The following is a 57,671-nucleotide window of genomic DNA, read 5'->3' as shown; positions in this document are numbered from 1 at the left end:
ACTTGAATGATCATGCCCATCAATGGGTTGTCTAGGTAATGAGTCTCACTACTACGCATACGGCGTTTTTGATCCATTCGATAGCTCTTGAGGAACTTTTCTTCTGTTATTGTAGGGGAGATTTCCGCCAAGTTACCCACTTGAACATTACCATCGACCTCACCTAAATCATCCGCCAATTGCTCGGTTGAAGTTGGTTCAAAACGCACTTCTCTAACACTTGGCTCGCGCAGGTCTAGTGTCGTTTCAGCGAATAGATAATGCTGCACGTAAATTTGGAATCGACCGTCTAGTTCATACAAAGGACCGTTGACTGTTTCTTCACTGTAACCGTCAGTGGAAAATGTCTGAGTACTGCCATTGATTGGACTACCATCTGCGTGATAAGAATCAGAGAAATCTCGTCCACCAACAATACGGAAAATTGGGGCGCTAGATTTGCCTCGGTCACCTTGACGCCATGCTACGTGTTTAAGCACTTTAAACCCAGCGTGGTTGTTTAATGCTGCTTCTTGCGCATTCAGGCGGAAAGATGAGCGTGGCAGTAGTGTTACGCCTTTAGAGCGACGGTATGATTCACTCTCTAAGCTGCCGACATTTTCCATATCGATTTTTGGCAGTTGATTCGGCCAAGATTCAGTGGTGCTTTCAGCGTCGACTGCTCGCTTGAAAATGATCACTTCAATATCAAATTGACGCTGTGCCCAAGAAGGCATTGAGACACATAGAAGCAATAACGGGATCAGTATTCTCATTCGACTATTAGCTCGTTGGTAATAAATTCTGTTTAAAATCATTCAGTAAGTCTTGAACAAACTGAATGCGTTTACGTCGGTCCGCCAATGGTACGCTAAACTTGAACTTAGTTGGACCTTCCATTGCAAATTTTTGCGGCTGTGATTGCAGCAGTTTAACCAAATACGCTGGATTTATGTCAGCATCAGGGTAAAACTCGATAAATCCACCTTTATCATGGGCTTCTATCTTTTTCGCTTTTAGGCTACCAGCCGAAATTTTCAATTCTGAGACAGCAAGTAAGTTCTTCGTCGCGTCTGGAAGCAGTCCAAATCGATCGATAAGTTCCACTTTGAGCTCTGAGAGTTCTTCACCACTCGTAACGCTCGCAATACGTTTGTACATCGACAGTCGTGTATTCACATCCGGGATGTAATCGTCTGGCAAGAGCGCTGGGATTCGCATTTCAACTTCAGTTTGTTCACGAAGCAGCTCGTCCAAAGAAGGTTCTTTACCTTCTTTCAATGCTTGGACTGCTTGTTCCAGCATTTCCATGTACAGTGTAAAACCAACCGATTGAATTTGCCCACTTTGCTCGTCACCAAGCAGTTCACCAGCCCCACGGATTTCCAAGTCGTGAGTTGCTAGAGTAAAGCCTGCGCCTAAGTCTTCCAGTGAAGCAATCGCATCAAGACGCTTGATAGCATCTTTGGTCATGGCTTTTGGATGTGGCGTTAATAAGTAAGCATAGGCTTGATGATGAGAGCGTCCAACACGGCCACGCAATTGGTGCAGTTGCGCTAAACCAAGGTTGTCTGCACGATCCATAATAATGGTATTCGCCGTTGGTACGTCGATACCGGTCTCGATGATCGTTGTACACACCAACACATTAAAGCGCTGGTGGTAGAAATCATTCATGATGCGCTCCAGTTCGCGCTCACGCATTTGACCATGTGCCACGGTAATTCGTGCTTCAGGAATAAGCTTTTGCAAGTCTTCCGCGGTTTTCTCGATAGTCTCTACCTGATTGTGCAGGAAGTAAACCTGACCACCACGCATGATTTCACGCAGTACCGCCTCACGGACCACAGATTCTTCTCTTTGACGAACAAAGGTTTTGATGGCTAAACGACGCGCTGGAGGTGTCGCGATGATCGACAGATCGCGCATGCCACTCATGGCCATATTCAGGGTACGTGGAATTGGTGTTGCGGTGAGGGTAAGAATATCCACATCCGCACGCATTGCTTTGACTTTTTCTTTTTGACGAACCCCGAAGCGGTGTTCCTCGTCAACGATCAACAAACCTAAATCTTTGAATTTAATGTCGCTTGAAAGCAGCTTATGCGTACCGACGACAATATCGACTTTACCATCTGCAACGTCTTGCAAAATGACTTTTTGTTCTTTGGCAGACTTAAAGCGAGACAGTACTTCAACTCGGATTGGTAAGTTGGCAAAACGGTCACGGAAGTTTTCGAAATGCTGCTGAGCAAGCAGGGTTGTCGGTACGAGTACGGCGACCTGTTTACTGTTATCCGTTGCGACAAATGCTGCGCGCATAGCGACTTCCGTTTTACCAAAGCCCACGTCACCACACACTAGGCGATCCATCGCTTTTGCTTGGCACATGTCAGACAAGACGGCATTGATGGCCATCGCTTGGTCATCCGTTTCTTCAAATGGGAACGTTGCTTTAAACGTTGCGTATTGCCCACGATCTAGCTCAAATTTGAAGCCCGGTTTTAATTCTCTCTTAGCGTAAACATCTAGCAACTCGGCCGCGACATCACGCACTTTTTCTGCCGCTTTACGACGTGCTTTTGCCCAAGCCTCGCCACCCAATTTATGCAGTGGGGCACTTTCTTCAGCACCGCCTGAATAACGGCTAATAAGGTTTAGTGATGAAACTGGTACGTAGAGCTTGGCATCGTTTTGATACTCAAGGGTGACGTATTCCGTTTTCATGCCACCAGCTTCAAGTGTTTGCAAACCGATGTAGCGGCCAATGCCGTGATCAATATGAACCACGGGTTGACCGGGTTTCAATTCCGCAAGGTGGCGAATAACGGTGTCACTGTTGACTGCTTTTTTATCTTTGCGGCGTCGCTGGATAACGCGGTCACCAAGTAGATCACTTTCACAGATCAGAGCGAAGTTCAGCTCTTCGTGAATGAAACCATGCTCTGCAGCGCCTAAGATCAAACTGAAGCGATCACCCGAATCTAGAGCTTGGTAAAGTGAGCCATGTACGACTGGGCGAACTTTGATGCCTTGCAACAGTTCCGTTAGTGCTTCGCGACGACCTTCTGACTCTACCGAGAAAACAATTTTGCCGCTGAATTGCTCACTGAATTGACGAAGACGCGAAAGCGGTTCTTTATTTTGTTGCTGAACGCCAAGCTCGGCTAATGATTGTACTGGTAGGTTTTGACGACCAGCACGCTTAACCACTTTCTCTAGGCTCAATTGAGCCATAGGGAGCTGTTTTAGTTGGCTGAAGAGTTCGTCTTTTTTCAGCCAAAGTTGTTCAGGAGTCAAAAGAGGACGTAGTGGATCAACTTTTTTCTGGTCGTACCGATATTCGACATCGGTTAAGAAAGTATCGACCGCAGATTCAATATCACCATATGTGATGACTTGAGAGTCTTCTGGCAAATATTCAAATAAAGTCTCGGTATGGTCAAAAAACAGCGGTTGCCAATACTCAATACCAGCGGGCCAAGTGCCTTTGGTCACTTGCATGTAGATCGATTCTGGCTCTCGGCGTGCTTCAAATTGGGTGCGCCAACGTGTACGGAAATCCTCAATCGCTTCTTTAGTGGTTGGGAATTCATGTGCAGGCAGCAATTGGATTTGCTGAATATCGTCGATAGAGCGTTGGTTCTCTGGATCAAACGTGCGAATGGTATCTATCTCATCATCAAAGAAGTCGATGCGATACGGGTCATCGCTGCCCATAGGAAAGAGATCCAGAATCGACCCACGGCTCGCGTATTCACCTGGCCCAAATACTTGGTCTACGTGGCGGTAGCCCGAATTTTCAAGTTGTACACGTAGTTTCTCAAGCGAGAGTTGATCGCCGGTTTTCACCATTAAAGTGTGTTGCAACAGAAAATCACGTGGCGATTGGCGTTGCAATACTGTACTGACCGGCACGATGGTAATACCATTGCGTTGGCTTGGCAGTTGGTATAGGCGCGCGATACGTTCAGAGATGATTTCTTGATGCGGAGAAAAGTTATCGTAAGGCAGCGTTTCCCAATCAGGGAACAGGCTTACTGTTTGGTCGGTGAATTGTTCAATCTCCGCTTGAAGCTTTAAAGCGATTTGCGGGTCAGGCACGACGAGTAGCGAGTGACTCGAATGCTGCTTGGCTAGCTCAGCAATAGCTAGAGGTAGAGCCGCGCCCGGTAAATTACCTAGCTGTTTTTTGTCGCCACGCTCAGAAGGATTGGTGACGGAAAGAATCGTTGCTTTTGTCATAGGAGTTATTTTTTATCTCGCTCCATCGAGCGCTGACGTAAAAGTTTTTGTTGTTGATATAGTGCCGCCTTTATCAGCAAATCTTGGTCAGATTCACGTAGCATCTTATATCTAAGAGTGATAATGAAATCTTGCTCTGAAGCATCACATTCTTCTACTTGAGCGTAACCGTAAATCGCTGCAGCAGGATGATCGAGAAACAGTTTAACACGAACGAGTTGTTGGGCAGATAGCGCTGTATCTGAACGGTAACTGAGTTGGCTGGCGCCAAACTTCGTGGTTTGGTATCGAATGGAGGCATCATCTTGTTGTGAAAGCATAAAGCTCAACAAGAGGTTAAGTTTCGCGTTTTGCGTATCAAGCAAGTTAATCACATGCTTTAAATCTTTGTTTTTTAGCTCTAGACGTGCATTGTCTGCCAACATATCTAGATGGCTAAATTCGCTGGCAACAATAAACGGTGCTGGAATTTCGGAGACAAAGGTTTCTTCATCTGGCAAAGCAAAATCCGCACTCAACGTTTCGACGTTGATAGTGAGATTATGATGGACGGTAAAGTATTCTTGCTCTGTCATATAGTCGGTCCTTTTGCCAGCGAGCGCTCCCTGTTCACTCAACAAACAAAGAGAAGTAGGGCACTGATTATCGCTAACTGAATGAAGTTATCAAGTTTACCTGATTTGTCCTTGAACTTTTTGCCCTAAATACAGACTTATTGCATGTCGTTGACAAATTTAGCGATTCTCTTGTCTTCTTAATGAGAAGAGTAAGGTAAGATAATCTGCTAAAGCTTTATATCAAAACAACCAGTTGGTTTGTCTTATATGTATCATCCTATCTCATTATTTATTGGTTTGAGATATCTTCGGGGACGCTCTGGAGATAGGTTCAGCCGATTTGTTTCTTATATGTCGACGGCGGGTATTACGATCGGTGTAATGGCGTTGGTGACGGTTCTTTCTGTGATGAATGGGTTCGAATCGCAGTTAAAAGAGCGCATTTTAGGTGTGCTGCCTCACGCTGTTGTTTCACAACACGATGGAAAAACGCCGTTGACCGAGTCTGCCCCTTCATTTGTTCAAGCGATGTCGAGTGAATCTGAACCGGAGCCTATCGTGCGTGGAGAGGCTGTAATTCAGAGTTCTGCGCAACTGACGGCAGGTTACCTCATTGGCATTGAACCAAAGAAAGGCGACCCGATTAGCAACCATTTGATTGCTGGGCGATTATCGTCACTTCAAGCGGGCGATTACAATGTCTTTTTAGGTCATAGTTTGGCGCGCTCTCTAAAGGTATCAATGGGGGATAAAGTGCGCTTAATGGTGACCAACGCGACGCAGTTTACCCCACTTGGCCGTATTCCTAGCCAGCGCAATTTTACTGTCGCTGGTATTTTCAATACGGGATCGGACGTTGATGGTCAATTAATGATTGTTAACATGACGGATGCATCTAAGCTGATGCGTTTTCCGAAAGACACGGTTTCTGGTTGGCGTGTCTTTTTCTCTGATCCATTTATGGTGACGGATTTTGCTGATCAACCCATGCCTGACGGGTGGCAATGGAGTGATTGGCGCGAACAGCGTGGTGAGCTTTTCCAAGCGGTGAAAATGGAAAAGAACATGATGGGACTCATGCTAGGTCTGATAGTGGGCGTTGCTGCATTCAATATTATCTCCGCCTTAATCATGGTGGTGATGGAGAAGCAATCAGAAGTCGCAATATTGAAAACTCAAGGCATGACTCAATCTCAAGTGATGACCATTTTCATGGTGCAAGGTGCAAGCAGTGGTGTAATTGGCGCGATTGTTGGTGGTGCTGCGGGCGTGATCTTGTCACTTAACCTGAACGCTATTCTTGAATCTGCCGGTGTGGCGCTATTCAGTTTCGGTGGTCATCTACCTATTTTGATTGATTCACTGCAAATTCTTTTAGTGGTGGTGTTGGCGATTGCTCTTAGCCTCGCTGCTACTCTTTATCCTTCTTATCGAGCATCTTCTGTTAAACCTGCTGAGGCACTTCGCTATGAATAAGCTATTAGAATGTCGTGATATTCGTAAAGTCTACCGAGAGGGTTCATTAGATACGGAAGTGTTGAAAGGCGTAAGTTTCGATATCGATAAAGGGGAGCTGGTTTCTATTGTTGGCTCTTCTGGTTCTGGGAAAAGTACCTTATTGCATATTTTAGGGGCGTTAGATGACGCAACTCATGGTGAAGTTGATTTTCTAGGGCAAAACCTATCAGCTTTAAGTTCGAATAAACAGGCGGCTTTACGCAACAAGCACCTTGGTTTTGTATACCAGTTTCATCACTTGTTAGCTGATTTTACTGCGCTTGAAAACGTGGCGATGCCACTGATGATTGGCGGTGCTAAAGTAGCGGATGCAAAACAGGCGGCTAAAGCGCTGTTAGATAAAGTTGGTTTGAGTCATCGGATGCAACATAGACCCTCCGAGTTATCGGGCGGTGAGCGTCAGCGTGTTGCGATTGCGCGTGCATTGGTGAATAAACCTGATCTGGTCTTGGCCGATGAACCAACGGGGAACTTAGATCACAATACGGCACTGTCTATCTATGATTTGATGCGCGAGCTCAATAAAGAGTCAAACATTGCATTTTTGGTTGTCACGCATGACAAAGAGCTGGCGGCGAAAATGGATCGTCAAATGCACATGCAAGATGGTTTGCTCGTGGATCGTTTTGTGACTGATACTGCGTTTGCGGAGGGCTAATTTTGTTTACCTCTTTAGCATTGATGATTGGTGGTCGCTTCAGTCGAGCGAAAAAGCGCAACAAGATGGTGTCTTTCATTTCGCTTTCTTCAACGATTGGCATTGCGGTTGGTGTAGCCGTGATCATTATCGGTCTTTCTGCAATGAATGGCTTTGAGCGCGAGCTGCAATCGCGTGTGTTGTCAGTTATTCCACACGGTGAGTTGGAAGGCGTTAATGGTCCGCTTCATAACTACACCAAAACGATGAATCAAGCCCTAAACCATGAAGATGTTGTTGCGGCAGCGCCGTACGTTCGTTTTACGGGGTTAGCAGAAAAAGGCAGTAAGCTAAAAGCGATAGAAGTTCGTGGCGTAGAGCCTACTTTCGAGCAAGCGGTGTCGAGCTTATCGAATTTTATTGACCAAGAAGCTTGGCAAAACTTTTATGCCGGTCAGAAGCAAGTGATCTTAGGCCGAGGTGTTGCAAACGAGCTAAATGTCGCCGTGGGGGATTACATTACGTTGATGATTCCGCAAACTGGCGGCGCAAACAAAGTGCAGGCTCCCAAGCGTGTGCGCGTGAAGGTGTCTGGGTTCTTAACGTTGAATGGCCAAATAGACCATTCTTTAGCGTTAGTGCCATTAGCGGATGCTCAGCAATACGCGAGGTTAGGGGAAGGGGTCACTGGCATTTCACTAAAAACGGATGATGTTCTCAATGCGCCTTCTATTGTTCGTGAGGTAGGTAGCATGGTGGATGTTTACGTGTATTTGAAAAGCTGGCAGCAAAAGTTTGGTTTTTTGTATCGCGATATTCAGCTCGTACGCACCATTATGTACTTGGTGATGGTACTCGTGATTGGTGTGGCATGTTTTAACATTGTGTCTACGCTGATGATGGCAGTGAAAGATCGAGCCGCAGAAATTGCAATTTTGCGAACAATGGGAGCAAAAGATAGCCTAATCAAACGTATCTTTGTTTGGCAAGGCGTGTTCTCTGGTGTATTTGGCAGTCTCATCGGCAGTGTTATTGGTGTCTTAGTGGCGTTAAACCTGACTCCGTTAATTAAAGGGTTAGAGAGCTTAATCGGTCATCAGTTTTTATCGGGTGATATTTACTTCGTCGACTTCTTACCATCACAGTTACACTGGCCAGACGTAGCATTGGTGTCGGTGACGGCGATCGTTTTGAGTTTGCTTGCAACGTGGTATCCCGCTTCTCGCGCCGCGAAGTTAAATCCGGCAGCGGTGCTGAGTTCTAAATAACCAACCGTTTTACAATACGAGAAAAGCGAAAAGGACCGAATTCGGTCCTTTTTTGTATTTATCCAACTTGAGCGACATCGTGTTTCATTCTAACTGTTAGGTGCCCCTCAACTGATAGCGCAAATGCTGATTTTTATGCAGTAACGTCTTATCTTATTTTGCGTTTTTGCCAGCTCCGAACCACTGAGTAGCGCCAAAGTCCTCTAATGCCGAAGTAGCCAATAATCGCGGATATGACACCACAGATAGCACAGCCTAATAAGAATGGAGGGCCAATAGTGCTCATCTGTTGCATGATGAATTCCCACGAAAGTTCAAAGTGGAAAGGTTGCGGAGGAACATGCATCACTAAAGCGCCAAGCTTATACGCAAAATAAAATAACACAGGCATGGTGATGGGGTTGCTTATCCATACCAAAGCGACGGAGAGAGGTAAATTGACGCCAAGCATGATTGCCAAACCTGCAGCCATGATCATTTGGCTTGGTAGCGGAACAAATGCCATAAATAACCCGACAGCAAAAGCCCCAGACGCCGAGCGACGATTTAAACACCACAAGTTCGGGTTGTACAACACATTGCCGAAGACCTTCAATGCTTTTTGGCGTTTGATCAATTCATGATCTGGCATGAAGCGTTTTATCAGCTTTCTAGGCATAGGACAGCATGACTCTCTCAGAAAAAAGTTGGACCTTGGCGTTATTTGTAGCGAGCGTAATTTCGTCAGCTTGGTGGCCGACAATACCAGATTGGCGTTGGCTGCTGCTGGGAATAATAACCACTGGCTCAATAATCAAATTACGTCGTGGCTTAATTAGCATAGGCGCAATTGCGGGCTTTATGGTTGTCATCGTCCACGGCAATGTATTGGAGTCTCAGAGACAAGCCCTTTTTCAAGCAGGGGAGAATATTACCATAATTGGTAAAGTTGACAGCCCTTTTACGCAAATAAGTCACGGATATGAAGGCATTGTGGCTCTAAAAAAGGTAAATTCTCAAACTCTGTTACCTTTTCTTAAACCTAAAATCCGTCTTATTACGCGTTTTCCACTCGATGTTAACAGTGAGTTTACGACATCCGTCTCGTTAAAGCCGATTACAGGCCTACGCAACGAAGCTGGTTTTGATGCCGAAAAGCACGCAATGGGTAAAAGCATTATCGCACGCGGTGTTGTTAATAAGGATGTTACCTGGATTATTCGCTCTACTACATCTTTGCGCCAAGCCATTATCGCTGATGTTTCGGAGGATGTGTCCTCCCTTCATCATTTCTCGTTAATAAATGCGTTAGTTTTTGCCGATCGCTCTTGGTTATCTAAGGAGGATTGGCAAGCACTCAGAGACAGTGGTTTACTGCACTTGGTCTCGATTTCGGGCTTACATATTGGTATGGCGTTCACTTTTGGGCTAGTGGTGGGCGGTGCCATTCGTTATGCGTTACCTCAATACCAGCTATTGCCTAGCTTATGTGGGCTGATGTTTGCCGTTGCCTATGCTTGGTTAGCTGACTTCTCATTACCTACTACCCGCGCGGTGTCGGTATGTATTATTTACGTCGTTCTCAAATATACCTTAGTGCACTGGGCTTCCTGGCGGGTACTTTTGCTCGCGGTAGCGCTACAACTGCTTGTTCAACCTTTTGCATCGTATAGCATGAGTTTTTGGTTATCGTATTTGTCAGTTTGCGCAGTGTTGTTCGCAATCAATTTGATTCGGCATCAAAACGGGGGCTGGAAGGCGAAGTTAAAAGTGCTACTGCTTACTCAATTGATGTTGAGTGTCTTAATCGTGCCTATTAGTGGCTATTACTTTTCTGGTTTCAGTTTGTCATCAATTGCATACAACTTGGCGTTTATTCCTTGGTTCGGATTTATCGTTGTGCCTTTGATGTTTCTGGCCCTGTTCTCATCTTTATTTCTTGAAATGATAGCAAAGCCTCTGTGGCAGTTGGTGGACTGGTCATTGCAGCCATTGAGCACGTCAATTCAGTACGCGATAGGCTCCTGGCAACCCATTAGTATAGAAATGACAGGGTTGATTCTGGCGGGAATTATTTGCTTGGTGTTTCAACGATTCATGTTTCAGTACGGGTGGTGTTTGTTACTTGGCATTGTAATTAGTATTAAGCTCACATCGGAATATGATCAGCAACATTGGCGCATTGATGTACTAGATGTGGGCCATGGCCTTGCGGTGATTGTAGAAAAAGACGATAAAGTGTTGCTCTATGATACAGGTAAAGCATGGCAAAATGGCAGCATTGCGGAGCAGGTAGTCACTCCGGTCTTGCATAAACGAGGTTATGAAAGCATCGATACGATGCTCCTCAGCCATTCCGACAATGACCATGCAGGAGGACGCTTGTTCATTGAAGATGCCTTTTCGCCACAGCGCAAACTCAGTAGCCAAAATTTTATCGGATATGAGTCTTGTACTCGCGGCGAACATTGGAAATGGCAAGGGTTAAATATAGAAGTACTTTGGCCTCCTGCTCTTGTTCAACGTGCATATAATCCGCACTCCTGTGTGCTACGTCTTACCGACCCTATTTCTACGTTCAGTATGCTTTTTACTGGTGATATTGAGGCCATTAGCGAGTGGATCTTGCTCAGGGAGCCTGAAAAGTTAAAAAGTGATGTGATGTTGGTCCCTCATCATGGTAGTAAAAGTTCGTCGAATCCTCGCTTTATTGAGGCGGTAAAACCGAGTGTGGCCGTTGCTTCTTTGGCAAAAAATAATCAATGGGGAATGCCGGCAGAACATGTTGTTGCAGCATATCGCAAGCTTGACACTACTTGGCTTGATACTGGGGAATATGGTCAGGTAAGCTTCTCTATTCACCGTGATAATTGGCGCTCAGAAACCAAACGTAGCGATACATTTGAGCCTTGGTATAGGCAGATGCTGCGTAAGGGAGTAGAATGAGAGTCTTAATGTAAGAAAATAAAGCACTTCTATGTCGATAAATACTGATGAAACGACTTGGCAGACGTTTAAGCGTCTATGGCAATTTATTCGCCTTTACAAGTCAGGTCTTGTCGTTGCAGTCATTGCATTAGTTATTAATGCTATATCAGATACCTATATGATTTCCCTATTAAAGCCATTACTAGATGAAGGTTTTGGGAACGCTGAATCTGATTTTCTACGCACGCTTCCATTGATTATTTTTGCCATGATGTTTGTCCGTGGCATAAGTGGATTTGTCTCCACATACTGTTTGAGCTGGGTATCCGGCAATGTGGTTATGCAAGTCCGCCGCATGGTATTCAATCACTTTATGCATATGCCTGTGTCTTACTTCGATAAGGAAAAGACGGGCAATTTATTGTCACGTATTACCTACGATTCAGAGCAAGTATCTGCGGCAACCAGCCAAGCGTTAGTGAGCATCGTTCGTGAAGGTGCAAGTATCATTGGCCTGTTAGTCCTGATGTTTTACAACAGCTGGCAGTTGTCGTTAGTGCTGTTTGCTGTTGCTCCCGTTGTCGCGTGGGGTATTGGTGTCGTTTCTAAACGTTTTAGAAAAATATCCAAAAATATGCAGACAATGATGGGCAACGTGACTGCGTCAGCAGAGCAGATGCTTAAAGGCCATAAAGTCGTGCTGAGCTACGGCGGCCAGGATATTGAGCGTCAACGATTTGAGAAGGTCAGCAACCAAATGCGTCAACAAAGCATGAAGTTGGTGACGGCTCAAGCGGCGGCTAACCCTATCATCCAAATGATTGCGTCACTTGCTATTGTTGCCGTTCTTTACTTAGCAAGTATTGACTCGATTAAAGAGCAACTGACTCCAGGTACATTTACCGTTGTCTTCTCTGCGATGTTTGGTTTGATGCGTCCGCTTAAAGCGCTTACTAACGTTACCTCTCAGTTCCAACGTGGTATGGCCGCGAGCCAAACGCTCTTTGCGTTGATTGATCTTGAGCCTGAGAAAAACGAAGGTAAGTTGACAGTTGAACGCGCAAATGGCGATGTTTCAGTTAAAAACGTAAGCTTTACTTATACTGGCGCAGAAAAGCCAGCATTGGAAAATGTCAGCTTCGATATTCCAAGAGGGAAGACCGTTGCGCTGGTTGGTCGTTCCGGTTCCGGTAAAAGTACCATCGCGAACTTGTTCAATCGTTTCTATGATGTTGATAGTGGCTCTATCACATTAGACGGACATGATATTCGTGAATACGAGCTAAAGAACTTGCGTCAGCAGTTTGCGCTAGTATCACAAAATGTTCATTTATTTAATGACACGATTGCAAACAATATTGCTTACGCAACGGATGGAAAATACGAGCGTAGTGATATCGAGAAAGCGGCAAAACTCGCGCATGCTATGGAATTCATCAGCAAAATGGATGATGGACTTGATACCATGATTGGTGAAAATGGCGCGAGTCTATCTGGCGGTCAACGTCAACGTGTCGCTATTGCACGTGCTCTATTGCGTGATGCACCGGTATTGATTCTTGATGAGGCGACCTCTGCTTTGGATACGGAATCAGAACGCGCTATCCAAGCTGCATTAGATGAGCTGCAGAAAGACAAAACGGTACTCGTGATTGCGCACCGCTTGTCAACTATCGAGAAAGCCGATGAGATTCTTGTGGTTGATGATGGCGCCATCATTGAGCGTGGCAACCATGCCGATCTTATTGCAAAAAATGGTGCGTATGCCCAATTGCACCGTATTCAGTTTGGTGAATAGACGCGGTGGTTGAAAAAATCTGGTTTGAAAACCATCCAATAAAATACCTCTTGTGGCCGCTTTTGTGGCCACTGAGTGTATTATTTGGAGCAATAAGTAAGTCTAAGCGAAAGCAATATCAAACAGGCCGTAAGCAAGCCTACAACGCGCCTATCCCTGTTATTGTTGTCGGCAATATCACGGCTGGTGGTAATGGCAAAACACCAGTTGTGGTTTGGCTTGTTGAGCAACTGCAACAGCTTGGACTTAAGCCAGGGGTCGTTTCTCGTGGCTATGGAGCAAAAGCTCCTGCCTATCCGTTAGTGCTAAAAGAAGATACGCCTGCGAAACATTGTGGTGATGAACCTAAGTTGATTCATCGACGCACAGGAGCGCCTGTTGCGGTAGACCCGGTGCGTTCAAATGCAGTGAAAGCACTGCTTGAGTCAGGTGTGGATATCATTATTACGGACGATGGGTTACAACATTATGCGTTAGGCCGTGATATTGAGTTAGTGATTGTGGATGGGAATCGCCGATTTGGGAATGAAAGCCTCATTCCGCTTGGCCCACTGCGTGAAGGGGTCGAGCGTCTTGCTGAAGTCGACTTTATCATCACCAATGGCGGTCAAGCACATACGGGCGAAATCGCAATGACTTTAGCGCCATCTAAAGCCATTAATCTCAAGACTAAGCAACTTGTGGAAGTTTCTGAGTTAAAAGAGCTAGTGGCATTTGCAGGGATTGGGCATCCACCACGATTTTTTCATACACTAAACTCGATGAACGCAGATGTTAAAGTCACAAAAGGTTTTGCTGACCATCAAGACTTTGACCAACAAGAATTAGAAGCATTGGCTCAACAAGGGGCCAATGTGATTATGACCGAGAAAGATGCCGTCAAGTGCAGCCATTATGCGCAAGATAATTGGTGGTATCTGCCTGTATCTGCCCAGTTTGAACCAAACGATGCAGAGCAAATTTTAAAGAGAATAAAAGAGGTTAAAGCGGCTTATGGATCACCGTCTGCTTGAGATTGTAGCTTGCCCTGTTTGCAAAGGTAAGCTGACGTACGATAAAGAGAATCAAGAGTTGATCTGCAAATTGGATCGCCTCGCTTACCCAATCAAAGAGGGTATTCCCGTTCTGCTCGAGCCTGAGGCTCGTACTATGAGTATGGATGAGGGACGCTAATGTCTTTTACGGTTGTCATTCCTTCGCGTTACGCATCGAGCCGCTTGCCTGGTAAACCGTTAGCGGATATTAGCGGTAAGCCTATGGTTCAGTGGGTTTACGAGCAAGCGCTACAAGCGGGTGCGGAAGATGTTATCGTGGCAACTGATGACGAGCGTGTTGCTGATGCTGTCTCGTCGTTTGGTGGTAAAGTCTGTATGACCTCTCCTAACCACGAATCAGGTACTGAACGCCTTGCTGAAGTTGTTGAAAAGATGGCTATTCCTGCAGACCACATTATTGTTAATGTGCAAGGGGACGAGCCTTTGATTCCACCGTCTATCATTCGTCAGGTTGCTGATAACTTATCGGGGTGTGACGCTCCGATGGCGACATTAGCCGTAGAAATAGACTCGGAAGAAGAAGTGTTCAATCCGAATGCAGTTAAAGTTGTGGCTAATGAGCAAGGCTATGCGATGTACTTTAGCCGAGCAACTATCCCTTGGGATCGCGATAACTTTGCCAAACAAGACAAAATCATTGCCAACCCATTAATGCGTCATATTGGTATTTATGCTTATCGAGCTGGTTTCATTAATACGTATGTAAACTGGGCTCCGAGCGCATTGGAGCAGATCGAGTGCCTTGAGCAACTACGAGTGCTTTGGTACGGTGAAAAAATTCATGTAGCGGTAGCGAAAGAAGCGCCAGCAGCCGGCGTTGATACGCCAGAAGATCTAGAGGCGGTGCGCGCTATTGTGGCGAAGCAAGCATAACTAAAGGTCACATTGAATTAAGAACGAGAAAGGCTCCTGAATTAGGAGCCTTTTTGTTGCTTATATCCAAGTATTAGTTAGATGTTTGTGTCATATTGGTTTCGTTTAGGGCAGGTCGCTAAGACTTCTCGGTGACCTGTGTCTTTTACTTCTTGCAGAATGACATCAAATCCCCACAATCGGTATACGTGTTTAAGAACTTCTTCATAACTGTCATCAAGCGGGATTCGGTTATGAGGTACGTATTGCAACGTGAGTGAGCGGTCCCCACGAACATCGACATTAAATACCTGAATGTTTGGCTCAAGATTAGATAAGTTGTACTGAGCGGCTAAGGTTTCTCTAATGCGTTTATAACCCATCTCATCGTGTATCGCGGCGACTTCAATAAAGTTTTTGTGGTCATCATCGTTGATCGCAAACAGCTTGAAATCACGCATTAATTTCGGAGAAAGGTATTGGCTAATGAAGCTTTCATCTTTGAAATTATGCATCGCGAAATGTACTGCATCTAACCAATCGGTTCCTGCCAAGTCCGGAAACCACTCCTTGTCCTCATCAGTGGGTTCTTCACAGATACGTTTAATATCTCGGAACATAGCAAAGCCCAAGGCGTATGGATTAATACCATTAAAGTAAGGACTGTTATAAGGCGGTTGAGCTACTACACTGGTATGGCTATGTAAGAACTCTAGAATGAACTTTTCGGATACCAAACCCTCATCGTAAAGATGGTTGAGAATGGTGTAATGCCAGAATGTTGCCCAGCCTTCGTTCATGACCTGCGTTTGTTTTTGCGGATAAAAATACTGACTGATTTTGCGTACAATCCGCACGATTTCACGTTGCCACGGCTCTAGTAGCGGGGCATGCTTTTCGAAAAAGTAGAGCAAGTTTTCCTGAGGCTCGCTTGGGAATCGCTCTTTAAGATCTTCCTCTTTGGTTTTGGCTCTTGGTACTGTGCGCCACAATTCATTCACTTGAGACTGTAAGTATGCCTCGCGTTCTTCTTGTCGCGCTTTCTCTTCGGTAATGGAGATTTTCTCTGGTCGCTTGTAACGATCCACACCAAAGTTCATTAAGGCGTGGCAGGAGTCGAGCAGTTTTTCCACTTCCTGTACTCCATATCGCTCCTCACATTCAGCTAAATACTTTTTGGCAAACAGCAAATAATCGATGATGGAGCTAGCGTCCGTCCAGGTTTGGAACAGATAATTACCTTTGAAGAAAGAGTTGTGCCCGTAACAAGCGTGAGCAATCACCAGCGCTTGCATTGTCACGGTATTTTCTTCCATCAAATAAGCGATACACGGATTGGAGTTAATGACAATCTCGTAGGCTAACCCCATTTGACCATGCTTATAGTTCTGCTCCGTTTGGATGAACTTCTTACCAAACGACCAGTGGTTGTAATTGATGGGCATACCAATACTTGAGTAGGCATCCATCATTTGCTCGGAAGTAATCACTTCTATCTGGTTAGGGTAAGTGTCTAGGCGATAGTGTTGTGCGACACGCTTAATCTCTTTGTGGTAGCGTTCCAACAGCTCAAATGTCCAATCCGGTCCATCTGGCAGCATTTTACTATTACGCTTCTTAGGCGCCTCTCCTGAGAGGTTTTTCGTTGCGGTACTCATCGCTAGCCTCCTTACGCCGTTTCTTTTTGGAATAGTTCACGGAAGACTGGGAAAATATCCTCCACAGAGCGAATGTTTTTCATTGCGAAGTTCGGAAATTCATCGGTAAGCTTTTCGTACTCATGCCATAGAGTTTGGTGCGAGCGTCGCGTAATTTCTATGTAGGAGTAGTACTGACAGTTTGGCAGTAGTTTGTTCACTAATAGATCGCGGCATCTTGGCGAGTCATCTGCCCAGTTATCGCCATCGGATGCTTGCGCAGCATAAATGTTCCATTGTCCAATTGGATAGCGCTCTTTTACGATTTCGTCCATCAGTTTCAATGCGCTGGATACAATAGTGCCCCCGGTCTCTTGCGAGTAGAAGAACTCGTGTTCGTCCACTTCTTTCGCTTGGGTGTGGTGGCGAATGAAGACAACGTCTACATTCTCGTAAGTACGAGTTAAGAACAGGTATAACAGAACGTAAAAACGTTTTGCGATGTCTTTTGTTGCTTGATCCATCGAGCCCGATACGTCCATCAAACAAAACATCACAGCTTGACTAGAAGGTACAGGGCGTTTTTCATAGTTTTTAAAGCGTAAGTCGAAGGTGTCAATAAATGGAACCCCCTCAATTTTCTTACGCAGCTCTTCAATTTCAGCCTTCAAGCGGTTCTCTTCAAACTGCTGAGCGGGTTCAATGTTTTTGATGCGAGCAAGTTCATCTTCTAGCTCTTTGAGAAGACGTTTCTTACCCGCGGTCATTGCCGTACGTCGTGCAAGAGATTGTTGCAGCGAACGTACTACCGCAATGTTTGAAGGGATACCAGCAGTTTGAAAGCCTGCGCGGTGCGTTTTCCATTCAGTAATTTTGGCAATTTGGTTTTTTTCTAGATTAGGCAGCTCGAGATCTTCGAACAAAATATCGAGGTACTCATCTTTTGATATTTGGAATACAAATTCGTCTTGGCCTTCTCCATCTGGACTGGCATTGCCTTCTCCCGAGCCACTACCTTGACCGCCACCTTTGGGACGCTCAATTTTATCACCAGTAATGAACTGGTCATTGCCGGGATGAACTCGTTCGCGAACACCACCTTTGCCTTGATGAAAGATCGGCTCATTGATGTCTTTGTGAGGGATAGAGACGTCTTCGCCCGTTTCCGTATTCGTAATCGAGCGTCGATTCACTGCGTCTGCTACCGACTCTTTTATTTGCTCTTTGTGGCGCTTCAAGAAGCGCTGTCGATTAACAGCGCTCTTGTTCTTGCCATTGAGCCTTCGGTCTATAAATTGCGCCATGAAATAGCCCTCTTCATGTTTCACAAGCGACCTAACTCAATACTGGGTTAGGATGACTTACGTACTCGTAGGTACCACTCAGAAAGTAGGCGAACCTGTTTCTCGGTATAGCCTTTTTCCATCATGCGAGCGACAAAGTCGTCATGCTTCTTCTGATCTTCAGAAGAGGTTTTCGCATTAAATGAGATAACCGGAAGTAGCTCTTCGGTATTGGAGAACATTTTCTTCTCGATTACTGTGCGCAGTTTTTCGTAGCTGGTCCAAACCGGGTTTTGACCATTGTTATTCGCTTTCGCACGAAGCACAAAGTTAACGATTTCGTTTCGGAAATCTTTCGGGTTAGAAATACCAGCGGTTTTCTCGATCTTCTCTAGCTCAGCGTTGAGTGAAGATCGATCAAATAGCTGACCAGTTTCTGGATCTCGGTACTCTTGGTCTTGAATCCAGAAGTCTGCGTAGGTGACATAGCGGTCGAAGATGTTCTGACCGTATTCAGAGTAAGACTCGAGATAAGCGGTCTGAATCTCTTTACCAATAAATTCAACGTAGCGAGGCACTAGGTAGCCTTTCAAGAACTCGAGATATTTCTCTGCCGTTTCAGCAGGGAACTGTTCACGTTCAACCTGTTGTTCAATCACATAGAACAGGTGTACAGGGTTGGCTGCCACCTCGGTTTGGTCGAAGTTAAATACGCGCGACAAAATCTTAAAGGCGAAACGTGTAGAGAGACCATTCATGCCTTCATCGACACCCGCATAATCACGATACTCTTGATAGCTTTTTGCCTTTGGATCGGTGTCTTTGAGTGTTTCACCATCGTAGACGCGCATTTTTGAGAAAATGGATGAGTTTTCAGGCTCTTTCAGGCGTGAAAGAATACTGAATTGCGCTAAAGTTTCTAGCGTGCTTGGAGAACAAGGAGCCTGAGACAGCTCACTGTTTTCGAGCAGTTTTTGGTAAATTTTCACTTCTTCGGATACGCGGAGACAGTAAGGTACTTTTACAATGTACACACGGTCGAGGAAGGCTTCGTTATTTTTGTTGTTACGGAAAGTCTGCCACTCAGATTCGTTCGAGTGAGCCAGAATCATACCGTCGAATGGAATCGCAGAAAGACCTTCAGTACCGTTGAAGTTACCTTCTTGCGTTGCCGTCAATAGTGGGTGAAGTACTTTGATCGGCGCTTTGAACATCTCAACGAATTCCATTAAACCTTGGTTTGCTTTACACAGCGCACCGGAGTAGCTGTAGGCATCTGGGTCGTCTTGCGAGTAATGTTCGAGTTTACGGATATCGACTTTACCAACCAGTGATGAAATATCTTGGTTGTTTTCATCCCCTGGTTCTGTTTTAGCAATACCGATCTGATCGAGAATTGAAGGGCGAACTTTCACTACCTTAAATTTAGTGATATCGCCGCCAAATTCATGAAGGCGTTTAGCGGCCCATGGCGACATAATCGAGCGAAGATAACGTTGCTCGATGCCATATTCTTTTTTCAAAATATCGCCGTCTTCCGTGGCTTTGAATAGACAGAATGGATGGTCATTCACTGGGCTACGTTCGCCATTAGCAGTAAGAACATAGATAGGCATCTGTTCCATCAAAGCCTTAAGTTTTTCAGCAAGTGAGGACTTACCACCGCCGACAGGACCGAGTAGGTAAAGGATCTGCTTACGTTCCTCTAAACCTTGCGCCGCGTGTTTTAGGTAAGACACAATTTGCTCTATGGCATCTTCCATACCATAAAAATCTTTAAAGGTTTCATAACGAGAGATAACACGATTCGAGAAGATGCGGCTCAATCTCGGGTCTTTTGCCGTATCAATTATCTCTGGTTCACCGATCGCCATCAGTAGGCGTTCTGCTGCATTAGCATAAGCGCTTTTGTCATCCTTACACAGGGCTAGAAACTCCTGTAACGACATCTCTTCATCTTTTGCAGCTTCATATCTTGATTGATAGTGGTCGAAAATACTCATGTCGCTTTCCCCTTTAATAGTCAGTCTACCGACGAACGTTGATTCAGGCTTTCCCACCTATTGTTATGCTCCTTGTTGTTTGAATATACGTCCTGTTATCACATTTGGTTCGTACAGAATGTAAGATTGGCGACACCAAAGACTTTGCTTTATGGACAGTTTTTTCATTACAACGGTGAGCGGTGGGTATGAATCTTTCAATCACAGCCTTTCTCTACTTAAGCCTAGTCGGGGATTTGCAATTTTGCTTAACAATTATGAATTTATTGCAAAAGTGACATTTGAATCACTCTTTCACTGAAGATGAATTTATGTCGTGAATAGGTGCAATAGAAATCAGATATTTGGCAAAGACAGAAGAGTCTCAGTGATTCATTGCTCTACATCGCACAAGGGAAGCGTAAGAAGGTGAAAAAGCAGCGGTAAGGTTGTGACAGGGCAAATAAAAAAGGAAAGCGAGTGCTTTCCTTTTCGTAGACGAATATTTTAAGCGCTGAAGATTTGTGCAAGCTCGTTTTCGCATAAATGGTACTGACGAGGGCAGTTGCGCCAAGTTTGTAGCATACGACGGTATTTATCCAGCATTGGCATTTGGCTGTTAAAGTGATGGTCTGCTTTATCAAATTGAGGGTACAGACCTTCAGAATCAGTAAGGAAGCGTACGTAATGGACTTGTTGGGCCTCTGAAGCAATATCAAACCCAAGGAACTGCAAGCGGCGCTGATCCACTTTGTTACGATCTTCGGTATCGAGCATGTTGTAAGATTCTTGCATCGCGTGATACATCTCCATAACGTCGATGATCTCACGACACTCCGCTTCTGACAGACAGCCGAAATCTTTATTCAATTCACGCATTTGTAGCTCATAGCCACGTTCAACGATCGTTTGTAAGCGTTTGTATTTGGCCGCATTACTTGGATCAAGTTGAGACATAAGGTTGTATTGGTTTGATAGAATCAAACGTTGAGCGTTTGACATTTCCATGATGACCTCACTAGATATCTAATACATTTTTAATGTGCTTAGGTTAACGCTTAAGACATGAGTGAAACATGATCTCAACACATATTTAATACTAAAAAATGGCAAGAACTGTCACTTTTGACCAGTTTAAAAACACTTATTTATGGTAATGATTGTATATGTAGTCTCGGTCTGAAAATACTCTTAGCCACTCTGGCTTGAATACGGTTAAAACCGCCAGTGACATACCATTTAATAGGCCCTCAGGGAAGGCAAGCAACGGTACAAAAATAAAGTAGTTATGTTGAATGGTTTCCCAATCGTAATGACCAACCGATAAATGGTAAAAGGAGTTAATCAGCAGATGCAGGCTTCCTGTTATCGCGCCGTTGAAAAAACCTGCAACGAAGATGAACACAAAAATGTTTCTTGGCAAGTAGTGATAACTCAAAAGAAAGACGAGGTAACTAATGAAGATAGGAAGCAGGGCAGACAATACTAAAGACGTGGGTAACTGCAACAACGACACATCATGTAGCAGGTGGTTGACCAGCATTGCGGGGATACTGATTAGAAAGGCCATACGCCAACCATACATCATCGTCAGCGTTGTTAGCGCGAGAAAATGAATCTGTAGTCCTTCTTTTACGCCTGCTTGAGTTGCCCATAGGATGCTGAAAAAAAAGAGTGTTGCAAAAACGAGGTGCTGAAATGCTTTTTCCTTTTCAAGCTTGGGCCAAACGACTTTTTTCCAATCTGGTAAACAGTAGGCGATTACTATCCAAAGTATGACAACCAGCGAGCCCAAGTTAAACCAATCCATGTTACTACCTTCCTATGCGATCATGACGCAATCATTTCTATTGTTCTTTTTATACCTAAATCACTTCATAGAGATTCATTGAAGGTACTTAGGTATAGTTAAAAAAATACCAGCATATTGCTGGTATTTTAAAGAGGTTAGTCTTGCTGTTCACTTAGTATTTTACGTTATCGTTGTACTGCGCAAGAATGGATTGAATCTCGTCCATGGTTTCTTTCGGTGGAGGGTTTACCCCTTCGAGTGGGTATTCTAAGCCCAATGCTTCCCATTTATGGGCACCCAATTTGTGATAAGGAAGTAACTCGACCTTTTCGATGTTATCCATATCTTTAATAAACTCACCAAGCATGTGTGCTGCTTCTGGGTCATCTGTGTAACCAGGCACGACTACATAGCGAATCCAAGTTTTCTTTCCGATTTTTTGCAAGTAACGAGCAAAGTCCAATGTACGTCGGTTCGATACGCCGATGAGATCTTGGTGCACTTCATCTTTCATGTGCTTGATATCAAGCATTACTAAGTCTGTTGCATCCAGTACTTCATCGATAACATCAGTGTGTTTACGAACATAACCGTTCGTATCTAGACACGTATGAATACCTTCTGCCTTAGCCGCGCGGAAAAAGTCCCGTACAAATTCAGGCTGAAGCATCGCTTCGCCGCCAGAACAAGTAACGCCACCACCTGATGCATTCATGAAGTGGCGGTAACTTTTCGCTTCGGAAATGATCTCTTCAACCGTAACTTCTTTGCCATCATGCGTATCCCATGTATCGCGATTGTGGCAATACTTACAGCGCATCAAACAACCTTGCAAGAAGACGATAAAACGAATACCAGGTCCGTCTACGGTACCACATGACTCAAATGAGTGAATACGACCAGTTGTTGACATCTTTTGCTCTCATTACTAGTAAATTCTAGCTGTTATTTTATTACAAAAAGCAGGGTTAAAACAGCTTTGTCGGTACTAAAGGCAAGGTTATGTGAAGAAAGAAAATAGATAGACCAATCTAAATAAATGCTTGATCACAGGGTTGGTTAATACCAAACGAGAGAACTTGCCTTGTATTTAGATTGGTACGGATACAGGGATAAGTCAGCTTTTAGAAAAAGGCGAACACAGAGAAGGAGCCTGTCCCATAAACATCAGTTTGGGATTCTTCATAATCTGGCGTTTTTATCGTAAAGGTTAGGCTTGCACCGTAATTTTGGTTATACCAAGTTGCACCCGCTACGGCGCTTGCTTGCCAATTTTGCAGTGTGACGTCGTATGGCGCGGATGGCTCAGGAATACCAGGGCGATCACCTTCGATGGTCATGTCATTGAAACGGTAACGACCTTCAAACCCCGTAAATAAGAACCAGCTTGAAGTATCCTGTGCGAGCATACTCGCTGAGAACGGACTCTCAACACTAATATTGGCGGCTCCGATGCTGCTTGCTAGGTTTGTACCCCAACGAAACATGACGCCTTGAGAGACATCACTACGGAAGTTACCTGCATTGATGTCGTTAATGTTGGTGATTTCCCATTGCGTTTTTTGTTCTTCGCTGCGCATCAATTTATTAAATACGCGGTAGCCAAGGCTAAACGCCACTTTATCGTCGATCTGGTAATCCCAACCTTGTGGGTCAGTCGAGCCTGTTATGCCGTGAACGATTTCTTGCGCTTTTTCTGAAAGCGAACTTTCACCTGTTGCACCGATGGTGAAGTTGTAGCGGACGGCCTTATCATCAGTCAAAGAAAGATAGTTGATCTCAGTATGTAGATAACCCGCATATGGGCGATCATTGACCAGTGGATAATCCGCTTCAATGTCGCTCGGAGTCCACATTTTGTGGCCAAGAACCAACTCTATTTTATCGATATTGGCGTGTTCTGAGTCAGCCAGACTCAGCCATTTCCATTGGCTTTCTTGTTTCAGTTGGCCTGTTGCGTAGGAAAGAAAAATACCATTTGTGTAGTCTTGGTCGACGCCGAAAATACCATCATTGTCGAGTGTAAAAGAGACCGTAGACTTAGTGGATGCCATCGCAACTGGAGAAAGAAGAGTAAGAACAATTAATTTACTGAGTTTCATATACTTTATTTACTAACTTTTTTCGCATCATACGTAAGAATGTGGGCAAAATCTTTCGTAATATCACAACTTTCATTCAAGAAATAAAAAAAAGGCTGATGCTTMKAAGCATCAGCCTTTGTTGTATCACTAAAACGTTATTTCATTAAAGTCTTATAGAGACTCTGTGAATGTACGTGCGATTACGTCAGCTTGTTGCTCTGCAGTTAGAGAGTTAAAGCGAACAGCGTAACCAGATACACGGATTGTTAGCTGAGGGTATTTCTCTGGGTGCTTAACGGCGTCTTCTAGAGTTTCGCGGTTAAGAACGTTCACGTTTAGGTGTTGACCACCTTCGATACCCGCTTCGTGGTGGAAGTAACCATCCATCAGACCAGCAAGGTTAGCGCGTTGTGAACCCTCGTCTTTACCTAGTGCATTAGGTACGATAGAGAATGTGTAAGAGATGCCATCTTGTGCGTCAGCAAACGGCAGTTTTGCAACTGAAGTTAGTGATGCTACGGCACCTTTCTCATCGCGACCGTGCATTGGGTTAGCACCTGGAGCAAATGGAGCACCAGCACGACGACCGTCAGGTGTGTTACCAGTTTTCTTACCGTAAACCACGTTTGAAGTGATAGTAAGAATTGACTGAGTAGGGATTGCATCACGGTAAGTCTTAAGCTTACGGATTTTGCCCATAAATACAGAAACAAGTTCACATGCGATATCATCAACGCGTGGGTCGTTGTTACCAAATTTAGGGTAATCACCTTCGATTTCGAAGTCGATTGCTAGACCGTCTTCGTCACGGATTGGCTTAACTTTTGCGTATTTGATTGCAGACAGAGAGTCAGCCGCAACAGATAGACCAGCAATACCACAAGCCATAGTACGTTTAACGTCACGGTCATGTAGAGCCATTAGTGCCGCTTCGTAGCTGTACTTGTCGTGCATGAAGTGGATAGCGTTTAGTGCAGTCACGTACTGCTTCGCTAGCCAATCCATGAAGTGGTCCATTTTCTCCCACAACTCATCGTAGTTCAGTACATCGCCTTCGATCTTCGGCATTTGTGGACCAACTTGGATTTTTAGCTTCTCATCCACACCACCGTTGATGGTGTAAAGCATAGTTTTCGCAAGGTTAGCACGAGCACCAAAGAACTGCATTTGCTTACCAACAACCATTGGAGATACACAACATGCGATTGCGTAGTCGTCAGAGTTCATGTCTGGACGCATTAGGTCGTCGTTTTCGTACTGGATTGAAGAAGTATCGATAGACACTTTCGCACAGAACTTCTTGAAGCCTTCAGGTAGTTGCTCAGACCAAAGAACAGTGATGTTTGGCTCTGGAGAAGGACCCATTGTGTATAGTGAGTTTAGGAAACGGAAGTTTGTACGAGTAACTAGCGTACGACCGTCAAGACCCATACCACCCATAGACTCAGTTGCCCAGATAGGGTCGCCAGAGAATAGATCATCGTACTCAGGAGTACGTAGGAAACGAACCATACGTAGTTTCATTACGAAGTGGTCGATCATTTCCTGAGCTTGTTCTTCTGTGATGCGGCCAGCAGCGATATCGCGTTCGATGAAGATGTCTAGGAACGTAGAAGTACGGCCTAGAGACATTGCCGCGCCGTTTTGAGATTTAACAGCAGCTAGGTAACCGAAGTAAGTCCACTGGATAGCTTCTTGTGCAGTTTCAGCAGGACGAGAAATGTCACAACCGTATTTTGCAGCCATTTCTTTGATTTGACCTAGAGCACGGTGTTGCTCTGCGATCTCTTCACGAAGCTGCATTGTCATTTGTAGGTCTTCGCCGTTCTCGAAACGCTCTTGTAGAGAAGAGAACTGTGCGAATTTATCCTTCATTAGGAAATCAATACCGTATAGAGCAACACGACGGTAGTCACCGATGATACGACCACGACCGTATGCATCAGGAAGACCAGTCAATACGCCAGACTTACGACACGCCATGATTTGTGGAGTATAGATGTCGAAAACGCCTTGGTTGTGAGTTTTACGGTATTCTGTGTAGATTTTCTTAACTTGTGGGTCAAGCTCGCGGTTGTAGGCTTTGCATGAACCTTCAACCATACGGATACCACCGTTAGGGATGATCGCACGCTTTAGAGGAGCGTCAGTTTGAAGACCTACGATAGTTTCTAGGTCTTTTTCGATGTAGCCTGCATCGTGAGCAGTGATGGTAGAGATAACTGAAGTATCAAAATCAACAGGAGCGTGAGTCGCGTTCTCTTGTTTGATGCCTTCCATTACCTTAGCCCAAAGCTTGTTAGTCGCTTCAGTACCTTCAGAAACTAGGAAAGATTCGTCGCCTTCGTACGGAGTGTAGTTCTTCTGAATGAAATCACGAACGTTTACTTCGTTTTGCCAGTCGCCTGCAGCAAAACCTTCCCAAGCTTTAGCAAATTGCTCTGCCATGACATACCTACCTTTTTAGTAGAAAAAAATACGTACTGCTTCGCCGTTGAGCCAGCTATCCCCAAGTTAAAGAGGGGAACAGTACACTCTTATGAATAACAATATTTATAGTCTTAAATTTAAATATTCGAGTTACAAAACTATAAATGTTGTCACTAGTTTTAACGTTTCTCTTTTTAAGCAACAGTTAGAGGTTAAACTAAAATTTTTTTGCAAACCTTAAACTAAATCAATAAATCCTCAAAAATCTCGATAAAAATGGGGTAGCGACTAGCGCTACCCACACATTTTCTGAACTGTCAGCTTTACAGCCAAGCTTGGATGCCATATTGGCCTTCAAGCATACCAACTGCAAGCATAGCAACTAAACAGATAATAAGTACGCTTACTGGGATCACAATCTTGTCTACAAATGACAAGCGAGACGCGCGCTCTTTATCACCAATTAAGCCGTTGTTATCTAAAAGCATAGTTAGTGCCCAAGCTAGAACAGGGTTAACGACTGCTGAACCAAAGATACAGATGCCTGCTGCTTGTGAATCTTTTGAGTCTTTCACCATCTGCATGCCTGCTTCAAGTAGTGGTAGAGAGACACCAACGAGAAGAGCAACGCGCATAACAGGTGGCCATACAGCAACATCCATAGGGAAACCAAGGATTGCAACAATAATACATAGAGAACCTAGTAAGATTGCACCGCCAGGAATAGGGCGCTTCGCGATTGCTGCAGGGATCATGTAAGTCCCCCAAGATGATGTGATGTTACCACCACCGACAGCAGTACCGACCATTTGGCGCACAGAACACATTGTCATTGTGTCATCAACGTCCATCAGTACTTTTTCACTCTTACGTGGGTAGTTCATTTCTTGGAAGATGCGGTGACCCAAGAAGTCAGGAGACCACATTGCTACCGCAAGAATTGCGAATGGTAGAGAAGCGATGAAGTGTTCCATATTAGGAAGACCAAGCATCCAACCTTCTTCTGTTGAGCCCCACCAGTAGATTGGGTTTAGGTTTGGAAGACCCGTCTCGGTTACGAATTTAATATCGAAGCCTGCGCCAAGAACAAGTGCGATTGCAAGGCCAGTGAAGGCACAAACAGGGATTGCTAGCCAGCGTTTGTTCACTTTAGCAAGAAACGCGTACAGGCCAATGGTAACCGCAAGAACGATTAGACCGATGTAACCCATGCTACCTGCGGCAACTGTGTCTGATTGCAAACCAACAGCCCAAGCTTGAATGGAATTAATTTGGCTCATCGTTCCGGTTAAACCCAAGAAGATGAGAAGGCCACCAGCCGTACCTTCAGAGGTGAGGTTAACCAGTTTTGAACCACCTTTTAACAGGCTCAGAATTAAACCAAACACACCAATAAGAATTGCCAATGCAAGAGGGTGAGCACCAGCTAGCGCGATCGTACCAATAAGAGGGATCATTGGGCCGTGGTTACCTGCTAGGTTGGCTTTAGGGTTAATAAAGCCAGAAGCAAGTACACAGAAAAGAAGTGCAGGGATGAGCATCTCTACACGGGCAACTTCGATGGCGAAATCTTTGCCCAGGTTAACATGGTCCCATGCGGCAGTTAGGCCTTCAGCCCAAGACATCATTACCGCAGAGTACATCGCGATAATACCAATCGTACCGGCAAGTGCTGGAACAAGATCTTCAAGTTCAAAACGGAAGTCACGACCTGGCAAGTTTAAGCCGAAACGACGCGGCTTCATAATTTGTAGTTCGTGGTCTAGGTAGTCTGAACGGCTTGCGAACTCAGATGCTGGACGATGAAGCTCACGGTAGCTCTTGGTCTCGATATCTGAATCAGAGTGCGTTTTGTTAACTGCGTCTGACATAGATTCCTCATATATTTAAAAGTTATGAATTCTTCATTCAATTGTGTTAATCCGCATCCTGCGGCACGCTTATGCTAGCTATTATTAGATTTGTTACACGTCGACATTGTGCCTAAGCATAGCTAATAACTTATTGTGTTGAGGCACAAAAAAATCCTCATCTTTTGGCAGGAGTCTAGCAAGATAGCCATTTAGGGTGATTGATTTAGATCACTTTAAGAATGGTTGTGAAATAAAACTACAGAAAGTTTCTGGCATGCGAATGAGATGGTGAAATCTTGTGTAATTTCATTACACAAGTTGCATAAAATTAGAATTTGTTGCTCTTATCGTTCTGGGATGCAGGGTAAATATCAATATTCATGATGATTATATAAAGCTGGCTTTATTCTTGCTTTCTACAGGGCAAAGACGATTTTTTGGCTAATCATTGCCGCTCAGTTTAGGAAAAAGACATGAAACAGCTTAAAGTACTGCCACTAGTGGCAATCATCTCAGGGTTAATGGTCGGTTGTGGCGGCGGTGGCGGTGGCGGCGGTGGTGCTGCGCCGAAAACAGCGTTTACTTTTGATTTTGCTATACCAGCAACAATGACTGAAAGTGAAGCTACTGCGAAAGGTTGTACGGTGTATGACCACAAAACTGAGCTGAACGGTGATAAAACGGTTTTAACCTATAGCGCAGCGTCAAAAGAGCAAGTGACTAACTATGTTATCGGTTACTACTCTGATGCAGATGGCAAAAGAGCCGGAGACATCATCAAACCAACCACTGATAACTTTAAGTTTTATCTTGAAGATATTCCTGACGGCGGCTTTGTAACGTTTCAAGCAATAGAATTTAACGGTAGAGAAGCTCGCGTAAATACGTTTTCAAAAGAATTCTTACAAGATAAGAAACTACGTAATGCCACGTTTGCCCTTAACCGAGACTCTTTGAACAAGTGCTTTACTGGCGGTAACTTAGCAAGCAATAAGTTTACTAACCTAGATTACCGAAATGCTGAATCAGGTGGTGGAGACTACAACTTTGTCTCGCAAACCGATATTTTCACGTCACCTAACCCTGATATGTTGCCTACCGATGAGCTTATGGGGCTTAAAGGTGAGCCTACGGCGTTGTTCCAGTATGAATCTGGTTCAAGCGACAAAGCGCTTTACCAGTATGGTATTGGTTCGTGGGGGACTGGTGAGATCGCCTTAGTCAGAGCGGATAATACGTCAAACATTTATTCGTCTTCTGATTATACTTACGACACTCTCCACATTGGTTTTATTACTAACGGCTTTGCGTATGATGCGCTGAAGCTAGATAAAACGGCCGTTGAATATAATCGCCCTAGTGCAACGAATAAAGAAACTTGGGTCTACATGGCGTTCTCAGAGAATCAAGTTAATGGTTGGGACTCTCTACTTAACGAAACGGTCTCTGATGGATGGGATATTGACGTTGATCCAAGCTCTTACTTAAATATTGATAACCTGCCAAACACAAAACCAAGTGTATCAACACAAGGAAGTGCAGACTCGGTGATTGATCTGGACATGGGTTTAACATCGTCTACAGAAGGCTTTACTCGTGTCGCTTACTTTGCGGCTTCAGGCGACTATAAAGTCACACATCGTATTTTCACAAAGAGCGACAGTGACTCTGTTGTTGTTCCTGAGCTCCATTACTACAATTTCCCAACATCAGCCGTTAACGGTTTGAAAGTTTCAGCTTCGGACGATTTTAATCGCACTGCTTTGGTATTGAGTGACGATAGCAATATCGACTCTAAAGTTTTCATGAGCTTCTTTTCTAATGGTGAAGCGTCAGAGCCTGAGCTAGATGAAGACTTGGATGGCATCATTACTTCTGAAAAAGAAGGCCTAGAAAATGAAGTGACATTACGTACTTCAAACTCATTGGTAGTCAGTCGTTTTAATTAATTCATTACGACCCTAAATAAGTTTCAATTAACACTTTTGTAAATTTATTAAGCCCCTTCTAAAGGGGCTTTTTTATATTTAATATTCAGCTTTTGAAGAATAAGTTGCTATATATTGCATATTAATTTGGCTATCGTATCTTTCTATTCGAATTATTTAGGTTAATAATTTGTTGCAAGTTTCAGGGTGTGGTGCTAATTTGTTCCGAATTAGAGAGGGCGGAGTCCCTTAATTGCAGTGACAAAAACACAGGGAGTAGAGCGCATGAATGATGTACCAGCGCTAGATATAAAAGACCTGCACAAAACATTTGGACAAAATGAAGTTCTCAAGGGAATTTCTCTTGCCGCGCACAAAGGAGATGTCATCTCCATCATTGGCTCTTCCGGTTCTGGTAAGAGTACCTTTCTTAGATGTATCAACTTGCTAGAAACGCCTACCGCAGGCGAAATTTGGGTGAATGGTGAATTAATCCAAATGAAGAACAACCGAGCAGGGGAATCTGTTCCTGCTAATGAAAAGCAAGTGCAACGTATTCGCTCACGTCTAGCGATGGTGTTCCAAGGTTTCAACTTATGGTCACACCTGACAGTACTAGAAAACGTGATTGAAGCCCCTGTTCATGTTCTAGGCGTACCAAAAGCCCAAGCGATTGAAAACGCAGAAGTCTTGCTTAAGAAAGTAGGCCTATATGAGCGTAAAGACTATTATCCTGGACACTTATCTGGCGGTCAGCAGCAACGTGCCGCTATTGCCCGTGCGCTAGCAGTTGACCCTGAAGTGATGTTGTTTGACGAGCCAACCTCTGCGCTTGACCCAGAACTCGTTGGGGAAGTGTTAGGGGTAATGAGAGATTTGGCAGATGAAGGACGAACCATGCTGGTGGTCACGCACGAAATGGCGTTTGCGCGAGACGTATCAAACCATGTGATGTTCTTGCATCAAGGCTTAGTGGAAGAACAGGGAAATCCAGCTAAGCTATTTACAAACCCGGATTCAGAACGATTACAGCAGTTTATCTCATCCATTTACTAATATTTTTAGGCGGCAGACTATTGCCTCCTAAGCCAGCACAACAAACAAAACGAAATAAAATAGCAATCACAGGAGTATGGAAATGAAAAAGTGGTTATTAGCAGCAACGATCGCTGCAACGGCAGTATCTGGTGTCGCTCAAGCGAAAGAATGGAAAACAGTTCGCTTCGGCATTGAGGGTGCTTACCCTCCGTTTAGCTGGACAGAAACGGATGGTTCTCTTAAAGGCTTCGACGTAGACATGGCCAACGCGCTTTGTGAGGAAATGCAAGTGAAATGTAAGATTGTCGCGCAAGATTGGGATGGCATCATTCCTTCTCTATTAGCGCGTAAGTACGACGCAATCATCGCTGCGATGTCTATTACTGAAGAGCGTAAGAAGAAAGTCGATTTCACTGGCAAATACGCACTGATTCCAAACAAATTTATTGCCAAGAAGGGTGCGAATCTGGATTTTGACAACCTAGATGGCAAGAAAATCGCTGTTCAACGTGCAACAACACACGACAAATATCTGACAGATAACTATGGCGATAAAGTAGAAATTGTTCGTTACGGTTCTTTTGATGAGGCTTACCTAGATTTAGCCAATGGTCGTGTTGCCGCTGTATTGGGCGACGCCTCTGCTCTAGAAGAAGGTGTGCTTAATAAAGCGGGCGGCGACGCGTACGAGTTTGTTGGTCCGTCATTGACCGATCCTAAGTGGTTCGGTGAAGGTTTTGGTATTGCCGTGCGTAAACAAGATAAAGATCTAACGAAGAAATTGGACGCGGCGATAATTTCACTACGTGAGAAAGGTGTTTATCAAGAAATTGCTGGTAAATACTTTAACTACGATGTGTACGGTGAATAAACCGTAATTAAGCGACCGTTGGCTTGTTCCTAGAAGTAGTCAACGGTCGATTTTTTGAGTTTAGGGATTAGGAACTCACCTATGCTAGATTTACAAGGATACGAAGCTTCGATTTTAAAAGGGGCTTTAGTAACGATAGAAGTTGCAGTGCTTTCACTCCTTCTTGCCGTGATCTTAGGTATGCTTGGCGCATTAGCTAAGTTAGCGCCTTACAAATGGGCAAGGGCGATTGCCACTCTTTACACCACCGTCATTCGCGGCATTCCTGATTTGGTTCTGATGATGCTGATTTTCTTTGGTGGACAAATACTTTTAAACAATAGCCTGTACTCCATTAACGAAACGCTCAATGAGTGGTTTGCTTCGAGTGATCCAAACCATGAATGGACGTCTTACTTACCCGACTATATTGATGTCAGCCCATTTATTGCAGGTGTACTCACGATTGGTTTTATCTTTGGTGCCTACATGGCGGAGACTTTTCGCGGAGCGATCATGGCGGTGGACAAAGGTGAACTAGAAGCGGCGAAAGCTTATGGTATGAGCTCAGCCTTATCGTTTAGAAGAATCTTACTGCCTCAGATGATTCGTCATGCATTACCTGGATTTGGTAATAACTGGTTAGTGTTACTCAAGACCACTGCGTTAGTTTCCATCATCGGCCTGGATGACATGGTGAGAATGAGCTCGTTGGCGGCGGGTACGACGAAAATGCCGTTTACCTTTTACATGGCTGTCGCGCTCATCTTTCTGTTTTTTACCAGCGTTTCGACCGGGCTACTCAAGCTTGTTGAGCGTAAGTTCAGTATTCATGCGAGGTAAGTTATGGATTTTTCTTTGATTATTGAAAGTTTCCCAACTTATCTTCAGGGACTTTGGACGACAGTTTGGCTGGTAGGATTAGCGTTGGTTATCGGTTTGTGTGTCTCGATTCCATTAGCCGTGGCACGTAATAGTACGAATTATGCCTTTAGCTTACCTTCTTGGGGATTCATTTACTTTTTCCGTGGAACACCGTTGTTGGTCCAGTTGTATTTGATTTATTACGGTATGGATCAGTTCTTTCCTGTGAAAGATACCTTGTGGGAAAACGCTTGGTTCTGTGCTTTAGTCGCTTTTATTCTTAATACGTCGGCTTATACTGCAGAAATTATTCGTGGTGCGATTAATGGCTTGCCCAAAGGTGAAGTAGAAGCTGCCAAAGCGTATGGGATGAGTAAGTTTATGACATACAGACGTATTATCTTGCCTAGTGCACTGCGTCGAGCATTACCAGCTTATTCAAACGAAGTGATTTTCATGCTGCACGGTAGTGCGGTCGCGGGTATCGTTACCATTATGGATCTAACTGGCGCTGCGCGCTTAGTTAACTCACGTTACTATGCGCCATTTGAATCTTTCCTTACGGCGGGGCTGTTCTACATGGCACTGACATTTATGATCTTGTGGTGCTTTAAAGTGGCAGAGAAGCGCTTCTTGGCATACCTACGTCCTTTAAGTTAATAATTAATGTCAGCAATGGTATCGGAATGGGTACCATTGCTTTTTGATGATTTTGTTATCTTCATTCCTATTTTTCCTATCGATACAAAAGACTATTTCTTTTTATTCATGTACTTACATTAATATTTGATAAACCCATTGTTTAGTAAGTAAAAATGAAAAAAACAATTCTATCGTTGGGCCTTGCCGCCGTTGCCACTGGATGTGGTGGGGGAGAGGGAGAGTCACAATCTAATGCTCAAGTAAAACCAACGCCAGCTCCAGTTCAACAAGCTCTGGAAACTGGTAATGCACTGCTCGTTTCTGACCCGAACGATTTCATCCGAGAAAGCCGGCAAGTTGTGGAAGGGCACAAGAAACAGTCGAATACGATCAAATCTGCAATTGCGAAAAACCTTTCTGGCCTTTATTGGGATCCAACCCATGATGCAGCGATATTGGCACCTCAGTATGGGTTCAACGACACCATCTTGATGACCAACAAGGCCATGGCTAGCGGTTATAAAGATCAGGCGTTGTCAATTGGCGTTGCTGGAGAAAAAGCTAATGGTCAACGTTATGCGCTATTAGGTAGTAACCCATTTAGAACGGCACAACGCTTTCCCGAGTCTTCGAATGCAGCGATGACTCAATGGCTAAGCAACCTGGTCACTTGGTTGTCAGGCGGAGCTACTTCAAACGTTGTCATCGCGCAAATGGATCAGTCTTATTACTTCCCTGATGAGCAAGCGACTCGGAATTGGTTGAAAGACAATGTTTCACAAGAGTTGGCGTTTAACGAGGCCAACCTATGCGATGGTTCGAAGCTACTTAGCTGCGTGCAAACCAATACTCCAAACTTATTGATCTTGTCACAGCATCTGCAATCTGGCGACACCAACCAACAAGTACTCGATGCTCTGGCATACGCTGAGCAAGCCCAAATTCCTGTTCTATACCTGCATTGGGATGGAGGACTAACTGAACTTGGCCGAGACATTTTGGAAAAATTCCATGTTGATTATGTGGGAGATAACTATTGGCGTAAGTTAGGCTTGGTTGATTGGGCGCCTTCATCACTCATGAACTTCGTGCCAGACTCTGTTGCTACGCAACAAGCGCTGTTGTCTCGTTTTGAATCTCAAAACTTCAATGTTGACTTGTCACAGTGTGATGACAAATCTTGTCCTGACACTGCGAATATGGAAAGTCAATTTTATGCAGGGGCAAACAGTATTCGCCATCGGTTGCAAAAGCTTGATGAACAAAAAGTAGATTTGTTTAATCAAGACGGCTACCAATACGAAAAACTCATGGTATTGCTGGCTGATCATTATCGTCAAACGGTTGTCTTCCCAATGGACAAACAGTCAACCCAAACGACCGAATTCCTAAAGTCGTACTTTGCCGATTACGTGCAATACAACAGCCGAAGCGTAAACCCAAAACAACCAAATATGGGGAACTTCAGCCGTAGTGAGTTTAGCCCTGAAGTAAAGAGAATCAGCGCAACGATTAATATGGAATCAAAGCGTAACTTCCGCTCTGCTGGTGTGTATGCGCTTCCTGGGGAGACCTTTACGGTCACGCGCAATGACAGCAATGAAGTGACGACTAAAATTGTCATCAACAGTTTAAGGAGTGGCGCAACTCATGAATTCAGCAAAGATGGATACACGCGACCAAAAATGCTGACTTCTTTCGCCTATGAGGTGAAGCCGGGTGAAACCATCACGCTGACTTCACCTTATGGCGGGCCTATCCAGGTTCACTTTAACAATAATGATGTACCAGTAGCTCTAACATTTAGCCATGTAGCGCAACACCCTGTATGGAGAAGTGAAAAGGATAACGATGCGTTTATTCAGGAGCTTGAAGCGAATTTGTTCGATTGGGCTGAACTGATCACGCCTGGATTTGAGGTACATTCTAAACGTGACAAAATGCTTGAATCTGTCAACGATGAGATGTGGTCGACACCCGCTGAAATGGCGCTGGCGACAGAAGAGTATGTTCATAACTACCCACATGTCTTGGCTGGTTTCCAAGGGCCGGGTATCGATGAGGTTCCGGAAATTATCCAGTATGCCAAAAATCAAGGTTGGGAAATCGCCAATATTGATATGGTGAAGCATATGAACGCTGACCAAGCGACGTGTGGTTACGGCTGTTCTGGTAACCCATACGATGCTTACTGGTCATTCAGCCCACTCGGTCACGGTGATTTACATGAGCTTGGTCATGGCTTGGAAAAAGGTCGATTCCGATTTGCAGGCTGGGAAGGGCATTCAACGACCAATTACTACTCGTATTACAGTAAGTCTCGTTTCTTCCAGAATACGGGGAAAGTTTCAACTTGCCAAAGTTTGGATTTCAAAGGCCAGTTTGAATTATTGCAAGCAAGCCGAACTCAAGCGGATCCAAACGCTTACATGGCAGCGCAAAATCAAACTGGTTGGAGTTGGGGAGCTCGCGTTTACATTCAAATGATGATGGCGACGCAGCATGAAGGTGTACTGCAAAATGGTTGGCATTTATTGGCGCGATTACACCTGATTGAACGTGAGTTTAACCGCTTAAAATCGGATGATGCGCTTTGGAATGAGAGACGATTGAGTATTGGTTTCGCCAACTACTCTCGTGAAGAGGCAAATAGCATCTCAAACAACGACTGGTTGCTTATTGCTCTGAGCTACATCTCTCAGCGAGACATGACGAGCTATTTAGATATGTGGGGCTTCTCGTTCACAGAAAAAGCGAAACAGCAGGTTGTGGCGCTGAATCTACCGCCGATGCCGCTCACTTACTTTGCAAGCAGCAATACCGGCTACTGTCTGAACGAATTTGCTCAAACGCCAGTCAGTGTTGATGGTCAAACGGTTTGGCCGCTGAACTAGCTGAGTAGAAAGTAACTTGCATGAAAAAGGGAGACAGAGTCTCCCTTTTTCATGGGTTAAGCTTAGCGTTGAGTCCCGCTTATTGCTCAGTTATGTATTACTTGAACGTCGACCAAATTGGAGCGTGGTCTGAAGGTTTTTCAATACCGCGCAATTCATAATCGATACCCGACTCAATACATTTTTGCGCGAGAGAAGGGGTCGCCAAAATGACATCAATTCGTAGACCTCGGTTATCATCAAATCCGCGAGAGCGATAATCAAACCACGAGAATTGATCGTTCACTTCTGGATATAGCTTGCGGAAGGTGTCCTCAAAGCCCCAATCTAGCAAGGTTTTCAGCCATTCGCGCTCTTCCGGTTGGAATGAACATTTACCTGTTTTTAGCCAACGCTTACGGTTTGGTTCGCCGATACCGATATCTGCATCAATAGGGCTGATGTTGATGTCACCCATAACAATCAATTGCTCGTCACTATTGTGATGATCGTTTAGGTAGGTCATCAGATCTTTATAAAACTGACGTTTGTATGGGAATTTTGTTTCGTGGCTGATGTTATCTCCTTGAGGGAAGTAGCCGTTTAGCACAGTGACCTTCTCGCCGTTTTCATTTAAAAACGTTGCCATGATCATTCGCTTTTGATGTTCCTCGTTATCCGTCGGGAACCCTTTTTGTACGTGTAGAGGCTCTTGCTTACAAAGCATTGCTACGCCGTAATGTGCTTTTTGACCATGGAAATACACTTTGTAGCCCATGGCTTCGACAGCTTCAATCGGGAATGCTTCATCGTGAACTTTAATTTCCTGAAGACCAATCACATCAGGTTGGTGTTTGTCGATTAGCGCTTGGAGTTGGTGCAGTCGCGCACGTAGTCCATTGATGTTAAAGCTGATTACTTTCATTATTTATCCTTTTGGGGGCGTACTTTTTTATGAATAGTATCATTGTGTAAGAGCACTGAAAATGAGTCTCGTGAAAGGAGTGAAACGCTCTGAGCTACTTTGCTTTTAATTTGTTTTCTAAGTCATTTTGCACGATCTTCAAAGCGTTAAGCGCAACTTCTGGATCTATCTCATTGCTCTCAAGCAAATAGATTAAATCGACAGCCAATTTGATCTCTTCAGGTGCGTCATCTAAAGGCGAGGTTGGTTGGTCAGCCATTATTGATGTTTTTCCCTATGTGTAATTTGGTTCTCTAGCTTAAGAAGTGCTGCTTCACAACGCGCTAAACGTTGCTCGGTTGCTAGTAACACTTTTTGAGCGTCGGCACGCATAAAACTCGGAGCGCTTTCGACAGCACGTTCTTTTTCTAACACCATCTCGCGCAAGCGTCTTGCCCACTCTTGGTGTTGAGCGAGCTCCTGATAAAGCACGTTGATAGGCTTGCGGAAATGGCTGCTATGTTTGATTTCATTCTTACGAATTTTAGTGGTAGAAATCTCGCGTTGAATCGCACCGACTTGCGCTACTAACCGTTCAGTGAGGTACTCAGCACGCAAAGCGGTGAGCTTACCTTCATTTTGCTCACGCACAATCGCATCCAGCGTAGCTTTTGCTTCTTTTACGCAAGGAGTAAGTAAGCGAGAGCGACAACCAAATAAGCGCTCATCAAAAAGCGGAACATGGTGTTCGCCTCTTTGACGGTCAAGAACAGCGGCTTGCTTCGCCATTTGTTCTAGGTTTTCCTGGAGTTGAGAAATGTTCATGACAAACCTACAAACCATGCGTCATAAGCCAATTTTATGGCCAGTATACTGACGACAGTAACAAATACAGGGCGAATGAATTTAGAACCAAACCGAATGGCGGAGTGCGCGCCAACAAAAGCGCCAGCCATTAAACATACCCCCATTGTTAAGCCTAGCACCCAGTTGATATGACCGAGGACTGCAAACGTAATCAAAGAGGTAAAGTTGCTGGTAAAGTTCATTGCTTTTGCTAAGCCAGAGGCGAGCAAGATATTCAGCCGATACAGAGCCATTGAACTGACCGTCCAAAAAGCCCCAGTTCCAGGCCCTGCGAGCCCGTCATAGAACCCTATGGATAATCCTTGCATGTACTGTTTTCTATGAAGTTTTGGGCAAGGCTCGGGAATTGGACTTTGATGAGGAGAGTGCGGTGTTTTATGGAAGACGGTATATAACGCCGCCGCTAAAATAACAAGGGGTAACCCTTTTTCTAGCCAATCCGTGCTAATCGCGTCCACAAGTAGGGTACCTAATGTTGCTCCGACAAGCGTCGCTACAAATGCTCTTCCCCAGCATTGAGGCTTGAATAAACGTTTCTTGTAGTACGTAAATGCCGCAGTAGAAGAGGCAAAGGTAGCCGCAAGTTTATTGGTGCCTAGTGCAATATGGGGCGGCAAGCCCAACGATAGTAGAGCAGGTACGGTTAGCATGCCACCACCACCGGCAACTGCATCAATAAATCCAGCGACAAAAGCGACAAGCGCCAACACCAACAGCATAGTTGGCTCAATCATTTCCATAAATGGTGATTCTTCTAATATTCTATTTTACGTTTAAATGGAGGTAGTGAGTCGATTAAGGCTTGTCCGTATCGCTTAGTGACTAGGCGTCGATCAAGAATCGTTACTCTACCAGAATCTCTCTCTTTACGCAGTAAGCGACCTACGCTCTGGATCAGCTTTTTGCTTGCGTCAGGTACAGTTATTTGCATAAACGGGTTCCCTCCTTTTTTCTCGATATATTCGGAGTGAGCCTGTTCGACAGGAGAGGTTGGAACACCAAATGGAATTTTTGTAATCACCAAGTTTTCAAGTAATGCGCCAGGTAAATCTAGCCCCTCAGAGAAACTGCCAGTACCAAATAAGATGCTGGTTTTATTTGATTCTATTAGCTTTTTATGTTTTTTTAGAATTTCTTGACGTGAGCTTTCACCTTGAACTTGCAACGCCCAGCCTTTTTTTATGAACTCCGAAGACAGCGCCTTCGCAACTTGGCTCATCTGCCAATAGGATGAGAATAATACTAAGTTGGCTTTCTTGTCTTCCAAGTACTTAGGCAATATCTCAATAAGATATTCAGTAAATTGAGGCGCTGGTGGTTCATATTTCATCGCAGGGATGAGCAATTCTGCCTGGTTTTGGTAATCGAATGGTGACGCAAGCGCTAAAAACTGTGTGCCTGATTCTGGTTTTCCATCAATACCAACCTGATGGCAAAAGTAATGGAAGGAGTTTAATGCACGCATCGTTGCGGAAACTAAAATGGCGCCAATGCACCTGCTCCAAATTTGTTGGTCGAGTTGCCATCCAATTTCAAGCGGAGAAACACTCACAATGAAATCACCCTCGCGATCGGGGTGGGTTTCTAACCAGCGAGCCAAAGGCGCACCTTTTTCACGAGTTGGCTCAGCCATCAAGTGCCAGACTTGCGCTAGGTTTTCTAACCTTTGAATGTAGAAGCCGAGTTCTGCAAGCGCTGGTTCAGCCAATCTTGTCGTAAGCTCCCCATCTTTTACTCTTTCCGCAATAAGGTCGGCAATTTTTGCCACACTTTGATTTGCTTTTTTACTGAACTGCTTTAACTCTTTGGATTGGTTCTCTAGCCATTCTGGTAGTTCACCGTGCTCAAAGCGGTAGATACTCTCTTCAAATTGAGCTGGATCGAACTGTTTAGGCAGTTGAGCCAGTGCTGGTATCAAGTTCTGAACCGCGTCTTGAAGGTCGTTGCGAAATCGAGCTACGCGCTTCTCGTCTGCGAGCGACGAAAACTTGCTAATCGACTGATTTAACTTCTCAAGCCATGCTGCCGCACCTTTTAAGCTAGCAGATGCTGAAGCATGATCGCGGGCGACGTGAGGTAAGTGATGTGCCTCGTCAAAGACGTATATCGTGTTTTCTGGCTCAGGTAAGATTACTCCGCCCCCCAAGTCTGCGTCTGCCATGACGAGAGAGTGGTTCGCAATGATGACATCATTCTTATCCAGCTCCGAGCGCGCTTTTTGAAATGGACAGCCGCGATGGCCCGGTAGACTGTTATTGCAACTGTGTTTATCACTGACAATCAGTTGCCAAAGCTTATCATCGATGGTTTTAGGCCAAGAATCACGGTCACCATCCCATTTACCTTGCGCAAGAGAGCGATGCATTGTTTCCAACAGCTCTATATCTTTTTGCTTAGGCTTGGTTTCGAACATGGCTAACTGACCACCATCAGCACCACAAGCTGAAGCAAGTTTTTCTGCACAACAATAGCGTTGACGGCCTTTTGCCAAAATAAAAGAAAACTCTCGGTCGGTAATCCGACGAAAAAGAGGGAGGTCTTTATTTATGAGCTGCTCTTGCAGAGCTACGGTCGCCGTTGAGATAACCACTTTTCTATTGTTATGTACAGCCACGGGGATGGCAGCCATTAGATAGGAGAGCGACTTACCAATTCCAGTCCCTGCTTCTGCAACCAGTATTCGGTTAGATTTGTGGTACTGACCGCACAGCGTTTTTGCAATCTCTGCAACAAGGTAGTTTTGTGCTCTTCTAGGTACAAAGTTATCAAGTTGATCTTGCAGGTTTTGATAGCTATTACGAATCGATTTTTGAATGTTACTGGTCAGCATACGGGCCTCAAATGCGTTGGAGGCGAATAGTAGCACACATCACTAGTTGTACAGTAGTTCACAAAACGGAATGCTTTTATGAGGAATGTAGATCTTCTTCACAAAAAAATATTGAACCTTATCTAAATGAAATTAATTTCATTATATGAAAAATATAAAACTCCAAATATGATATTTGTATGGTTTTTTATTCTATATATTGTGTTTTTTAGTATTTGTTTTGGGTTTAAAATCTCATTGTTAATGGTTTTATAAATTATGAAAAATCWAGAGGATTGATTAGATGTTCGTCGAATAAATAAAGATAAACTTTTCAAGCTATTGTTTTTAAATGTTATTTTTGTTTTTTTACATTGATATTTAGAAAATTTGACAGCCAGAATAATCTTTTGCACTCTTAGCTCCAGATTTTGAGAAGGCGCTGTATAACGTTTTGTTAACGCTCTATCTCAAACATATAAAAAAAGGGAACCGGACAAGGATATCCCGAACTAAGAAAAGGCAGTGGATTAATTATGAAAAAAACTCTATTAGCACTAGCTGTAGTTGCGTCTGCAACTTCAGTGAACGCAGCTGAAGTATTCAAATCTGAAGAAGGTTCTGTAGATTTCTACGGTCAGCTACGTCCAACTCTTCTATTCCTAGACAGCACAGACCACACTGCAGAGCTAAACACTAGCTCTTCTCGTATGGGTGTAAATGGTGTTTACGTTGTAAACGACAACCTAAAAGTTCTAGGTGAAGTTGAAATCGGTGTTGCTCTAGGTGACAACTACGGTGCAGGTGCTGATTCAAGCGAGCGTACTGATGACTCAGTATACGTACGCCGTCACATCTTTGGCTTCGACATGGGCGATATGGGTACACTTCGTTTTGGTAAAGAAGGTACTTGGGCTGATGACATCTACGGAGCTGATTACTCATACTTCTTCGGTGGTTCTGCACTTCTTTACGGACACGCGTGGAACAACTCTTCTCAAATTAAATACGCTTACGAAAATGACGCATTCTGGCTAAAAGCTGGTTACGCGCTAGGTGAGAAAGATCAAAACGAAGAAATCCGCGAAGTATTCGTAGGTAAGTCTTTCAATGACCTATCTGTACACGCTGGCGTTCTTTCTTCTGAGAACAAGATTGCTTCTAAAGGTAACAACACTGAGAACCTATCTTTCGAAGTAACTGCTGAATACGCTCTAGATGAGCACACTCTAGGTGCTACGTACTACTACAACGAAAATGAAGACAAAGCAGCTAACGAGACTATCGATTCTCACGGTATCTCTCTAGCAGGCATGTTCGCTGTAGCTCCTAAAACAACACTTTACTCTGGCTACGAGCTAGTAATGTCATCTTCTGACAAATCTGGCAAGAAAGATGGCGACCAATCTAAGTTTTACGCTGGCGTTGAATACAAGTTCTCTAAATGGGCTCGCGTATTCGCAGAAGCGGGTTACAATTTTGATGGTGATAAGCTAGAAGCTGGTAAAACAACTGCAGAAACTGATTCTAAAACTGACTTCGGTGTTGGTGCACGTTTCTACTGGTAATCAATACCCAGTTTGATATTGTAAGACCCAGCTATATGCTGGGTCTTTTACTATGAAGATAAGGATGAAAAACTCTATGCAGTTATCATTAAAAGTGGCAATGGCGTTGTCTATTCTTGCCAGTACAAACCTTTATGCTGCAACGACTTTAGTGGTTCCAGAAGACGTGAAGTTACTGGCCGTCAATATGGAGAAGCCAAAACTTGAGGGGGGACTTTTCTCTAGTGAGAAGACAATTGAGATCCCCGACGGAACTAACCAAATTGTCTTCAAATATCAACCTGCTTTTGAAACAAACGAAAACCTTAAGACAGTTTACAGTGACGTGATCATCGCTAAGTTTGATGTTGAAAATGAAAAACTAAAGTTTGAACTACCAGAGTTTAAAACTCTTCGTCAAGCGCAAAACAACATCTCACCTTTAGATTGGCAACTGCTGGACACCAAAGGTCAACCTATTGCTTTGGTCGAAGATGTATTAGAGTCAGATGGTGTTCAAATTGGTCGTAATTACCCTCAAGAATCTCGTAACTACAATATTGCTGGCGGTATCGCGAGTGTTGCCGTTAGTTATGTAACTGTGAATCAGCATCAACAATCAGTAAGTGATATCGAGCCTCGAGTTGAGAGTAGTGATACCCGTTCAACAGTCGCATCGAACGACAGCCCAATGGTTGATGTATTAAAGACGATGTACCAGAAAGCGTCTCCGGCGGAAAAAGAGGCATTTAAAAACTGGCTTGCTGAGCAGTAATCCCTCAATTTGTTAGATAGGGTTTGACGGAAGAAGTTGAAACGCTTCCAAGAATCTAAAAAGCAGGCTTTAAGCCTGCTTTTATCTTTTCTGCCGTATTAGAGAGAGATTTCTCTCCATTCACCAGGCATTAGGTCTTTAAGGATGATATCACCCATCGAATGACGAATGAGGCGCAAAGTAGGGAAGCCAATGTGCGCAGTCATGCGACGCACCTGACGATTTCTTCCTTCAATAATGGTAATGGCTAACCAAGTGGTAGGGATATTTGCGCGAAAACGAACAGGAGGGGTTCTATCCCAGACTTGTGGTTCTGGAATCACTTCAACTTCGGCTGGTAGAGTCATACCATCTTTTAGCTCTACTCCCTTTCTCAATTTTTCAAGATCTTGCTCCTGAGGAGCGCCATCAACTTGAACCCAATAAGTCTTCGGCGATTTTGACTTTGGCTGCGTTAGCTTCGCCTGCAAGATGCCATCGTTAGTGAGTACCATCAAACCTTCGCTGTCTCGGTCCAATCGGCCAGCCGCATAGACATCTTTGATTGGGATATAGTCCGCTAACGTTTTGCGACCATCGCCATCGGTAAATTGACTGAGCGTATCGTAAGGCTTATTGAAAATAATGACTTTACGATCTTTGGGGGCCACTTTTGGCTTTTGGCTTTTTGTTGGGCGATTAGGGCGACGGTCTTGCTGAGTACGAGTCTTCGAGCCATTGCGAGCTCCTGAGTGTTTAAAATGGCCCGTTTTAGACTGGTTACGACTGCGACCTTTTTCCTGACCTGTACGAGATGACATGTTAACTACCCTGCAAAAATGTAAATGAACTGTGTTTGAAAGTTTTAAGTTTTCTCATGATCGGATATGATTTGCGCGCCTAAAACTAACAAACGCGCACAGAATGATAGACTAATTCGTGTTATTTGTTTAATTATATCAGTGCACTCATGGATTCAGAGCCCAGAGCTTCAAACTACAACAAAGAGTGCGAACCGCATGTGGCGTTAGTGAGGAGACATGTACTGCTAACGTGCAGCAATGCGTCAATTAAACCAACTCAGACGCTGAGTTGATCAGCCAACAAGTTGATTAAAAAATAGGGAAATTTCATGCCTACAGAAAAACCTACAATTATCTACACCATCACTGATGAAGCGCCGGCGCTAGCAACTTATTCATTACTACCAATCATTCAATCATTCACAGCATCGTCTGGCATCAATGTAGATACTCGTGATATTTCACTAGCAGGTCGAATTATCGCTAACTTCCCAGAGCATCTAAAAGAAGAACAGCGCATTGGCGATGCGTTGACTGAGCTTGGTGAACTGGCTCAAACTCCAGAAGCAAATATCATCAAGCTGCCTAACATTTCTGCTTCAGTTCCTCAGCTTAAAGCGGCGATTAAAGAGCTTCAGGCGAAAGGTTACGATTTACCAAACTACCCAGAAGAACCGAGCACGTACGAAGAGAAAGCGATTAAAGCGGCTTACGACAAAATCAAAGGTAGTGCGGTTAACCCAGTACTTCGTGAAGGTAACTCAGACCGTCGTGCTCCAACTTCGGTTAAGAACTACGCGAAGAAAAATCCACATTCAATGGGTGCGTGGTCATCAGAATCTAAGTCTCATGTCGCGAGCATGTCAGACAATGACTTCTTTGGGAGCGAAAAGTCTACGACTATCTCTGGCGCAACAGAGGTCAAAATCGAGTTCGTCGGTAATGACGGTACAGTTAAAGAGCTTAAGCCGGCTTTCCCATTACTAGATAAAGAAGTCATTGACACTTCAGTGATGAAGAAGAAGGCGCTGGTTGAATTTTTCGAGAAAGAGATTGCTGAAGCGAAAGCACAAGACGTGCTGTTGTCTCTTCATATGAAAGCGACGATGATGAAGGTTTCTGACCCAGTCATTTTCGGCCATGCAGTGAAAGTTTACTACAAAGACGTTTTCGATAAATACGGTAAGCTGTTTGAAGAACTGGGCGTTGATGTAAACAATGGCATTGGTGATGTCTACTCGAAAATTGAGTCTCTACCTGAAGCGCAAAAAGCAGAAATTGAAGCGGCCATTCAAGCGGTTTACCAAACTCAACCAGAACTTGCGATGGTTGACTCTGATCGTGGTATCACAAACTTACATGTACCAAGCGACATTATTGTAGACGCTTCTATGCCAGCAATGCTTCGCTCTTCTGGTCAAATGTGGGGACCAGATGGTAAACAAAAAGACACCAAAGCGATGATACCAGATCGTAGCTACGCAGGTATTTACCAAGCGGTGATTGATTTCTGTAAAGAGCACGGCGCATTTGACCCGACCACTATGGGTAGCGTGCCTAACGTTGGCTTAATGGCTCAAAAGGCAGAAGAGTATGGTTCTCACGACAAGACATTTATTTTAGACGCAGCGGGTACTGTTCGCGTTGTTGATACTGCGGGTAACGTATTCTTAGAGCAAGCGGTTGAAGAAGGCGATATCTTCCGTATGTGTCAGGTGAAGGACGCACCAATCCAAGATTGGGTTAAACTAGCAGTGACTCGCGCACGTGCAACAGGTGTTCCAGCTGTATTCTGGCTAGACGAAAACCGTGCGCACGATGCTGAACTCATTAAGAAAGTAAATACCTACTTACCAGAGCACGATACTGACGGTCTAGAGATTAAGATCCTGTCTCCTGTTGATGCTTGTAAGTACTCGCTAGAGCGTATGAAAGCGGGTCTAGATACTATTTCTGTAACGGGTAACGTTCTTCGTGACTACCTAACAGACTTGTTCCCAATTCTAGAGTTAGGCACGTCAGCTAAGATGCTATCTATCGTTCCATTGATGAATGGCGGTGGTCTATTTGAAACAGGTGCTGGTGGTTCTGCTCCTAAGCATGTTCAACAAGTAGAAAAAGAGAATCACCTTCGTTGGGATTCTTTAGGTGAGTTCTTAGCACTAGCTGCATCCCTAGAACATCTAAGTGTGGTGGCAAACAACCCGAAAGCACAAGTTTTGGCGGATACGCTAGACAAAGCGACTGGTGAGTTTTTAGATACCAACAAGTCTCCGTCACGTAAAGTGGGCGAATTAGATAACCGCGGTAGTCATTTCTACCTCGCACTTTACTGGGCGAAAGCACTTGCCGAGCAAACAGACGATGCTGATCTCGCTGCTGAGTTTGCACCGATTGCGAAAGCGTTGTCAGAGCATGAAGAAAAAATCGTCGCAGAGCTAAACAACGCACAGGGTGTGAAAGGAGAGCTGGGCGGTTACTACCTGCTAGACGATGCATTGGTTTCTAAGTTGATGCGCCCAAGCGAAACCTTTAACGCGATCATTAACAAGTAAAATAGATGAAAAGAGCACGTCGCTTTCGGCGTGTTTCTTCTCTTATCAATACTTTGTATGTGGTCTATCTGTATTTCATAAGCTACAAATAGTAAGAAACCCGCTATCTTGGCGGGTTTATTTTTCTCTTCAGAACATCAAAATGACGTTTCGAGAGCAATATTTTTATTTTTCGACAGCGCTCTAATTATTTGGCTTGACCTTCAAGAGGCACGACGCTACTCGCGTGACAGCCTTTGGGACCTTTTTCAATCTCGTATGAGACTTGTTGGCCTGCTTTCAGTGTACGATAACCGTCCATCTGGATAGTTGAGTAGTGGGCAAAGATATCTCCCTCTTCTTCATCTGAACAAATAAACCCAAATCCTTTGGCATTGTTAAACCACTTTACTGTACCTGTAGCCATGCTTTTACATCCCTCATGCATTTTTTACTGAGTTGTTACAACAACCAAGTTATACCTTTAACCTGGTACTACTATTGTCAGCGAACGCTAACAAACATCTAGTTAATGAGAAATCACATTCACCAAGCTGCTTAAAAACAAATGGATTCAAAATGACGATTTATGCATCAACACTTTCCACTGTAGTCAATGAATCCCGACAGTCAATAGCATTAAGCAACAAACAGAAACATAATTGAAAACAAATCACTTTTGAGATTAACAAATTTGCAAACAGTTTTTCGTATATACGCGGAAGTTTGGTCAATTAGCCTGCAAAGTAGTATTCACTGGAAAAACCATACTGTTCGTGTTGCTTATGATAGATGAATCCTCTAACTGAATAAAAAATGAAGTTTTCGTGATAATTACCCCATTATCAGTTAGGAAGTGTGATCTCGGTAGAAGACTGAGAGATGTTTCGCAATAGCTCGGAGGGGGTAAAAAGAAAGTTATTTTATAAGTAAAAATGTGTAACTTATCGACAAGCATCTTTTATTTGCGCCCCCTCAAGACCTGCATTAGTCTCTATATTAGGTAGCAACTTTTATCGATCAAAGATCGAATTCGGTGCCATATCTCACTACACCGCGCTGCACGCTTGTGGTAGATTGTTTTTATAGGTCGAAAACATCAACCCTTTGATACGATATCTTTGAATTGCCATGAGTAAAAATTTTGAATGGGTCACTCCGGACTCTGATCTTCTGGAGCGAGAAAGTACGAAAGTTCAGCCACCTAAGCTGTACAATGTTGTACTAAATAATGATGACTATACACCTATGGATTTCGTCATAGAGGTACTTGAGCGATTCTTTTCACATGACATTGATAAAGCGACTCAGATCATGCTCAAGATTCACTATGAAGGAAAGGCAATCTGTGGCACATACAGTGCAGAAATTGCCGAAACAAAAGTAGCGCAAGTTACGATGTACGCAAGGGAAAATGAACATCCGCTACTTTGCACTATGGAGCAAGCGTAAACAAAGAAGACTTGCTCGAACAACCCAAGTTGTTTTTTCGGGAGGTACTTATGCTAAATAAAGAACTAGAGTCAAGCCTTAACGGTGCATTTGCTCGGGCGCGAGATAAACGCCACGAGTTTATGACTGTCGAACACCTCCTACTTGCATTATTGGAAAATGATGCAGCTAAGGAAGCCCTTTTAGCTTGTAAAGCGGATCTTGACGCTTTACGTAACGAACTCGATATATTCATCGATCAAACTACGCCTCTTATCCCAGACAGTGATGAGACGCGTGAAACCCAGCCGACTTTGAGTTTTCAACGTGTGCTACAACGCGCCGTCTTTCATGTACAGTCGTCTGGCCGCAACGAAGTAACAGGTGCAAACGTGCTTGTGGCGATCTTCAGTGAGCAAGAGTCGCATGCCGCCTACCTACTGAAGAAAAACGACATCTCCCGATTAGATATTGTTAACTTTATCTCCCATGGTATTACTAAAGCGTCAGGTGCAAGCGAAGACCCATCATCAGATTCGTTCAGTTCAGAGAGTGTCGAAGAGCCGAATTCTGAAGAACGTTTGGAAAGCTTTGCGACTAACCTTAATCAGGTCGCTAAAGATGGCAATATCGATCCACTGATTGGTCGCGATAAAGAGCTAGAGCGCACTATTCAAGTACTTTGCCGCCGCCGCAAGAATAACCCATTATTAGTGGGTGAAGCCGGGGTAGGTAAAACAGCCATCGCAGAAGGTCTTGCTTGGCGAATTGTAGAAGGGCAGGTCCCGGAAGTTATTCAAAACAGCGTGATTTACTCATTGGATATTGGTTCTCTATTGGCTGGTACTAAGTACCGTGGTGATTTTGAAAAACGCTTCAAGGCGATTTTGAAACAGCTTGAAAAAGAAGAAGATGCAATTTTGTTCATCGATGAGATACACACAATCATCGGTGCGGGTGCGGCTTCTGGTGGTCAAGTTGATGCCGCAAACCTTATCAAACCTCTACTAAGTAGCGGTAAGTTGCGTTGTATCGGCTCGACTACATACCAAGAATACAGCAACATTTTCGAGAAAGAGCGTGCGTTGTCCCGTCGCTTCCAAAAGATAGACGTTGTAGAGCCTTCTCTGGATGACACAACTAAAATCTTGATGGGCTTGAAGCCGAAGTACGAAGCACACCATGAAGTACGTTACACCAATAAAGCACTGCGTGCCGCGGTAGAACTTTCGGCGAAATACATCAATGAACGTCATTTACCAGATAAAGCCATTGATGTCATTGATGAAGCTGGCGCTCGCAGTCGTCTTGCTCCTGCAAGCCGCCGTAAGAAAACGGTTGGTGTTGCCGATATCGAAGCGATGGTTGCCAAGATGGCACGAATCCCAGAGAAGTCGGTTTCTTCTTCAGATAAAGACATCTTGAAGAACCTAGATAGCAAGATGAAGATGTTGGTATTTGGTCAAGATAATGCGATTGATGCATTATCCGAAGCGATCAAGCTGACACGTGCAGGTTTGGGCGTGGATAACAAACCAGTTGGTTCATTCTTGTTTGCTGGCCCTACTGGGGTGGGTAAAACAGAGGTGACGGTGCAGCTATCTAAGCTTCTAGGGATCGAGCTACTTCGTTTTGATATGTCGGAATATGGTGAGCGTCACTCCGTGAGTCGCTTAATTGGTGCACCTCCTGGTTATGTCGGTTACGACCAAGGTGGCTTGCTGACAGACGCTGTTATCAAGCACCCACATTCAGTCGTATTACTCGATGAGATTGAGAAAGCGCATCCAGATATCTTTAATTTGCTATTGCAAGTGATGGATAATGGTACGCTAACGGACAACAACGGTCGTAAAGCAGACTTCCGTAATGTCATCCTCGTTATGACAACCAACGCGGGTGTGGCTGAAACTGAGAAGAAATCAATTGGTTTGATTCAGCAAGACAACAGTCATGATGCGATGGCGGAAATTAAGAAGGTGTTCACTCCTGAGTTCCGTAACCGTCTTGATAACATCATCTGGTTTAACAGCCTTGATGAAAGCGTTATCCATCAAGTTGTTGATAAGTTTATTGTTGAACTGCAGGTGCAACTTGATGCTCGTGGCGTATCAATGGAGGTATCGCAAGATGCACGCCATTGGTTAGCGAATAAAGGTTATGATAAGGCGATGGGGGCTCGCCCAATGGGACGCGTTATCCAAGAGCAACTTAAGAAACCTTTGGCTAATGAATTGTTGTTTGGCTCTCTAGTCGACGGTGGCACTGTGAAAGTAACGCTAGTGAACGACACACTTAAATTTGAATATTTGAGTGAGAAAGAGGCAGCGATGCATTAATCGCTGCCCCGTAAGGGAAGTAAAAGCGCACGATTTTATCGTGCGCTTTTTGTTTGCCTGAACCTACTCGGAAATAAAAATCATGCAATAAAAAACGGAGCAAACTGCTCCGTTTTTTATTGCATCCGAAAATCAGAGATTAACGAGCGCGGAAGACGATGCGGCCTTTTGACAGGTCGTATGGAGTCATCTCTACAGTTACTTTGTCACCCGTTAGGATACGGATGTAGTTCTTACGCATCTTGCCAGAGATGTGAGCAGTCACAACGTGACCGTTTTCAAGTTCAACACGGAACATAGTGTTTGGTAGAGTGTCAAGGACCGTGCCTTGCATCTCGATTACGTCTTCTTTAGCCATTTAATCCTCTTTAGAAATTAGGCAATATTAGCGGGCTATATTCTGCCGCTAAATAGTAATTATGTAAAGTTGAGGCGTATTCTACCCTCGCCAACGCTGATTTACTAGCCTTTGGTGGCGTTGAAAGCGTGTTTTATAGTTCATTGCTGGACACTCATCAATCTGATAACCCAAATAAAGCCACTGTTGTTTGTTTTCTTGGCAGTATTTTATTTGATAGAGCACTGCCAAAGTGCCAAGAGATAACGGGTAGTCAGGGTCAAAAAAAGTATAAAATGCACTCGAACATTGAGTCATTACATCCGTTACCGCAATGGCGAGTAATTGATTTGACTCATCGTAAATATGCAAAAATGAAGTGGTCAACCAGCTGGTTTGGGCAAACCGATAAAATTCATCACGCTTTGGTGGATACATAGTGCCGTTTTTATGCCGTTTGCAGATGTACCGACTGTAAAGCGCAAACCATTCCTCATCCATTTCGGGTTTCATTTCCCAACGTAAAGGCTGTGCTTTACTGAGCAGCCTCTTCTGACTTTTTGATAGTCTAACGTCTGGAATCGAGACTCGAATTGGCTGGCAAGCGGTGCAATGCTCGCAGTGCGGTTTATATATGGTATCTCCACTACGACGAAAACCGTTAGCCATCAGTAGTTGATAGTTTTCTTCAGTATGCAGCCCTGCATCAAGTGCCACCGCCACACGCTCTTGCCGTTCAGGCAAGTAACTGCAAGGGTGATTATTCGTTAATCCAATTCGAATATGTTGTATATCCGTACTCATACTGAATCCTGCAAAACTTGGGGCTTATAGGTATCAAATAGTGTTTGTTTTTCTCTTAAAGATAGTAGTTTTTGCATAAACTCGTTACGCTCTAGTTCAAATGCGCCAAGTGATGCCAAGTGCGAGTTCATAACCTGACAATCGATTAATTGACCTTGCTTTGACGCCAAATGGTTGCATAAGTACCACAATGCAATTTTAGATGCGTTATCTTTTAGGCTAAACATCGACTCTCCGCAAAAAAGTTGACCAACGCAGATGCCATATAGTCCCCCAATGAGCTCGTTGTCATGCCATACTTCTACAGAGTGACAGTGACCAAGTTTAGCTAACTCAATGTAAGACGCTTGCATTTCCTCGTTGAGCCAAGTTTCCTCTGCAGGACGTGTTGATGAACATAGTCTAATCACTTCTTCTGTCGCGAAATTGAGCGTTACTTTATAGTTATGTTTACGCTGAAATTTTTTGAGACTTTTAGACGGTTTAAACGCTAAGGGATCAAAAACAGCGCGTGGGGAAGGGCTCCACCATAGAATAGGTTCTCCAGGACCATACCAAGGGAAAATGCCTTGATAGTAACCATTGAGGATTCTCATGGGATCTAAGTCACCGCCAAAAGCAAGCAAACCATTGGGATCGCTGAGTGCTTTATACGGTGAGGGAAAGTTGAACGTATCATCGAGTTCAGTTAAATAAATAGCCATAAGAAGTCGTTACCAACATTAGAGTCAGAGGAGTTTATGATGACCTGGTCAAGAAATATTGTGAAAGTATGGCTTTGGATCATACTGTTTTTCCCACTTGCCGCCAACGCAGCATATGAAAGAAATGTTGCCAAGCCGGTAAATGAAGTGGTGTATGGGAAGATTGACTCTGTCCGTTATATTACTCAGCAAGAGGTCGTTCAATCGAAAAATAATGGTTGGAAAACGCTACTTGGTGCCACAATAGGCGGTTTAGTCGGCAATCAATTTGGTGGTGGTACTGGACGAGAAGTTGCGACGGCAGTGGGTGCACTTGCAGGTGCAGCGGTTGCACAAAATCAAAGTAATTACCAATACACGGTTGAATATAAGTTAGTTGAGCTACTCATCAAAGTGAAGGGCGACAAGCTGATTAATGTTATCCAAGATGTTGATAAAAATATGCTATTTAGTCGAGGGGATGAAGTTCGTATCTTATATTTTGATGATGGAGTCAGGGTTGATATCGCTTATTAATCCTACGTTATTTTAACCTAAGGTAGCCTAACCAGGCATGCACAGTAGGGCTGGCTTATCGTCAAATAAAGTCGAAATAGCTTGCTGTTTCGTCGCGCCTCTTTCGCTCTTATTTACATCGCTGGCAATGCCTTTAATTCTGCATCTTTAGGCTACTTGAGTATATTCATAAATTAGCGCCGATTTGCTCTGGTTTTGTCGTGTTTTTTTGGGTAGTCTGAATTCACGAAGAATTGTTTAGCTCTCATAAAAAATCGTATGTTGAGGGCACAAAGGATTATCAACTTTTAATGGAAAGCCTAACGTTACAACCTATCAATAAAATTCAAGGGGAAGTGAATCTTCCTGGCTCTAAAAGCGTTTCTAATCGAGCTCTTTTACTTGCTGCTCTTGCTAAAGGCAGAACTCGCCTTACTAACCTCCTCGACAGTGATGATATCCGTCATATGCTGAATGCGCTGACTAAACTCGGCGTTCAATACCAACTTTCCGAAGATAAAACAGAATGTCTCGTTGAAGGCCTTGGGCGTCCGTTTTCTGTCTCAGAACCGGTAGAGTTATTTCTCGGTAATGCTGGCACTGCGATGCGACCATTAGCTGCGGCTCTTTGTCTTGGAGAAGGGGAGTATGTACTGACGGGCGAACCTCGTATGAAAGAGCGTCCAATTGGTCACCTTGTCACGGCACTGAAAGATGCTGGTGCGAACGTTGAGTACATGGAAAACGAGAACTTTCCGCCTCTCAAAATAGTCGGTACTGGCCTAAAAGCAGGTACAGTTTCTATCGATGGATCCATTTCAAGTCAGTTCTTGACCGCTTTCTTAATGTCTGCGCCATTGGCTGAAGGTGAAATTCGCATCAACATCGAAGGCGAGTTGGTTTCTAAGCCTTATATCGATATCACCCTGCATATCATGAAGCAGTTTGGGGTCGATGTGATCAACAACGACTATCAAGAGTTTGTGATTCCTGCCGGTCAGCAATACATCGCTCCAGGTGATTTCTTGGTTGAAGGTGACGCGTCTTCTGCTTCTTACTTCTTGGCGGCGGCAGCCATCAAAGGCGGAGAAGTTAAAGTCACGGGTATCGGTAAAAACAGCATTCAAGGTGATATTCAATTTGCTGATGCGCTTGAAAAAATGGGTGCAGAAATTGAATGGGGTGATGACTACGTAATTTCACGTGTTGGTCAATTGAAAGGCATCGATATGGATTACAACCATATCCCTGATGCTGCAATGACCATTGCGACAACAGCGCTATTTGCCGAAGGCACTACTGCTATTCGTAACGTTTATAACTGGCGTGTAAAAGAAACAGACCGTTTGTCAGCTATGGCGACGGAATTACGTAAAGTGGGTGCGGAAGTGGAAGAAGGGGAAGACTACATCATTGTCAAACCTGTCTCTCAGTTAAAGCATGCTGCGATTGATACTTACGATGATCATCGAATGGCGATGTGTTTTTCGCTGGTGGCACTTAGTGATACGCCTGTGACGATTAACGATCCAAAGTGTACGTCGAAAACGTTCCCTGACTACTTCGACAAACTTAAGGCTTTAAGCTGCTAAATATTCTAACCTGAAACAGGAAAGCCAGAGTGAATAACACTCTGGCTTTTTTGTTTTCCGCTACTATTTAACCAGCGTAAATTCCTTGGAAAGGTGATGCGCTAAGTATTTGAACATATTGAATACTGCAGTCGTATTTGAAGTTGGTAAACCTTTGTCATCAAGGAAGTATTCACCTTTAAAAACTAAAACACCTTCTTTTTCTTCTACGCTTGTTGCTCGCATCCCTTCGATGTAATCATCGTGTTCTTGGATGATTTGGTTAGCGATCAAAAGAAGGTCGAACTCTTCGATAAACGTTCTATCAGACATACTTTTTCTACCATTCATTTCAGTTGAGAACGCTGAGTATACCTACAACTAAAATGGGTTTGCATGATTAATTCAGTCAATCGTTCACTTAGCCTAAACAGATCAATTTTTAGAGTGTAAGTATGATTAGTTGGAGGATATGGAAGAGCCACTGAACGAAACTATTTTGTGATGGGTAACAAAATTTATTGCATTGGATTAGCGGATGCTAAGTTTGCCTGTTTAGATATGCCGCTCAATACCTTTCAGAACCCTGTCTCTTTGAAGTATAAAGACGATGAATTGTCAACCAATCGGATCTGAATTTCAAAAAAGCAGTTGATCTTCTTTTCATCTCGCACAATAGTAAAAAAAGAAGCAATGAAATAGAACATTATGCGGGTGGCCTTTAAACAAGGTTTCTACCCGCATTATTATGAAGGACGTTAGAGTCAGTTATGGGTAAATCACTCGTTATAGTGGAGTCACCAGCCAAGGCAAAGACGATAAATAAGTACCTTGGTAAAGACTTTATTGTTAAGTCTAGTGTTGGTCATGTGCGTGATCTGCCTACGGCCGGTCAAAGCACTGGTGAGAAAAAAGCCGCAGCCATCTCAACAAAAGGGATGAGTCCGGAAGAGAAAGCGCGCGTTAAAAAAGAGAAAGACCGCAAAGCGTTGATCAAAAAAATGGGGATTAACCCATATCATGACTGGGAAGCGAATTACCAAATCCTTCCAGGCAAAGAAAAAGTTGTCAACGAACTACAAAAACTCGCCAAAGACGCAGATTGCGTTTATCTCGCAACCGACTTGGACCGCGAAGGGGAAGCAATCGCATGGCACCTTCGTGAGATCATCGGTGGCGATGAAGAGCGATACAAACGTGTAGTTTTTAACGAAATTACGAAAAACGCGATCCAACAAGCTTTCCAGACACCTGGTGAGCTGAACATGGATGGTGTTAATGCCCAACAAGCGCGTCGCTTCATGGACCGTGTCGTTGGTTTTATGGTTTCACCTTTACTTTGGAAGAAAGTGGCTCGTGGTTTATCTGCTGGTCGCGTGCAGTCTGTTGCGGTGAAACTATTAGTTGAGCGTGAGCGTGAGATTAACGCGTTTGTACCAGAAGAATTCTGGGATATTCATGCGAATACGAAAACGAAAGACAAAGCGGACTTTAAACTGCTTGTTGCTCAGAAAGATGGTTCTGCGTTTAAGCCAGTTAATGAGGCAGAAACCAAAGCAGCGATGTCTGTGCTTGAGAATGCAAGTTACGAAGTATGTAAGCGTGAAGACCGCCCTACAAAGAGCAAGCCTTCAGCACCTTACATCACCTCTACGCTTCAACAGGCAGCGAGTACACGTCTGGGCTACGGTGTGAAAAAGACCATGATGCTAGCTCAGCGCCTCTATGAGGCTGGTTATATCACTTATATGCGTACGGACTCGACTAACCTAAGTGCCGAGGCTGTGGACGCTGTACGTGACTTTATTGGTTCTGAGTTTGGTGATAAGTACTTACCAGCGAAACCGCTGACGTATGGCAGTAAAGAAGGGGCACAGGAAGCGCACGAAGCGATCCGTCCTTCAAATGTGGGTGTTAAAGCGGAAGACCTGCAAGGTGTCGATGCTGATGCGCACAAACTTTACGCTTTGATTTGGAATCAGTTTGTCGCGTGTCAAATGACGCCAGCAGAATACGATTCAACAACCATCAGCGTAAAAGCAGCAGAATACACGCTTAAAGCGAAAGGCCGTATCCTTAAATTTGACGGCTGGACTCGTGTACAACGTCCAATGGGCAAAAACGAGGATACAATCCTTCCTGCGGTACAACTTGGCGATAAGCTAAGCTTAGAGTCACTTGACCCTAAACAGCACTTTACAAAGCCACCTGCGCGCTACACTGAAGCAGCACTGGTTAAAGAGCTGGAGAAACGAGGTATTGGTCGTCCGTCGACTTACGCATCGATCATTTCTACGATTCAAGATCGTGGTTACGTGAAAGTTGATCAGCGCCGTTTCTACGCTGAAAAAATGGGTGAAATTGTTACTGACCGCCTTGATGACAGCTTTAACGATTTGATGAACTACGACTTTACTGCGCGTATGGAACAGAAATTGGACCAAATCGCTGAAGGTGAAGTGAACTGGAAAGCTGTGTTAGACAACTTCTTTGCTGATTTTACTGGCGATCTTGAAAAAGCGGAGCTGGATGAGTCAGAAGGCGGTATGAAGTTAAACCACATCGTCATGACGGATATCGAGTGTCCGACGTGTAGCCGTCCAATGGGTATCCGTACTGCTTCGACAGGTGTGTTCTTAGGCTGTTCTGGTTACGCGTTACCACCAAAAGAGCGTTGTAAGACAACCATCAACTTGGGTGACGAAGAGGGTATTATTAACGTTCTAGAAGAAGACGTTGAAACGGCCGCGCTTCGTGCTAAAAAGCGTTGTCCGATCTGTGAAACGGCGATGGACGCATACCTGATTGATGACAAGCGTAAGATGCATGTTTGTGGTAATAACCCGAACTGTGAGGGCTACCTTGTTGAATACGGCGAGTTCAAAGTCAAAGGCTATGATGGTCCAGTTGTTGAATGTGACAAATGTGGCTCAGATATGGTGCTTAAGAACGGTCGCTTTGGTAAATACATGGACTGTACGAGTGAAACGTGTAAGAACACTCGTAAGATTCTGAAGAATGGCGAAGTCGCGCCACCGAAAGAAGATCCTGTTCATTTCCCCGAGTTACCATGTGAAAACTCAGATGCGTATTTCGTACTTCGTGATGGTGCTTCAGGTCTATTTATGGCGGCAAGCAACTTCCCTAAATCGCGCGAGACACGTGCTCCTTTGGTTGCTGAACTGGCACGTTTTGAAGAGCGTTTACCTGAGAAGTTCAAATACCTAGCGACCGCACCGCAAGAAGATCCTGATGGTCGTCCTGCAGTTGTACGCTTTAGTCGCAAAACAAAAGAGAACTACGTTCGTTCGGAAGATAACGGCAAACCATCTGGTTGGACAGCGCTCTTTGTTGAAGGTAAGTGGGAAGTCACAGATAAGCGTAAAAAAGCGAAAGCATAAAAATGCACCATTAAAGTAATGTAAAAAGGCAGCGATATCGCTGCCTTTTTTGCGTAGGGGCCGACAGTTTTCTTCTGCGCATTCTTCCTTTAATCGACCTTTCCTCACTTTAACAAGCACCATTGTCGCTAGAAAACACCAGAGTCACGATTTATTGGTAGCGAACGTATTTTTTATGTAAAAAACATTCGTCGTAACTTTCATTTTGCGTTCATATATTTGTTATATATTAAGCTCAAAAAGTCGGTGGTGTAGTGAATCCGTTCGTAAATTGTTTTCATAATGTAATCGTTTGCTTT

The 57,671-nt window shown here is 44.2% G+C and carries 46 protein-coding genes (1 of these 46 only partly in view); 22 read left to right on the top strand and 24 right to left on the bottom strand.

Annotated elements, in window-relative coordinates; genetic code table 11:
* The 3 genes in view from R2S67_RS18280 to R2S67_RS18270 are tightly spaced (at most 7 nt apart) and all read right to left on the bottom strand, a layout consistent with a single transcriptional unit that may run on beyond the window.
* Positions 1-755 carry the 5' portion of a peptidoglycan binding protein CsiV gene (locus R2S67_RS18280; protein ID WP_074191059.1) on the bottom strand. It extends 16 nt beyond the left edge of the window, so the window shows 755 of its 771 coding nt (coding positions 1-755); it begins with the start codon at positions 753-755; its stop codon lies off the left edge, out of view.
* Positions 756-762: 7 nt separating this feature from the next.
* Positions 763-4,224 carry a transcription-repair coupling factor gene (mfd, locus tag R2S67_RS18275; protein WP_167426759.1) on the bottom strand — a complete coding sequence of 1,154 codons (3,462 nt, stop codon included), beginning with the start codon at positions 4,222-4,224 and terminating at the stop codon, positions 763-765.
* Between the two features lie 5 nt (positions 4,225-4,229).
* Positions 4,230-4,799, bottom strand: coding sequence for a hypothetical protein (locus R2S67_RS18270; RefSeq protein ID WP_006742154.1), 570 nt, complete (start codon positions 4,797-4,799; stop codon positions 4,230-4,232).
* A 249-nt stretch (positions 4,800-5,048) separates the two neighbouring features.
* On the opposite strand from R2S67_RS18270, the gene lolC reads away from it, so the two are divergent.
* From lolC to lolE, 3 genes are read left to right on the top strand one after another with little or no spacing between them, the layout of a single operon-like run.
* Positions 5,049-6,257 (top strand): lipoprotein-releasing ABC transporter permease subunit LolC, encoded by a 1,209-nt coding sequence (gene lolC / locus R2S67_RS18265; protein ID WP_065645406.1) that lies wholly within the window; start codon positions 5,049-5,051, stop codon positions 6,255-6,257.
* Positions 6,250-6,957, top strand: a complete 708-nt coding sequence (lolD, locus tag R2S67_RS18260) for a lipoprotein-releasing ABC transporter ATP-binding protein LolD (protein ID WP_053807148.1) — start codon at positions 6,250-6,252, stop codon at positions 6,955-6,957. The genes lolC and lolD overlap by 8 nt, the downstream gene beginning before the upstream one ends.
* A 2-nt stretch (positions 6,958-6,959) precedes the next feature.
* Positions 6,960-8,204 carry a lipoprotein-releasing ABC transporter permease subunit LolE gene (gene lolE, locus R2S67_RS18255; RefSeq protein WP_317346540.1) on the top strand — a complete coding sequence of 415 codons (1,245 nt, stop codon included), beginning with the start codon at positions 6,960-6,962 and terminating at the stop codon, positions 8,202-8,204.
* Positions 8,205-8,352: 148 nt separating this feature from the next.
* Here lolE and R2S67_RS18250 read toward each other — a convergent pair whose 3' ends face one another.
* The gene (locus R2S67_RS18250) at positions 8,353-8,862 is read right to left on the bottom strand and encodes a DUF2062 domain-containing protein (RefSeq protein WP_006742150.1); all 510 of its coding nucleotides are present in this window, start codon (positions 8,860-8,862) and stop codon (positions 8,353-8,355) included.
* An 8-nt stretch (positions 8,863-8,870) separates the two neighbouring features.
* Between R2S67_RS18250 and R2S67_RS18245 the strand changes: the two genes are divergently transcribed.
* The 5 genes from R2S67_RS18245 to kdsB are packed head-to-tail and all read left to right on the top strand — an operon-like array spanning position 8,871 to position 14,837.
* On the top strand, positions 8,871-11,129 hold the full coding sequence (locus R2S67_RS18245) for a DNA internalization-related competence protein ComEC/Rec2 (protein WP_317346537.1): 2,259 nt from the start codon (positions 8,871-8,873) through the stop codon (positions 11,127-11,129).
* A gap of 31 nt (positions 11,130-11,160) precedes the next feature.
* Positions 11,161-12,909 carry a lipid A ABC transporter ATP-binding protein/permease MsbA gene (msbA, locus tag R2S67_RS18240; protein WP_006742148.1) on the top strand — a complete coding sequence of 583 codons (1,749 nt, stop codon included), beginning with the start codon at positions 11,161-11,163 and terminating at the stop codon, positions 12,907-12,909.
* 5 nt (positions 12,910-12,914) lie between these two features.
* Entirely contained in the window at positions 12,915-13,922 is a 1,008-nt protein-coding gene (lpxK, locus tag R2S67_RS18235; protein ID WP_065645404.1) for a tetraacyldisaccharide 4'-kinase, read from the top strand.
* Positions 13,903-14,082, top strand: coding sequence for a Trm112 family protein (locus R2S67_RS18230; protein WP_005390649.1), 180 nt, complete (start codon positions 13,903-13,905; stop codon positions 14,080-14,082). The genes lpxK and R2S67_RS18230 overlap by 20 nt, the downstream gene beginning before the upstream one ends.
* Positions 14,082-14,837, top strand: a complete 756-nt coding sequence (gene kdsB / locus R2S67_RS18225) for a 3-deoxy-manno-octulosonate cytidylyltransferase (RefSeq protein WP_301658968.1) — start codon at positions 14,082-14,084, stop codon at positions 14,835-14,837. The genes R2S67_RS18230 and kdsB overlap by 1 nt, the downstream gene beginning before the upstream one ends.
* 77 nt (positions 14,838-14,914) lie before the next feature.
* Here kdsB and R2S67_RS18220 read toward each other — a convergent pair whose 3' ends face one another.
* The 9 genes from R2S67_RS18220 to R2S67_RS18180 all read right to left on the bottom strand — a co-directional run bounded on the left by R2S67_RS18220 (position 14,915) and on the right by R2S67_RS18180 (position 27,895).
* Positions 14,915-16,474, bottom strand: coding sequence for a SpoVR family protein (locus tag R2S67_RS18220; protein ID WP_317346531.1), 1,560 nt, complete (start codon positions 16,472-16,474; stop codon positions 14,915-14,917).
* A gap of 11 nt (positions 16,475-16,485) precedes the next feature.
* Complete coding sequence (locus R2S67_RS18215) at positions 16,486-17,757, bottom strand: YeaH/YhbH family protein (protein ID WP_005390656.1); 1,272 nt, start codon at positions 17,755-17,757, stop codon at positions 16,486-16,488.
* 47 nt (positions 17,758-17,804) lie between these two features.
* Positions 17,805-19,739 carry a PrkA family serine protein kinase gene (locus R2S67_RS18210; RefSeq protein ID WP_005390658.1) on the bottom strand — a complete coding sequence of 645 codons (1,935 nt, stop codon included), beginning with the start codon at positions 19,737-19,739 and terminating at the stop codon, positions 17,805-17,807.
* Between the two features lie 486 nt (positions 19,740-20,225).
* Positions 20,226-20,726, bottom strand: a complete 501-nt coding sequence (locus R2S67_RS18205; RefSeq protein WP_317346529.1) for a YfbU family protein — start codon at positions 20,724-20,726, stop codon at positions 20,226-20,228.
* Between the two features lie 136 nt (positions 20,727-20,862).
* A complete protein-coding gene (locus R2S67_RS18200; protein ID WP_256955062.1) occupies positions 20,863-21,528 on the bottom strand; it encodes an energy-coupling factor ABC transporter permease in 666 nt (221 codons plus the stop codon).
* 154 nt (positions 21,529-21,682) lie between these two features.
* A complete protein-coding gene (gene pflA / locus R2S67_RS18195; protein ID WP_005390663.1) occupies positions 21,683-22,423 on the bottom strand; it encodes a pyruvate formate lyase 1-activating protein in 741 nt (246 codons plus the stop codon).
* Positions 22,424-22,634: 211 nt separating this feature from the next.
* Positions 22,635-23,612 (bottom strand): lipid A deacylase LpxR family protein, encoded by a 978-nt coding sequence (locus tag R2S67_RS18190; protein ID WP_167394145.1) that lies wholly within the window; start codon positions 23,610-23,612, stop codon positions 22,635-22,637.
* A 153-nt stretch (positions 23,613-23,765) separates the two neighbouring features.
* Positions 23,766-26,042 carry a formate C-acetyltransferase gene (pflB, locus tag R2S67_RS18185; protein WP_005390666.1) on the bottom strand — a complete coding sequence of 759 codons (2,277 nt, stop codon included), beginning with the start codon at positions 26,040-26,042 and terminating at the stop codon, positions 23,766-23,768.
* Between the two features lie 305 nt (positions 26,043-26,347).
* Positions 26,348-27,895, bottom strand: coding sequence for a DUF3360 family protein (locus R2S67_RS18180; protein ID WP_005390668.1), 1,548 nt, complete (start codon positions 27,893-27,895; stop codon positions 26,348-26,350).
* Positions 27,896-28,350: 455 nt separating this feature from the next.
* Here R2S67_RS18180 and R2S67_RS18175 point away from each other — a divergent pair, with 455 nt between their 5' ends.
* From R2S67_RS18175 to R2S67_RS18150, 6 genes are all read left to right on the top strand, one after another.
* Positions 28,351-29,826, top strand: a complete 1,476-nt coding sequence (locus R2S67_RS18175; protein ID WP_053807156.1) for a hypothetical protein — start codon at positions 28,351-28,353, stop codon at positions 29,824-29,826.
* Positions 29,827-30,090: 264 nt separating this feature from the next.
* Entirely contained in the window at positions 30,091-30,861 is a 771-nt protein-coding gene (locus tag R2S67_RS18170) for an ABC transporter ATP-binding protein (protein WP_005378438.1), read from the top strand.
* An 82-nt stretch (positions 30,862-30,943) separates the two neighbouring features.
* On the top strand, positions 30,944-31,714 hold the full coding sequence (locus tag R2S67_RS18165) for an ABC transporter substrate-binding protein (protein ID WP_012841998.1): 771 nt from the start codon (positions 30,944-30,946) through the stop codon (positions 31,712-31,714).
* Positions 31,715-31,795: 81 nt separating this feature from the next.
* The gene (locus R2S67_RS18160) at positions 31,796-32,536 is read left to right on the top strand and encodes an ABC transporter permease (RefSeq protein WP_006742137.1); all 741 of its coding nucleotides are present in this window, start codon (positions 31,796-31,798) and stop codon (positions 32,534-32,536) included.
* Positions 32,537-32,539: 3 nt separating this feature from the next.
* Complete coding sequence (locus R2S67_RS18155) at positions 32,540-33,217, top strand: ABC transporter permease (RefSeq protein ID WP_005390676.1); 678 nt, start codon at positions 32,540-32,542, stop codon at positions 33,215-33,217.
* A gap of 155 nt (positions 33,218-33,372) precedes the next feature.
* Positions 33,373-36,093 (top strand): ImpA family metalloprotease, encoded by a 2,721-nt coding sequence (locus tag R2S67_RS18150; protein WP_317346523.1) that lies wholly within the window; start codon positions 33,373-33,375, stop codon positions 36,091-36,093.
* 97 nt (positions 36,094-36,190) lie between these two features.
* Here the strand turns inward: R2S67_RS18150 and xthA are convergent, their stop codons facing one another.
* The 5 genes from xthA to dinG all read right to left on the bottom strand — a co-directional run bounded on the left by xthA (position 36,191) and on the right by dinG (position 40,673).
* Complete coding sequence (gene xthA / locus R2S67_RS18145) at positions 36,191-36,997, bottom strand: exodeoxyribonuclease III (RefSeq protein ID WP_048626179.1); 807 nt, start codon at positions 36,995-36,997, stop codon at positions 36,191-36,193.
* A gap of 94 nt (positions 36,998-37,091) precedes the next feature.
* Positions 37,092-37,256 carry a pleiotropic regulatory protein RsmS gene (gene rsmS / locus R2S67_RS18140; protein WP_005378432.1) on the bottom strand — a complete coding sequence of 55 codons (165 nt, stop codon included), beginning with the start codon at positions 37,254-37,256 and terminating at the stop codon, positions 37,092-37,094.
* Positions 37,256-37,801: a primosomal replication protein gene (locus tag R2S67_RS18135; protein ID WP_301661395.1), complete on the bottom strand. Its 546-nt coding sequence runs from the start codon at positions 37,799-37,801 to the stop codon at positions 37,256-37,258. The genes rsmS and R2S67_RS18135 overlap by 1 nt, the downstream gene beginning before the upstream one ends.
* Positions 37,798-38,583 carry a sulfite exporter TauE/SafE family protein gene (locus R2S67_RS18130; RefSeq protein ID WP_005390688.1) on the bottom strand — a complete coding sequence of 262 codons (786 nt, stop codon included), beginning with the start codon at positions 38,581-38,583 and terminating at the stop codon, positions 37,798-37,800. Before R2S67_RS18130 ends, R2S67_RS18135 begins: the two co-directional genes overlap by 4 nt.
* Before the next feature lie 14 nt (positions 38,584-38,597).
* A complete protein-coding gene (gene dinG / locus R2S67_RS18125) occupies positions 38,598-40,673 on the bottom strand; it encodes an ATP-dependent DNA helicase DinG (RefSeq protein WP_317346520.1) in 2,076 nt (691 codons plus the stop codon).
* 515 nt (positions 40,674-41,188) lie between these two features.
* Here dinG and R2S67_RS18120 point away from each other — a divergent pair.
* Together R2S67_RS18120 and R2S67_RS18115 are read left to right on the top strand one after the other, a co-directional pair.
* The gene (locus R2S67_RS18120) at positions 41,189-42,220 is read left to right on the top strand and encodes a porin (RefSeq protein ID WP_006742133.1); all 1,032 of its coding nucleotides are present in this window, start codon (positions 41,189-41,191) and stop codon (positions 42,218-42,220) included.
* Positions 42,221-42,296: 76 nt separating this feature from the next.
* Positions 42,297-42,974, top strand: coding sequence for a DUF2057 family protein (locus tag R2S67_RS18115; RefSeq protein ID WP_012841993.1), 678 nt, complete (start codon positions 42,297-42,299; stop codon positions 42,972-42,974).
* A 98-nt stretch (positions 42,975-43,072) separates the two neighbouring features.
* Here the strand turns inward: R2S67_RS18115 and R2S67_RS18110 are convergent, their stop codons facing one another.
* Positions 43,073-43,774, bottom strand: a complete 702-nt coding sequence (locus tag R2S67_RS18110) for a pseudouridine synthase (RefSeq protein ID WP_317346518.1) — start codon at positions 43,772-43,774, stop codon at positions 43,073-43,075.
* Between the two features lie 311 nt (positions 43,775-44,085).
* Between R2S67_RS18110 and R2S67_RS18105 the strand changes: the two genes are divergently transcribed.
* On the top strand, positions 44,086-46,311 hold the full coding sequence (locus R2S67_RS18105; RefSeq protein WP_301606141.1) for an NADP-dependent isocitrate dehydrogenase: 2,226 nt from the start codon (positions 44,086-44,088) through the stop codon (positions 46,309-46,311).
* 187 nt (positions 46,312-46,498) lie between these two features.
* Here R2S67_RS18105 and cspD read toward each other — a convergent pair whose 3' ends face one another.
* Entirely contained in the window at positions 46,499-46,717 is a 219-nt protein-coding gene (gene cspD, locus R2S67_RS18100) for a cold shock domain-containing protein CspD (protein WP_005378407.1), read from the bottom strand.
* A gap of 704 nt (positions 46,718-47,421) precedes the next feature.
* On the opposite strand from cspD, the gene clpS reads away from it, so the two are divergent.
* Both clpS and clpA read left to right on the top strand, forming a co-directional pair.
* Entirely contained in the window at positions 47,422-47,742 is a 321-nt protein-coding gene (clpS, locus tag R2S67_RS18095; RefSeq protein WP_031780157.1) for an ATP-dependent Clp protease adapter ClpS, read from the top strand.
* Between the two features lie 50 nt (positions 47,743-47,792).
* Entirely contained in the window at positions 47,793-50,060 is a 2,268-nt protein-coding gene (gene clpA / locus R2S67_RS18090; protein ID WP_005390700.1) for an ATP-dependent Clp protease ATP-binding subunit ClpA, read from the top strand.
* A 139-nt stretch (positions 50,061-50,199) separates the two neighbouring features.
* Here the strand turns inward: clpA and infA are convergent, their stop codons facing one another.
* The 3 genes from infA to aat all read right to left on the bottom strand — a co-directional run bounded on the left by infA (position 50,200) and on the right by aat (position 51,905).
* Positions 50,200-50,418: a translation initiation factor IF-1 gene (gene infA, locus R2S67_RS18085; protein ID WP_001040192.1), complete on the bottom strand. Its 219-nt coding sequence runs from the start codon at positions 50,416-50,418 to the stop codon at positions 50,200-50,202.
* An 81-nt stretch (positions 50,419-50,499) separates the two neighbouring features.
* The gene (locus R2S67_RS18080; protein WP_145474280.1) at positions 50,500-51,201 is read right to left on the bottom strand and encodes an arginyltransferase; all 702 of its coding nucleotides are present in this window, start codon (positions 51,199-51,201) and stop codon (positions 50,500-50,502) included.
* Positions 51,198-51,905, bottom strand: a complete 708-nt coding sequence (gene aat, locus R2S67_RS18075; RefSeq protein ID WP_048626183.1) for a leucyl/phenylalanyl-tRNA--protein transferase — start codon at positions 51,903-51,905, stop codon at positions 51,198-51,200. Before aat ends, R2S67_RS18080 begins: the two co-directional genes overlap by 4 nt.
* A gap of 39 nt (positions 51,906-51,944) precedes the next feature.
* Between aat and R2S67_RS18070 the strand changes: the two genes are divergently transcribed.
* Positions 51,945-52,421, top strand: a complete 477-nt coding sequence (locus R2S67_RS18070; RefSeq protein ID WP_005390705.1) for a glycine zipper 2TM domain-containing protein — start codon at positions 51,945-51,947, stop codon at positions 52,419-52,421.
* A gap of 290 nt (positions 52,422-52,711) precedes the next feature.
* Positions 52,712-53,992, top strand: coding sequence for a 3-phosphoshikimate 1-carboxyvinyltransferase (gene aroA, locus R2S67_RS18065; protein ID WP_046874732.1), 1,281 nt, complete (start codon positions 52,712-52,714; stop codon positions 53,990-53,992).
* Positions 53,993-54,055: 63 nt separating this feature from the next.
* On the opposite strand, the gene R2S67_RS18060 is transcribed toward aroA, so the two are convergent.
* The gene (locus R2S67_RS18060) at positions 54,056-54,304 is read right to left on the bottom strand and encodes a YciN family protein (protein ID WP_005387884.1); all 249 of its coding nucleotides are present in this window, start codon (positions 54,302-54,304) and stop codon (positions 54,056-54,058) included.
* Between the two features lie 437 nt (positions 54,305-54,741).
* Between R2S67_RS18060 and topA the strand changes: the two genes are divergently transcribed.
* A complete protein-coding gene (gene topA / locus R2S67_RS18055; RefSeq protein ID WP_317346203.1) occupies positions 54,742-57,372 on the top strand; it encodes a type I DNA topoisomerase in 2,631 nt (876 codons plus the stop codon).
* The last annotated feature ends 299 nt before the right edge of the window (positions 57,373-57,671 follow it).

The organism is Vibrio sp. T13N, assembly GCF_032970445.1.
GTDB classification, from domain to species: domain Bacteria; phylum Pseudomonadota; class Gammaproteobacteria; order Enterobacterales; family Vibrionaceae; genus Vibrio; species Vibrio diabolicus.
Note: the sequence above shows the minus strand (reverse complement) of the source record. Positions and strands in the feature narration are given on the sequence as shown.

Excerpts from the sequence above, each read along its gene's own strand:
- R2S67_RS18160 (WP_006742137.1), top strand. The coding sequence starts at position 31,796 with ATGCTAGATTTACAAGGATACGAAGCTTCGATTTTAAAAGGGGCTTTA.
- rsmS (WP_005378432.1), bottom strand. The coding sequence starts at position 37,256 with ATGGCTGACCAACCAACCTCGCCTTTAGATGACGCACCTGAAGAGATC.
- clpS (WP_031780157.1), top strand. The coding sequence starts at position 47,422 with ATGAGTAAAAATTTTGAATGGGTCACTCCGGACTCTGATCTTCTGGAG.
- mfd (WP_167426759.1), bottom strand. The coding sequence starts at position 4,224 with ATGACAAAAGCAACGATTCTTTCCGTCACCAATCCTTCTGAGCGTGGC.
- cspD (WP_005378407.1), bottom strand. The coding sequence starts at position 46,717 with ATGGCTACAGGTACAGTAAAGTGGTTTAACAATGCCAAAGGATTTGGG.
- kdsB (WP_301658968.1), top strand. The coding sequence starts at position 14,082 with ATGTCTTTTACGGTTGTCATTCCTTCGCGTTACGCATCGAGCCGCTTG.
- topA (WP_317346203.1), top strand. The coding sequence starts at position 54,742 with ATGGGTAAATCACTCGTTATAGTGGAGTCACCAGCCAAGGCAAAGACG.
- R2S67_RS18165 (WP_012841998.1), top strand. The coding sequence starts at position 30,944 with ATGAAAAAGTGGTTATTAGCAGCAACGATCGCTGCAACGGCAGTATCT.
- R2S67_RS18210 (WP_005390658.1), bottom strand. The coding sequence starts at position 19,739 with ATGAGTATTTTCGACCACTATCAATCAAGATATGAAGCTGCAAAAGAT.
- pflA (WP_005390663.1), bottom strand. The coding sequence starts at position 22,423 with ATGTCAACAACTGGTCGTATTCACTCATTTGAGTCATGTGGTACCGTA.
- dinG (WP_317346520.1), bottom strand. The coding sequence starts at position 40,673 with ATGCTGACCAGTAACATTCAAAAATCGATTCGTAATAGCTATCAAAAC.
- R2S67_RS18110 (WP_317346518.1), bottom strand. The coding sequence starts at position 43,774 with ATGTCATCTCGTACAGGTCAGGAAAAAGGTCGCAGTCGTAACCAGTCT.
- aat (WP_048626183.1), bottom strand. The coding sequence starts at position 51,905 with ATGGCTATTTATTTAACTGAACTCGATGATACGTTCAACTTTCCCTCA.
- infA (WP_001040192.1), bottom strand. The coding sequence starts at position 50,418 with ATGGCTAAAGAAGACGTAATCGAGATGCAAGGCACGGTCCTTGACACT.
- R2S67_RS18175 (WP_053807156.1), top strand. The coding sequence starts at position 28,351 with ATGAAACAGCTTAAAGTACTGCCACTAGTGGCAATCATCTCAGGGTTA.
- R2S67_RS18070 (WP_005390705.1), top strand. The coding sequence starts at position 51,945 with ATGACCTGGTCAAGAAATATTGTGAAAGTATGGCTTTGGATCATACTG.
- R2S67_RS18180 (WP_005390668.1), bottom strand. The coding sequence starts at position 27,895 with ATGTCAGACGCAGTTAACAAAACGCACTCTGATTCAGATATCGAGACC.
- R2S67_RS18245 (WP_317346537.1), top strand. The coding sequence starts at position 8,871 with ATGACTCTCTCAGAAAAAAGTTGGACCTTGGCGTTATTTGTAGCGAGC.
- R2S67_RS18130 (WP_005390688.1), bottom strand. The coding sequence starts at position 38,583 with ATGGAAATGATTGAGCCAACTATGCTGTTGGTGTTGGCGCTTGTCGCT.
- R2S67_RS18120 (WP_006742133.1), top strand. The coding sequence starts at position 41,189 with ATGAAAAAAACTCTATTAGCACTAGCTGTAGTTGCGTCTGCAACTTCA.
- msbA (WP_006742148.1), top strand. The coding sequence starts at position 11,161 with ATGTCGATAAATACTGATGAAACGACTTGGCAGACGTTTAAGCGTCTA.
- xthA (WP_048626179.1), bottom strand. The coding sequence starts at position 36,997 with ATGAAAGTAATCAGCTTTAACATCAATGGACTACGTGCGCGACTGCAC.
- R2S67_RS18155 (WP_005390676.1), top strand. The coding sequence starts at position 32,540 with ATGGATTTTTCTTTGATTATTGAAAGTTTCCCAACTTATCTTCAGGGA.
- pflB (WP_005390666.1), bottom strand. The coding sequence starts at position 26,042 with ATGGCAGAGCAATTTGCTAAAGCTTGGGAAGGTTTTGCTGCAGGCGAC.
- R2S67_RS18220 (WP_317346531.1), bottom strand. The coding sequence starts at position 16,474 with ATGAGTACCGCAACGAAAAACCTCTCAGGAGAGGCGCCTAAGAAGCGT.
- R2S67_RS18190 (WP_167394145.1), bottom strand. The coding sequence starts at position 23,612 with ATGAAACTCAGTAAATTAATTGTTCTTACTCTTCTTTCTCCAGTTGCG.
- R2S67_RS18270 (WP_006742154.1), bottom strand. The coding sequence starts at position 4,799 with ATGACAGAGCAAGAATACTTTACCGTCCATCATAATCTCACTATCAAC.
- R2S67_RS18170 (WP_005378438.1), top strand. The coding sequence starts at position 30,091 with ATGAATGATGTACCAGCGCTAGATATAAAAGACCTGCACAAAACATTT.
- R2S67_RS18060 (WP_005387884.1), bottom strand. The coding sequence starts at position 54,304 with ATGTCTGATAGAACGTTTATCGAAGAGTTCGACCTTCTTTTGATCGCT.
- R2S67_RS18200 (WP_256955062.1), bottom strand. The coding sequence starts at position 21,528 with ATGGATTGGTTTAACTTGGGCTCGCTGGTTGTCATACTTTGGATAGTA.
- lolC (WP_065645406.1), top strand. The coding sequence starts at position 5,049 with ATGTATCATCCTATCTCATTATTTATTGGTTTGAGATATCTTCGGGGA.
- R2S67_RS18230 (WP_005390649.1), top strand. The coding sequence starts at position 13,903 with ATGGATCACCGTCTGCTTGAGATTGTAGCTTGCCCTGTTTGCAAAGGT.
- lolD (WP_053807148.1), top strand. The coding sequence starts at position 6,250 with ATGAATAAGCTATTAGAATGTCGTGATATTCGTAAAGTCTACCGAGAG.
- clpA (WP_005390700.1), top strand. The coding sequence starts at position 47,793 with ATGCTAAATAAAGAACTAGAGTCAAGCCTTAACGGTGCATTTGCTCGG.
- R2S67_RS18115 (WP_012841993.1), top strand. The coding sequence starts at position 42,297 with ATGCAGTTATCATTAAAAGTGGCAATGGCGTTGTCTATTCTTGCCAGT.
- R2S67_RS18080 (WP_145474280.1), bottom strand. The coding sequence starts at position 51,201 with ATGAGTACGGATATACAACATATTCGAATTGGATTAACGAATAATCAC.
- R2S67_RS18205 (WP_317346529.1), bottom strand. The coding sequence starts at position 20,726 with ATGGAAATGTCAAACGCTCAACGTTTGATTCTATCAAACCAATACAAC.
- R2S67_RS18135 (WP_301661395.1), bottom strand. The coding sequence starts at position 37,801 with ATGAACATTTCTCAACTCCAGGAAAACCTAGAACAAATGGCGAAGCAA.
- aroA (WP_046874732.1), top strand. The coding sequence starts at position 52,712 with ATGGAAAGCCTAACGTTACAACCTATCAATAAAATTCAAGGGGAAGTG.
- R2S67_RS18215 (WP_005390656.1), bottom strand. The coding sequence starts at position 17,757 with ATGGCGCAATTTATAGACCGAAGGCTCAATGGCAAGAACAAGAGCGCT.
- R2S67_RS18250 (WP_006742150.1), bottom strand. The coding sequence starts at position 8,862 with ATGCCTAGAAAGCTGATAAAACGCTTCATGCCAGATCATGAATTGATC.
- R2S67_RS18105 (WP_301606141.1), top strand. The coding sequence starts at position 44,086 with ATGCCTACAGAAAAACCTACAATTATCTACACCATCACTGATGAAGCG.
- R2S67_RS18150 (WP_317346523.1), top strand. The coding sequence starts at position 33,373 with ATGAAAAAAACAATTCTATCGTTGGGCCTTGCCGCCGTTGCCACTGGA.